The sequence below is a fragment of the Cetobacterium sp. ZOR0034 genome (assembly GCF_000799075.1).
Lineage (GTDB): Bacteria > Fusobacteriota > Fusobacteriia > Fusobacteriales > Fusobacteriaceae > Cetobacterium_A.
On sequence record NZ_JTLI01000003.1, the window covers coordinates 1 to 48,017 of the forward strand.

Below are 48,017 nucleotides of genomic sequence, written 5' to 3' on the forward strand. Positions count from 1 at the left end.
GCGTCATTAGCTCAGATGGTAGAGCACACGACTTTTAATCGTGTTGTCACTGGTTCGAGCCCAGTATGACGCACCAATAGAAAATTTTAAGATGTAGAGATACATCTTTTTTTTATTTTTTAAATATAATAAAAAAATAACTTCTACAAATTATGTAAAAGTTATTGAGAAATTTAATAGATTTTGACATTAAAGTTTTTAGAAATTTTCTTTAGAAAATCATGCTCGGGATTACTAGCAATTATTGTATCGACAGAATCTAGATTACAAACTTTGTAAAACTTTGTAGAGTTAAACTTTTCCTCTGTAATCATAAAAATATTTTCAGAACAGTGTTTTAAAACTTCTGCTGTCACATGTGCCTCATCACAGTTGTGAGATGTGATACCTTTTTCAAGAGATACACCATCTAAAGTTAAAAAAGCTTTATTGAAGAAATAATCTCCAATTGATAGTGCAACTTTTGTTCCAGAAGTTGAAAGAAGATTAAATTTTACCTCTCCACCCATAAAGAAAATTCTATGAGTGTTTTCTGTGTTACTAAAAATTTTAGTAAACTCAATAAGTGCTGCTAAAGAAACAGTTACAATTTTTAGATTTTTTTTAGTTTTTAAATGAGGAATAAGTTTTGTAACAGTAGTTCCAGCATCTAAAAAGATACAATCACCATCTTGAATAAGATCAGCAGCTTTTTTTCCAAGCAGATCTTTCTCAGTCGAGAAAAGCTCCTCTCTTATAGAGTAACTTTCATCTACAGAGGAGCTTTTAATAGCTCCCCCATAAACTTTTTGTATATCCATATTTTCAGCTACAATATCCTCTAAATCTTTTCGAATAGTTTCCATAGTGACACTGTATTTTTCTGATAACTCTTTTACATAAACGATATTCTTTTGATTTAATTCCTCTAAAATATGTTGTCTACGTTGATTCATCAGCATAAGCTTATCTCCAGAACATAGATTTTTGGATAGAGTCAATTAAAGTTTCGATATCTGTTGAGTAAACCTCTCCGATATTTCCAATTCTAAAGCTTTCCTCTTTAGTTAACTTACCAGGGTAGATAACAAATCCGTGCTCTTTTAGCTTTGAATAGAAAGTTTCAAACTTATACTCAGGGTGATTAGGAGCATAGAATGTAGTTATAATAGGTGATTGTTGGTCTAAAGATATAATAGCATCAAATCCTAAATCAGCCATTCCTTTAACAAGTTTATCTTGGTTCTCTTTATATCTTGCCTCTCTAGCTTTTACTCCTCCTTCAGCCTCTAATTCTAATAGAGCTTGATAGAATGCTCTAACAACGTGAGTTGGTGAAGTGAATCTCCATTTTCCATTTCCACTTTCCATAACTTTCCATTGGTCAAAGATATCTAAAGAGTGAGAACGAGCTTTTCCTTCACACTTTAATAGCTCAGATTTTTTAGCTACGATAAATCCAAACCCAGGAACACCTTGAATACATTTGTTAGCTGAACTGATTAGGAAATCAATTTTGTGCTCAGGTACATTAAAATGAATTCCACCGAAACTTGACATAGCATCTACGATGAAAGTCTTGTTGTATTTTTTTACAATCTCTCCAATCTCTTTAATTGGGTTTAAGATTCCTGATGTAGTTTCACAGTGAACAACAGCAACATGAGTAATCTCTGTATCCTCTTTTAAAATAGCCTCTAAGTGTGCTAAATCATAAGTTTCAGTTTGCTCAATTTTATAGATAGCATTTTTAACTCTAGCTACATCACAGATAGTTTTCATTCTGTCTCCATAAGCACCGTTAGAAAGAATTAAAATCTTTTCATTATCTCCAACAGTTGAAGTTAAAACAGCCTCAACAGAGAAAGTTCCGCTTCCTTGCATAGGAATCATAGTGTAGTCATCTCCAGCTTCAGCTACATCTAAAACTCTTTTTCTCATATCTTGAACTAAAGAGTTGTATTCGTTATCCCAAGTACACCAGTCTTTAAGCATAGCTGATCTAACTCCAGAAGATGTCGTTAATGGTCCTGGTGTTAAAAGGATGTATGGTCTATCTGTTAAATTGTTGTTATTCATTGTTATTTCCTCCAAAAAGTTTTGTATTTTCAATTTTTATGCTCTCTTCAAGAATCTCTAGAGCTTTTTCCAATTCAGGTTTTTCTATAATAAGTGGTGGTGATAGAGTTAAAATTCCACCAGAAACTTTAAAGCTAAGCCCAGAGTGAAGGCAACTATAAAGTATTCTATCGGCTTCAGAGTCAGCTTTCTCTTTAGTGCTTCTATCTCTAACAAGCTCTACTGCAAATAGCAATCCAATTGCTCTCACATCACCAATAATCTCATATCTATCTTTCAGCGTGTTTAATTTTTCTAAAAGGAATTTCTCCATCTCAGATGTTTTTTCTAAAATCTTATTGCTATCAATAAAATCGATTGCGGCATTAGCAGCAGCACATCCAACTGATGATTTTTCATGAGTGTAGTGTCCTAAAGATGTGTATTGTCCAATGTTGAACTCATCTTTTGTCAAAAGAGCTGAGATTGGGAATATACCTCCTCCAAGTCCTTTTCCAATAACAACCATGTCAGGCTCGATATCGTAGTGTTCAAAGGCAAAGAACTTTCCTGTTCTACCCATAGCTATAGCAGTTTCATCTAAAACTAAAAGAGTATTGTGTTTAGAACAGATATCTCTTATTCCTCTCATAAGTTTGTATGAAGGAATTTCTACCTCTGTATTTCTGATTGTTTCCATAAAAAATGCTGCGATATCTCCATGCTTTTCTAAAGTGTAATCTAAGATGTTTAAAAAAGTATCCTCATCAAACATAGGCCTGTAAGAGTTATATGGAACTAGATGCTCACATCCAGCTAAAAGTCCACCGATACCATTTCTAAAATGTGCTGTTCCACCTAAAGAGATTGCATCAATAGATGCTCCATGAAAAGAGTCCCAGAAAGAAAGGAAACCATCTTTTTTAGTTACAAGTCTTGCTAGTTTCATAGCCATTCCGATAGAAGATGTTGCACCTGGTGAGAACAGAACTTTATTTAAAACACCATTTGTTTTATCAGCAAGCTTTTGAGCCAAAGTTATAGCTGAGTTATTCGTATATCTTCTTGGCGAGAATGGAAGAGTTTCCATCTCATTGATGATAGCTTTTTTTACATCTTCATTTCCAAATCCAACTTGGTGGACATTATTTCCATGAAAATCCATATATATTTTTCCAGAGATATCCTCTAAGTATATCCCTTTTGATTTTTTTAAAACATTTAAGCATGGTGTTGAAAGAGATTGATGAAGAAAAATCTCTTCATCATCTCTAAGAACATTGTTAGTTTCAAAGTCTATATTTTTTTCTTGCCACTTTTTACGGTTCTGAGAGGTATTGATATCTCCTTCAGATGTAATTTTATTCATTAGATAACCTCTTCAGCGTTCATTCTAGCGTTTATAACATCAATTATATGTGGTAAGTCTCCAACTTCTTCAACAATATAGTCAGCTCCAGCTGCGTATAATCTTTTTGCAGCAGCATCCATCAATTTTTTTAATTCAGTACTATCCATAGATTCTACTTCATCTTTAGAAAGACCTAATTCACTTCCACCTTTTAAGATTCCAACAGCCCAAACTCCAGCATTTTTTCCCTCTTTCATATCAACAGTAGTATCTCCAATTTTTATAACAGAGTGTCTACTTGGAATTGCTAAAGTTATCATATTTTGGAAAATCATATATGGATGTGGTCTCCCTGCAGGAACCTCAGTTGATGTGATTCTAAAGTCAGGACAGTAACCAAACTCTTTTGCTTTTGGAGCAACGATATCTAACATCTCTTTTGTATATCCTGTAGTACTTCCAATTTTAATTTTTCTAGCTCTTAATTCAGCTTGAAGTTCTAACATTCCAGGAACTGGTTCTGCAAAGTTTTCTAAAGAAGCGAATAGAACCTCTTCAAATCTTTCGTATAAAGAGTTGATATCATCCATTGTGTATTCTCTATTAAATTTCTTTAACCATAAAGCATGTATTCTCTCCATTTTTAATAATGCTTTAATGTGATCTATTTTTAACATTCCCATAGGTTTTCTAGCTTCTTCATAAGTGATTTCGATTCCATTTTCTTTAAATACTTGAACGAAAACATCAAGTGGTGCGAAACATCCATAGTCTACTGTAGTACCTGCCCAATCAAATATAACTGCTTTAATCTCTCTTTTCATTATTTATTCCTCCCAAAGTATCTTTTTTTTATTAATTCATATATTGCTTTTACTAAAAGGTTCGTCCCAACAATTAGGATTCCCATTGCTGCTGCTTTAGCTTGATCTCCAACTTCATCAAGGTTTACCATTGCTATAGAAGCAAGAGTAGTTTTTGATGTGTATAGGAAAACTGCTGCTGAAACTGTAGTCATACAGTTAACGAAGTAGTATATAAAAATCTCACCGATAGTGTGCTTAGTAAGTGGTAGAGTAACATTGAAGAATGTTTTATACCAAGGTACACCCATAGATAGAGATACAATTTCAAACTCTTTATCCAACTTTTTCAAAGATGTTGATGCTGTCATAAAAGCAACTGAGAAAAAGTGTACAATGTTTACAAGAACTAAAATCCAAAGTGTTCCGTAGATACTATTGAATGGGTTACCTACCCAACCAAGTAGTGGAACTCTTATATAATCCATATTGAAGAAGAAGATATAACCTAAACCTAAAACCATTCCGGGAAGAGCTAAAGGTACGATAGCAAAGAATTTGATAACATTTCTTAGCTTAGTTAAACTCTCAGTCTTTAAACAGATATATGCTCCAAGGTATGCTATAGCTGTTCCAAATAGAGCTGAAAGCAGTGCGATAGTTACCGAGTTTTTATAGAAGTGGAAAGCTCCACCGTTAAAGTCAAAGAATTTATAGTTGTTCAATGTAAGCTCAAAATTATAAGGCCACATTTTAACGAAAGATGCAACTGCTGCTGTGATGAAAAGTCCTAAAACACTAAGACCAATTAACCAACAGAAACAGTAGAAGAAGATATCTCTTCCAGTAGAGCTTTCAATTCTGTAGTTCATCGACTTTGCATTGAAGGTATCTCTTTGTTTTTTTTCTAAAGATTTTTCAAAGAAGAAAGATATCACCGCTGGGATAAGTAAAAGTATACTTACAACTGCTCCTCTTCCTAAGTTTTGTTGTCCAATTACTTGCTTATAGATATCTGTAGCTAAAACATTGTAGTTTCCACCAACAACTTTTGGAGCTCCAAAATCTGTGAAAGCAAGAATGAATGAAACTGTCGCAGTAGAGAACACTGCATATTTACAAGATGGTAAAGTTATAGTGAAGAACTGTTTTAATTTACTTGTTCCAAGAGTTTTCGCAGCTTCATAAAGTCTGTAGTCACTGTTTTGTAATGCCATTGATATAATCAAGTAAGCTTGAGGTAGAGTATAGATTACCTCACTTATTACGATTCCAGTAGGACCGTAAAGATTTATATCAGTTGCTATAGCTGGAAAGTTTCCAAAGAAACCAGTTGTAATAACTCCCATTCTTCCGAAAAGATATACAAGTGAAATTCCATGTAACATAGTCGGAGCAAATATAGGTAGAAGGATTAGAAATCTTAGAATTGTCTTTCCTTTTATATTACTTCTAGCCATTCCGTAAGAGTAACCAAATCCCAAAACTAAAGTTATAATCATAGTTAAACTAGCAATTTTAACTGTATTAAAGAATGAAGCCATTACGCCTGGGCTAGTAAGGTACTGCACAAAGTTTTGTAATCCAATAAAGTTTCCAGCATTATCCTCTGTCGCTTTTATGCTTAAAGTAATCAGAGGAAAGGCTAATGTAACAATGAAAAATGCTACGATTGCCCAAACAATTATATCTCTGACTTTTTCAGAAAGTAGTTTTTCAGATTTTTTAAAAACTAACTCCATTCAACTTCGCCTCCTAAAGTTCTTTCAACTTTAAGGAATATATGCTGGTCTTTCTTTAAAGGTATATGAGCAATTTTATTTCTACAGATATCAACTTCGATTATGTAGTTCTTTTTATTAACTTTTAATCTGTAGTATGACCCCATATACTCCCACGATTCCAATGTTCCCATAAAGAAGTTTTCAGTATGCTCATCCGCTAACGAGATATCCTCGGGTCTTGCCATAACTTTTTTTCCATTAATCTCAAACTTATTAACTTTTCCTATGAAATCCCCAATAAAGTTATTAGCTGGTTTTTCATAGATATCTTGAGGCGTTCCAACTTGAACAACCTTAGCATTATCCATAACAATTATTCTATCTGACATAGAAAGAGCTTCCTCTTGGTCATGAGTAACCATAATAGTTGTGATTCCAAGTTTTTTCTGAAGATCTTTTATATCATTTCTAAGTTTTTCTCTAACTTTAGCATCAAGTGCTGAAAGTGGTTCATCTAGTAGAAGTATATCTGGCGAGTAAGATATTGCTCTAGCAAGAGCTACTCTTTGTTGTTGCCCCCCTGAAAGTTCATTTGGATATTTGTTTTCTTGTCCTCTTAAACCAACAAGCTCAAGAGATTCATCTACCTTTTTTCTAATTATATCTTTTGGTATTTTTTTGTTTTTCATTCCGTAAGCTATATTTTCACCAACTGTTAAGTTAGGGAAAAGAGCATATGATTGGAATACGATTGACATATTTCTTTTTGATGGGTGTTTCTTTGTGATGTTCTCATCCTTTAAGAAAATCTCGCCGCTATCAACAGTTTCAAGACCAGCAATTATTCTAAGTAGTGTTGTTTTACCACAACCAGATGGTCCTAAGAAACAGATAAACTCCCCTCTTTCTATTTCGAAATCTATATTGTTTAATGCTTTGAATTTACCGAAAGTTTTTTCAATATTTTTTATTTTTAAATAACTCATTAATTCCTCCCTCTTTCATCATCTACAGTTATAATACTATATTAGAGTTAAAAACAAATTAAAACCAAGTAAAACACGAGTAAAACAAAGGTTAAGATTTTGTTAAAAAATAAAAGCTACAGATTTCTCTGTAGCTAGTTCAAATAAGTATTAGTTTTTTTCTGTTTTTGAACCAAACTTAGCTTCCCAATTCGAAAGAATACGATCTTTGTTAGCCGCAGCCCAAGAGAAGTCATTTGCAATAAGTTGAGATATTGGATTTTCAGGGAAACCTTTTGGAGGTTTAACGTCCATCTCTCTTGAAACGATTGCATATGATTTAGCATACATAGCCATTGCTTCTTCAGATATAGCCCAGTCTAGGAAGATTTTTGCTTCATCTTTTATATCCTTTTTATTTATAAGAGCGTTTGCTTCTGAATCCCAACCTGATCCTTCTGAAGGGAAGTAAACATTTATAGGTGCTCCTTCATTTTTAATTTTAATTCCAGGGTATCCATAAGAGATTCCAATTGGATATTCTCCTGAAGCTGCTGTTTTTGCAGGTTTTGAACCAGAATGAGTATAAACTCCCATGTTTTTATCTAGGTCAGCCATATACTGCCAAGCTTGTTCCTCTCCTAAAAGTTGAACTAAAGCAGAAACAGTTAAGAATCCAGTTCCAGATGAAGCTGGATTTGGCATAGAGATTAATCCTCTATATTCAGGTTTTAGAAGGTCGGCGAAGTTTTTAGGTTCCTCTATTCCAAGTTTTTTCATTTCTATAGTATTTACAGAGATTGCTGTCATCCAAGCGTTATTACCAACCCATTTAGGATCTTTTCCACTGTTGTCTCTGAATTTTGTGTTTATTTTTTCTATATCTTTAGGTGAGTATGCTTTTAAAAGATTAGCTTCATCTAAAACCAATAATCCAGTTGCTGCAGTTCCCCATATAACGTCAGCTTGAGGATTGTTTTTCTCTGCTAAAACTCTAGAGACTATAACACCAGTAGATTCTCTAACGATATTTAACTTTATATCAGGATATTGCTTTTTGAAAGATGTTAAATATTCTGGTATTTGCTCGTTTTCTAAAGCTGTATAAACTGTTATCTCTTTGCTTTTATTGTTAGTAGCAGTAGGTTTCTCAGAACTTCCACATCCAACTAAAAGTCCTGCAAAAAGTAGTGAACCAATTATTTTTTTATTAATCATTTAAATCACCCCATAGTTTATTTTATAAAATGATTATACTTTATTTATGTAAAGAGAAAATAAAGAAAAGGTAAAAGAAAGGTAAAACCATAAAAAACTATATATTAGAAATTAAAAAACTGATATAAAACCAATAAAAACAAAAAAAAGTGAATCTTAGAATATATTAGAATAAAAATTCGAAAAAAAAAGCAATTTTTCCTAGAAAAAAAATGGAATTCGAGCTATAATTTATAGAAAACTATTTTATTATGAAAAAAAATGATTGAATTTGATGGGAAATGATTAGAGATTTGTTTTTATGTGTGCAATTTAGGGGGATGGATGAGAGGAATAAGAATACTTATTATTTTCTTAATAAATTTTAGTATGTTGTTTTCAACAGAGAAATATATACCGAAAAATAGACAAGAAATAGAGTATCTTGAAAAAATTAGAGAAAAAACATTTAAGATGGGAATAGTTCAAAAAAACTATTTTGCATCAGAAAAAATTGATGGAATATCTTTAAACGATATAATTGAAGAGATGTTTAGAGATTATTTAGATTTAAATATAATTTTAGAAAAAAGAGAGTGGGATGAAAATCATAGCAAATTTAAAAATGGTGATTTAGATATAGTAGGTTACTTAACACCGTCAGAGGATAGAAAGAACTATGCTTTATTCACTCAAGGAATTATAGAAGAAAATTTAGTAATTGTTTCTAGAGATAAAAAGATAGATACAATAGGTGATTTAGATGGATTAAAAGTCTATGTGACTAGAGAAAGTATATATGAAAAATTTTTAGAAAGATTTATAGATAAAAATGAAATTCATTTAGAATATATTCCGATATCTGATATAGGAGATGATAGACCATATTCTTATGTAGATTCAGATTTGAATACTATAGGTGAAAAAAATAAATTAAAAATAGGTAGATTGCCGAATGCTTCTTTAGGTTTTATAAAAGAGCACCATGAACTAGTAAAGATAGTTGATAATGCTTTAGATGAAAAATATGGATTGATAATAAAAACTTGGTTTGAAAAAAGAAAAGAAAAGATATTTAAATGTAGATTGAATAGTCTTTTAACAAAAGAGGAGAAAAAATATTTAAATGAGTTACCAGTATTAAGAGTGGCTTATGGTAATATTGAAAAAATTAGTGAGTATTCACCTTTAGAAAATAGATATGTGGGAATAGCTCCAAGAATAATAAATTATATTTCAGAAAAAATGGGTATTCAAGTTATCGAAAGAGTTGATTTAAGAAGAGCAAATTGGAGAGGATGGACTCAAAAGTTTCTAGCCAAAGAGATTGATGTAATGCTTCTTTCTAAAACTCCAGAGCGAGAAAAAATATTTTTATTTACAAATAAACTGTCAGATATGAATGTATACGAGATAACCAATTTGAATCTTCAAAATAAAAAAAATAAAAAGATAGGAGTAATAAAAGATTCTATTGAAGAGAAAATAGCTAGAGAATATTTTGTAAACAGTGATATTATTCCTTATGATAATGAAGAAAAAATAAATCAAGATTTAAAAAAAAGAAAACTAAATACGATACTTTCTATAAATGCTGGTAGCTATGATATATCTAAATATAGTATAAAAGTTTTAGATGTTGTGCCAATGAATATTGTGTTAAGTAAAGATAATATTATTTTAAGAGATATATTAAATAAAGCTATAAATGAGTTTGTCAATATGGATGAATTTATGCAAGATTCTGAGATTACTAGAAAAAAAATTGAAATCTATGAAAAAAGAGTTCATAAAAATTTAATAGCTTTAATAGCTATTAGTTGTATATTTTTAATTGTCTTAGCAATGCATCAAACTCTAAAAATATTTAAGCATAAGAAAAAAAATAAGGAACTACTTAGAGATGAGTTGACAGGGCTTTATAGTAGAAGAGTGTACAATCAATTTTGTAAAAAGAATCAGACTTTAAAAGGGTGTGCTATTCTTTTGGATTTGAATAATTTTAAGATATTAAACGATACATATGGACATGATTATGGAGATAAGATTTTAATAGAAGTTGGAGAGTGTTTAAGAAGAGTTTTTAATGAAGAGCATACATTTAGAATCTCAGGAGATGAGTTTTATGTTTTTTCAACTTGTATAGAAGATATTGATTTAAAGTTGAAAAAATTAAAAAAATTATTTATAGATTCTCTTTTGCTTAGGAGATATAATATATCTTTTAGTTTGGGTTATTATTATAAAAAAGAAAATATATCAATGATGGAAGCTTTTAAATATGCAGATATGGCGATGTATTTTGCTAAAAGAGAGAAAAAAGAGTGGTTTGAAGAAGCGACAGAAGAGTTTATAAATAAAAATGTAAGAAGAAAAAAAATGGAAATACTTTTGAAAAAAGGTTTTGATAGAGAGTTTTATCCTGTATTTCAAGGAAAATATGATTTGAATACAGGTAAATTGATAGGAGCAGAAGCTTTAACTAGATGGAAAAACTCAGAGTTAGGTTTAGTTTCACCAGTTGAATTTATTCCTGTTGCAGAAGAGCTTGGAATGATTTATAAGATAGATTATAAAATAGCTGAGCACGCAGTTAAAGAAACTAAAAAACTTTTGATAAAAAAACAAGTTGATGAGGATTTTAGAATGTCATTTAATATGTCAGCAGAGACGTTTAGAAGAAGTGATGTTGTAAGTTATATTTTCAAAATTTTAGAAAGATACTCTTTAGATGGAAAAAATTTAGAAATAGAGATTACAGAAAGTATGTTTTTAACAGATACTAAAGATGTAGTTTCAAAATTAAAAAAGCTAAATGAAAGAGGAGTATATATATCAATTGATGATTTTACAGCAGGGTATTCAACAGTTGGATTATTGACAACATTACCAATAGATGTAGTTAAATTTGATAGATCTCTAATATCTACAATATGTGAGGATTCAGATAAAGGAAGAAGTGTTTATATCGGTCTAGCGAAAATGATAAAGAGTTTAAAACTTAAAGTTGTTGCTGAAGGAATAGAGGGAAAAGAGCAATATGAATTTTTAAGAGAGATCGGAATAAATTATGGTCAGGGTTATTATTTAGGAAAACCAGAAAGAATTTTACAAGATAGTAATAATTAAGGAGGAAAAATGTTTGAAGTAAAAAATTATGTTGAAAGTGATTTTAAAGCACTTTTTAATATAAATAGAAATGCATTTAGAAATTACTCTAGAAAAGAGAGTTTGAATGAATTTAAAAAGTCTATTGAAAATACAGTTGGAAAAGTTTTAGTTTTGCAAAATGAGATAATAGGAGCTGTATTTTTAGAGGCTAAAGATAGTGAAGGGAATTTTAAAGTAAAAAAGCTATTTATAACACCAAAATATCAAAATAAAGGCTTGGGGTATTTTATTTTGACTCATCTAAAAGAGGAAGATGAATCTATAAAAAATATCGAATTAGAAATATCTGAAGAGATTTTAAAAGTAAAAAAGTTTTGTGAAAAAATGTTAAAAGAAATATAGAAAAAGAGGTAAAAAATGAAAAATAAAATATCTGCTTTAGGGCAATATCTAGTTAAGCAAACAGGAAAGAATTTTAATTTTAAAATGATAAAACCTGATGGGTACTATAAAGGAGTGTTATTCTCTTACGGATTAGATGATTACTTAGTTTCAAGTGATAGAGTTGAACTTTTAAGTACTATCGAGTTAATCTCAATGAAAACAGCAAAAGATTATCCAGCTAAGCTTGTAAGAAGATACACTCATAGTAAGTTTGAAAAAATTGGAAAGAAAAAAGAGGAAACAATTGTAGTAAATGGAGTTAAATATTTCATTATTAAATTGTAAAAATCTAAAAAAAATGGTATAATTTTTATCGAACGAATTTAATAAAGAAGATGTTTGGGAGATCCATCTGTAAAAAAAACCAGCGAAGGGCTAGGTTTATTCTGCCCTTTTTTTGTTTTATGGGTCCCAGAAAGGGAGAGATTATGAAAAAAGTAATTATTGATTGTGATCCAGGAATTGATGACTCGTTAGCGTTGATTTTAGCTCTAAAATCACCAGAATTAGATGTTGTTGGAATTACAATCTGTGCTGGAAATGTTCCAGTGGAACTTGGAGGAGTAAATGCCTACAAAGTTTTAAAACTGATGGATAGAGTGGATATTCCAATCTATTTAGGAGATAATAAGCCTTTAAAAAGAGAGCTTGTTACAGCCCAAGATACACATGGAGAGGATGGATTAGGTGAAGTTTTACCTATGATAGAGATTCCAGAAGGAGCTATACAATTAGGAGCTGTGGATTATTTAATTCAGACTTTAAAGAATAGTGATGATGTATCGATTATAGCTTTAGGACCAATGACAAATTTGGCAAAGGCTGTGGAGAGAGAGAAAAACATTTTGAAAAAAGCTGAAAGAATAGTTTCTATGGGTGGAGCTTTTAGAACGAATGGCAACTGTTCACAAGTGGCAGAGTTTAACTATTGGGTTGACCCTCAATCGGTAAACGTAGTTTTTGAAAATGTTGATAAGGCGATAGAGCTAATACCTCTAGATGTAACTAGAAAGATAGTTTTAACACCGAATTACAGAGAGTATCTAAGACAGATGAAAAATGATGTAGCACAGTTTATCTATGATGTAACAGGATTTTATGTGGATTTCCACTGGATGCAAGAGAGAACTTTAGGATGTGTTATAAACGATCCTTTAGCAGTGGCATATTTTATAAAACCAGAGTTATGTAAGGGAGTTTTGACGCATTTAGAATGTGTCCAAGATGGACCTGCTATGGGTCAGAGTTTAATAGACATTGGAGATTTCTATAGAAGAGTTCCAAATGTATTTATAAACACTGAAGTAGATGAAAAAGAGTTCTTTAACTTATTTTTCAAAAGAGTTTTTCCAGAAAATATAAAAGATACAGAGATCGTGTTAAAGGGGTATTAAGATGAATATGGCAGATATATTATTAAGAAATGAAGTATTATGGGCAATAAAATTATTAGTAAGTTTTATAACAGTTTTAGGAGCATATAAGTGTTTTGGTAAAGTTGGATTATTTGTTTGGATTCCAATATCTATGTTTATAGCCAATGTTGAGGTTATGATTTTAGTTAAGTTATTCGGATTGCACGCTTCTTTAGGAAATATTCCTTATGCAAGTGCTTTCCTTGTTACAGATATTCTTTCAGAGAAGTATGGGGAAGAGGATGCGAAGAAAGCTATATGGATTGGATTCTTTACAAATATAGTTGTAGCTTTAATGATAAACTTTGCACTTATGTTTACACCAGAAGTTGATGGAGTGGAAACATTTGGTAATTTAAAATCTATTTTTGGATTGTTCCCTAGATTTATGATAGTTGGATTAGTATCTTACGCTATTTCACAAAATATAGATATCTATCTATATAAAAAGTTAAAAGAGAAATTCCCTAACCATTTATGGATTAGAAACAATGGAAGTACAATGATAAGTCAGTTAGTAGATAACATTTTATTTACGACATTTGCATTTATAGGAGTATTCCCAGTTTCAGTTATGTTTGAGATATTCTTAAGTACATATATTTTAAAATGGATAGTAGCAGCTATGGATACACCATTCCTATATTTAGCTACGAAAATGGATTCTAAAAAATCGTTATGTTAATATATTTGGAGGTTAGAGTTTTCTAACCTCCTTTTTTATTTAAAATCTTAAAGAGAGACAGCTAAGGCCACCATCAATCTTTTTAAATTCAGAAGTATCGACAGTGATAATTTTATAATTCAACTTTTGAATAGCTTTTTCAATTTGTGGATAACCTTCAGGAACTATGATTGTTCCATTTACCCATATACAGTTTGCAGCATAAGCTTCATTTATATCAACAATAATTTTGTTGAACTTTTCAAACTCTTTTTTATTTATAAACTCTCCTGAAACAAGTAGATTATTATTTTCAATATAATTAACACCAGTTTTTAAATGTAAAACTTCATCTAAAGTAACTTCAGAACCAGATAAGCCATATCTATTTAATATAGAGATGAATTGATTAATTCCCTCTTTATTCGTTCTTGCTGATTTTCCAATATAAAAGTGATCTCCAACCATCATAACATCTCCACCTTCTAATGTTCCAGGAAATTTTATATATTCAATATTTTCATCTGAATAAAATTGTTTAAGAGCAGGAATAATATATTGAATCTCTTTATTTCTAGATTTAGCACCAGGATTACTTACGATTGCACATTTTTTGGTTAGAACAGCAGTATCTTCAACAAAACAAGAATCAGGAAATTTTTCTAAAGCTTCCAATTCAATTATATTGACTCCACATGATTTTAAAGCTTTTATATAGTTAGAATGTTGCTTTAAAGCAAGTGAATAGTTTGGGGCTCCTAACTCTGGAGAAGAGGTAATACCGTCACATATAGTTTTACTTGGTTTTCTAACAATTACATTTTTGAACATAATATCCTCCTGAATTAATTTTCTATAAAATATTTTTTATTTAATTTCTTAAAAGTTCCATTTGATTTTAGAGTTTCTAAAGCTGTATTTATGTTCTTTACAAGAGTCAGATTTTGTTTTCCAACAGCAATAGCGTAGTCCTCTTTTGCTAATTCGTTATCAATATATTTTAAATTGGAATTATTTTTAACAAAATTTTTAGCAGGTTCAGAATCTAAAATTACAGCATCTATTTTATTAGCATTTAAAGCCATTATAGATTCTGAAGTTGTATTGTATCTATAAAGGGTTATAGAGTTGCCCATTTCAGTAGCAATAACATCACCAGTACATCCTAATACCACACCAACTTTATGCCCTTTTAAGCTTTCAAGAGTACTTAAAGTACTATTTTTATTTACAATTAGTAGTTGTTTTGATGTGTAGTAGGGATTGGAAAAATTAATATTTTTTTTTCTTTCAGCTGTAACCGTCATTCCAGCAATAATAGCATCTAATTTTCCAGTTTGAAGAGCAGGAATAAGACCATCAAATTGTATGTTTTTCAATACGATTTCTTTATTCAAAATTTTTCCAATCTCTTTAATTAAATCGATATCAAATCCTTTGATTTCACCATTTTCAATATATTCGAAAGGTGGAAATTCAGTGGCATCTGTACCAACATAAAGTTTTTCTTGAGCGTAGGTATTTGTTTGTAATAAAAATAAAGGTAGAAATAATAATTTGATAATTTTCTTTTTCATAGATAAACCCTCCTTTGAAAGTAAATAAAAAAACAGACTCATACCTTAAAAAGTGTAAGTCTGTTATATTAATATAAATATAATAAAAAATTCGTCTTGAAACTAAAAATTAATTAAATAAAAATTTTCTTAAGACGAGTAAATAAATATATTTTAGACATACAAAATAAGGTCGTTATTAAATTGATATAAAAAATATTAAATTTCCTTATTAAAGTTGTCCTTAACATATTTTCGCCTCCTATAAAAATTTATTAGCGTAATAATATCATATCGAAATTTTTTAGTCAAGAAAAATTAAGCTACTTTTTTATTTGATTTTGATTATTAACTATAATTAATAAAATTAATATAAAAGATATATAAAAATATTTTTTCTAAAATAGAACATTTTTTTGACTTCTTGAAGTTTTTTTAAAAAAAAATAAAAAAATTTCAAGTAGTTAAAAAATAATAAATATGCTAGGATAATAGTAAAAATATTTTATAAAAATAAAATTACGCAGAAAGAAATTAAATAGTTAATAAAAATGGCTGATTTTATTGGGATCAGTCTTTTTTTATTGAGAAGGAGAAAACGATGATTTATTATGATAATGCATCAACAACATATCCTAAATTTAGTAGTGTTTATGAAGAAACTATGAAACTATATAGAGAAGTAGGGATTAATTTTAGTAGAAATAATTCAGATAAAAGTAGAAATGCCAGAGTTATAAAGGAAAATTTAATAGATAACATAAAAAAAATATTCTCAACAAAAAATGAAGTTATATTAAATTCTTCATCAACATTTTCATGTAATGAGATAATATTCGGACTAAATTATAACAATATAAAAACAATTTATATTTCACCTTTCGAACACAACTCAATTTATAGAGCTATAAAAAAAATATCAAAAGAAAAAAATATAGAATTAAAAATTTTAAAATTTAAAAAATTTGAATTAGATATTGAAGATATGAAATTACAATTTATGTCTCAAAAACCAGATCTGATTATACTTAATCATGCTTCCAATGTTTTTGGAAACATTTTACCTGTTCGTGATATTTTTGAGGCTGGAAAAATTTATAATGCAATTACAGTTTTAGATGCAAGTCAAACAGGAGGTGTTTTAGATTTTTCTGAGATTTCTGGATTGGCAGATTTTATAGTATTTGCAGGTCATAAAAATTTATATGGTCCTTCAGGAATAGGAGGATATATTTATAATAAAAAAATTTCTCTAAATCCTCTATTATATGGTGGAACAGGATTTAAATCTGAAGATGAAGAAATGCCAGAGGAGTTACCTGAAAGATTTGAAGCTGGAAGTCCAAATATTTTAGGGATGATAGGACTTAAAATAGCAACAGATGAATTGATAGAGATAGGAATAGAAAATATAAGATCAAAAAAAGAGAATAATTTCAAAAATTTATATGATCTTTTAGAGGAGTATTCATATGATATAAAAATATACTCAGAAAAAGAGAATAATATAGGAGTTTTATCGATAACTGCTTTTGATTACTCACCTCAAGAGTTAGAAGAGATTATGAATGACAACGAGATTATAACAAGGAGAGGGATGCATTGTGCACCGCTTGCTCATCATCATATAGGAACTCAGGATGGAGGAACACTTAGGTTTTCAGTAAGTTACTTTAATAATGATGAAAATTTAGAAGTGTTAAGAGAAACTTTGGATAGTTTATTTTAGGAGAGGTTATGTTAAATAAAATTAAAAGTATATTTAAAGATGAAGAGTTAGAGAGAGAAATAGAACGTTTAAAAATGGATTTAATAGAAAAGGAATTTCTTTATAATGAACTTTTAAAAACAAATATTATTTCTCTTCAAAAAAATAAGGAATTAGAAAAGAGTTTAATTGAAGAAAGAAAAAGAAATGAAAATTTAAAAGATGAGTATACGAATAAAATCATTGTTGAAATGGATTTGGTTAAAGAATTAAAAAATGAAAAAGTAGAGTTTGAAAAAGAGATATCAGTTTTAAAAGCAGAATTTCCAAAACTAGAAGCTGCTTATTCTGATGAATATCAAAAACGTTTTAAAGCAAAATTGAAATTAGAAGAAGAAAAATTAGAAAAAAAGATTTTAGAACTTCAAAATGAATATTCTAAATATTTTTCAGAAGAAACAGAAAAATTTAAACTAAAGATTGAAAGCATAGAGAAAGAGAAAAATGAGTTATATATAAAAACTAAAGAGATTCAAAAAAATTTTGAAAGACAGAAAGTAGACCTCCAAAAGAGTTTACTTTTAGAAAAGTCAGCTAAAGAAAATCTATCAAAAGAAATATTAAGTTTAAAAGATAAGTTAACAAAATTAGAAGAGTTAAAAAATTTAAATTATAATTTGAAAGAAGCAAAGCAGGAAGAGCTGTTAGAGTTACTAGAGAAGTTAAAATTAGAAGAGTTAAAGATAAAAGATTTGACTGCTAGCTATGAATTAAAATTGAAAAAAGAGTTAGAAAAGCTAGAGCAAGAAAAACTAAAGAAAATTAATGTGTTGAAAGAGTCAGAGGTTTTAAGAAATAAACTTATTATGTTTACTAAAATAGAAAAAGAATTGATAGATTTAAGAAGAGTCAAAGCTATCAATAACCAAGAAAAAGAAATATTATCTAAGCAGAAAGATTCATTATCTGAAGAATTAAAGAATTTAAACCAGAAATTAATTAAAAGTGAAGATTTGAGAAAAAAATTAGAAATTAAAAATTTAGAAGAGTTAAGAATAAAAGATAAATTGTTAAAAGAAACAACAGAATTAGATAAAAAATTAAAAATAGAATTGGACAAACAAAAAAATGAAATACAAACAACTCAATCAAAATTGAATTCGCTTATTATAAATGAAGAGCAAGTTAAAATGGAAGAGTGGAATATAAAATCTTATACGAAAGATGACTGGTATAAACTGTATGAAATAGCTAAAGCATTAAAAGTAAAAGAAAATATTGTAAAAGATTTATTCGTATTATGGAGATATAAAGCAACAAATTTAAAAATATCTGATAGCCAGTATGGTGTAATTTTAAAAAATTATTTTGAATTACGTGAAGTTATAACAAAATTTGAAGTGAAGAAATATGGTGTAAATAATACTAAAATGAATTTAAAGAAAGAGAATTCAATAGTTGATTTGCTGAATAAAGTAGAAAAAGAGTTGTTGTATTTAAGAGAGGTAAGAACTAAAGAAAATCAGGAAAAAGAGAGATTAGCTAGAGAGAGGGATTCATTAATTCAAGAAATAGAGAGTTTTAATAGTAAGTTGAAAGAAGTAAAACTATCAATGTCAGAGGAGATAAAAGAGTTATCGGATAAATTAAAAGTAGAAGAGTTAAAAGTAAAAGATTTGACAAGTAATTACGAATTGAAACTGAAAAAAGAGTTAGAAAAGCTAGAGTTGGAAAAGTTGGAGAAAGAAAAATTATCTAAAGAGAGAGATTCGTTATATCAAGAGGTAGAGAATTTAAATTTCAGCTTGAAAGAAGTAAAGTCATCAATATCAAAAGAGATAAAAGATTTGACTCCAAAAGAAACTGAAATAACAAAAGATGATGAGCAAAATATAAATTTAGAAATACATATGGTAGACGAAAAAAAGGCAGATAAATTAGTTGAAACTAACAAACAAAATCTTTTAAGTAGATGGGCAGATAAAGATAAGTTTTTGGAATATAAGGATAATTTAACAGAGTTATTAAAAACCTTTAATGGAAATGATTTTAAAGAGATGTATTTAGAAGGTAAGAAAAGAGGAGTTTTAAAATCTCTTAAAGATAGAGATTTTAGCAATATTATAACTCGTTTAAAATTGAAACTACCTTTAACAACTATGAGTTTAGAGAAAATAGAAGATTTTTATGAAGGATTAATGAATGATATTTATTCACAAGAGTTCTCATTGGTAAAAGAAGATGTAGAAAGTACTAAAGAGAGTGAAGAGAAAATAAATGCAGAAGATGAAAATAAATTTGAACGAGAAGAATTTGATATAGAATCTTATACAGCAAAGGATTGGTATAGATTTTATCAGATAGCTCAAGAGTTTAAAGTGAAAGATTATCTTCAAAAAGCAATTTTTACTTTATGGAAATATGAAGAAAGAGATTTGATGATATCAGATAGTCAATATGCAACGATTAGGAGAAATTATTCGGAGTTATATGAGGTTATAAAGAAGTTTGAGTCTGAGAAAAATAAAATAGGTATAAACAACAAGATTACAGAGTTAGTTATTGATAAATATACCGAAAATAAAATATTAAAACACGAAATTGAAAAAAAATCTGAAAATTCAAAAGTAATAGAGTTGGATCAAAATATTGCAGATATATTATTCTAAAAAAGGAGAAGTTAAGTGAATTTATTTAAAGAGTTAGATTTGAAAACCTCTTATAGAAGTGATACAGACAACATATATTGTGATTTTTTAGAAAAATGTTTAAAAAATTCTATTTCATATGATAGAGCTGTAGGATATTTTACGAGTGATAGTTTATATCTATTATTAGAAGGAGTAGAAAATCTTATAAAAAATAATGGAATAATGAGAGTGGTTACATCTCCACAACTTTCAGAAAAAGATATCTTAACTCTTAAAACTTTACATAATAAAGAAATTGTTAATCTGAAAATAGAGGAAGAGCTCCAAAAATTTTACTCAGGGAAAGAAGAAGATACAACTAAAATATTTTCATGGTTAGTTAGTAAAGATATACTTCAAATAAAAATTGCGTATCAAAAAGATTATATTGGAATTTATCATGAAAAGTTTGGGATATTTAAAGATTCAGAAGGGAATAAAATAGCTTTTTCTGGTTCTGTTAACGAAACCATAGGTGGGATGAGTAGAAACTTTGAATCGATAGATGTTTATTCTTCATCTGATGGAAAAAAAGATTTAGAAAGAATAGAGAATAAAGAGATAGATTTTGAAAAACTATGGGGAAATAAGACAAATAAAATAGAAGTTATTGATATAGATGAGGCAATTAAAAAAAAAATAATCTCGAGAGCTCCAACGAATGAAGAAGTAAGTGTTATATTAAACAGAAAATTTGAGAAAAATAGATTAAATGGATTAGTAAAGCCAGAATGGTTCAGTGTGAGAGAGTATCAAAAAAATGCTTTTGAAAGTTGGAAAAATAATCAGTTAAAAGGGATATTAGAGATGGCAACAGGAAGTGGAAAAACACTTACAGCATTAAATATAATGACAGAGATATCAAAAGACAAAAGGATGTTCTTTGTAGTTGTGTGTCCACAAACGTTTCTAGTTAGACAATGGGCTGAAGAAATTAAGGCATTTGGAGTAAAATCAGTTATTTGTAATTCAGAAAACAAAAATTGGAAAGATCAAATAAATGCTAAAATCTTTTTATTAAACGAAGACCAGATAGATGTTACAGTTGCAGTTGTAACAAATAAAACATTACAAAACGCATCTTTTTTAAGAGCTTTAAAAAGAGTAAAAAAAGAGATGATGATTATTGTAGATGAGTGTCATAATATTGGAAGTTTTAGCTTTGAAGAGTTTTTAGAGAGAGATGAGTTGAAAAAAAATTCGATAAGACTAGGTTTGTCAGCAACTCCTGATAGGCAAGGAGATCAAAAAGGAAATGAAGTTATTGAAAAGTATCTAGGAAAAGTTATTTTTCAGTTTTCATTAGATGATGCTATTAAAGGAGGATTTTTAACTAATTATAAATATTTTCCTTACTTTGTAACTTTAACAGAAGATGAAGAGAGAGAATATATAGAACTTAGCAAAAAAATAGCATCGCTAAGCTTCTCTAAAAACTCTAACTTGAAAGATAAAAAGAAAGAATCGACACCTTTGGAGATGTTACTTTTTAAGAGAGCTCGATTGTTGAATTTGACTAATAATAAAATATTGAAACTGCTAGAAGTTATTGATGAGTTTAGTTTTAATAATTTGATTTATGTTGGAGCTGGAAAAAGCAAAGAAGAAAGCGAAGATAGAGAACAAAAGTTTATAGATAAAACGATAGAAACAGTTTCTGAAAAAATGGACTTTAAACTTATGAAATTTACCTCTGAAGAATCTAAGAATGAAAGAGAAATTGTTATACAAAAGTTTAAAGAGAAGGATATAAATGCTGTTGTGGCTATCAAATGTTTAGATGAGGGAATAAATATTCCATCAATTGAAAGAGCATATATTTTGGGAAGTACAGGTAATTATAGAGAGTATGTTCAAAGAAGAGGTAGAATACTTAGAAAATCAGAAAATAAGAGTATTGCCGAGATACATGATTTTATAGTTATACCTAGAAGTTATGAAAGTTATCAACCAATTCAAGATTGTAATTTTAATTTTGAAAAAAAATTAGTGGAAAATGAATTGAAAAGATTAGAAGAATATAATTCATTAGCTTTAAATAAAAATAGAAATGAAAGTGAGTTAAGAAAAATTAAAGAATTTTATGGAATAGGAGAGGGTAATAAATGAGTGCAAAATCAAAAGGACAAGAGTTTTTTGCAAGTTTAACAAAAGAAGAACAAAATGCGATTATTCAAATAATAAAACTAGAAAATGACCCAGATAGATTAACTAAAAAAGAGAGCACGATAACAGTTAAACAAATTAAAGAGATAATCGGACAATATTCAATGGAGTGGAATGACTAATGATATTTAAAAGTATAATTTTAGAAAATTTTAGACCTTATTATGGGAAAGTTAAATTAGAATTTTGTAATGGTGAAAAAAACATTACACTTTTAAAAGCTGAAAATGGATCAGGAAAAACAACTTTATTACAAGCAATAAGATGGGGATTATATGGTGGAAATTTAGATTTAACATCAGGAGATCCTAAAAAGTTTGGTGCAAGCAGTTTTATAAATAAAAAATATTTAGAAGAAACAAAAGGAAAAACATATGCTAAAGTAGAGTTGAATATAGTAGGAAAAGTTTCGGAAGAAAAAGAAGAGCAGGAATATAAAATTATAAGACAGATAAATTTTGAAAATGATGTGTATATTGGAGTAGATTTGATTTTAGAATCAAATGCTGGGAAAATAAATCAAAGATCGGAAGCAGGGTGCCAAGAAATAATAAATCGTTTACTACCAAAAGAAATTAATTTTTTCATTGATGGAGAAAGACTAGAAAAAATAGCTCCTGAAAAAGAAAATCAAAGAAAAGTAAAAAAAGAAAGCTTAGAAGCAATAGAGGAATCTATAAATAGAGTGCTAGGAATAAAAAGTTTAGAAAATGCGGTTACAGATACTGCAAAGGTATATAGAGATTTAGAAAAAGAATATTCTGAAAGTAGTAGTGCTAATAAGGATATTGTCGAGTTAGAACAGAAAGTAAAAAAAATAGAAAAAGAATTTGAAGATAAGTTACAAGAGAAAGAGGAAAAACAAAAGGAAACAGAGCTTCTAGATATAGAAAAAGAAGAGTTGAGCAACAGAATAGATGAAATTTTATTGATAAGTCAAGAAGATGAAAAAAATAAGAAAGTAGTAGAAATGTTGCAAGATGAAAAAAAAGAGTTAGAAAAATCATTAGAAGCAATTCAGAAAAAGTATAAGGAATTTTTATCAATAAAAGGTGTCGAAGCGATTGCACCAAAAATTTTAAATAATGCTTTTAAAGTAATAGAAATAAAGAAAGATAAGGGCGAAATTCCATCGAGATATGAAAAAGAGTTCTTAGAAGAATTGATACATTTAAAAGAGTGTATATGTGGGGCATCTTTAGTTAGTCATACAGATAATTACAGAAAAATAATGCAAAAGTTAGAAAATGCAGCAACAAGAGAAAATAGAGAGAAAGTTAGCGAAGTGTACTTTATGTTGAGAGATATAGCAAGTGAGGATATTTCAGAGAATGTTAAGCTAATAAAATTAGAAATATCTAAGATTCAGCATAGAATAGATTATATTGAGCAAGAGTTAGAAGTGTTAGTAAAAGATAGTAACTACGACTTCCAAGTGGAGTTGCAAAATATAAAAAATATATTAATTAGTAAAGAAGAAATAAAAAAAACACTTCATAAAAGTATTGGAGCCTTAGAAGTTGAGTTAGAAAGAATAGAAAAAGAATTAATTTCAATTAGAATAGAGAAAACTGAAGCAGATAAAAAGAATATAAAGAGTAAAAGAGAGAGAGAAAAAAGAGATTTTGCGAAAAAGATAATGCTGAATCTTGAAACTCTAAAAAAATACAAAGAAGCTCAAGGTAGAGAAGGGCTAAAGAGTAAAATAGAAGAAGTTTACTCTAAAATAAATAAAAAGGGTTATAAAGTTGAATTGACAGAAGAGTTTGATTTTAAAGTTTTTGATATTGATGGAAAAGAAGCAGGAATGTCAAAAGGAGAAGCAAAAAATAAAGCTCTAAGTTTCATAGGTGGATTAGTTTACTACGCAAAAGAGTTAAATAAAGAAAAAAATAAATCTGATTTGGATTCAGATGGAGGAATATACCCACTTGTATTGGATGCACCTTATGGTGATTTAGACAATGAATATAGACTAGATTTTACTAAAATGTTACCGGTTTTATCAGAACAAATAATAGTCATGGTTTCATCAGGGCAATGGAATTCAAAGATAGAAGATGTTGTTAAAGATAGAATAGGAAAAGTATATACTTTAGAAAACGAAAGAAGAACGGGAATAGATAAAAGATACGATATTACAAGAATAAAAGAGGAGATTTAAAATGGAAGATTTATTTCAAGAGGAGCTAAGAAAAAGAAGACGAGAAGATAAGGAATTAATAGGATTTGGTCATGAAAAAAATTATGATGGCATATATAATGAACTTTTAAGTCAAAGAGGAGATGGATTCTTTGTATTAAAAAAAGATGTTCATGTTTTAGCAGCTTTGATAGGATTTAATCTATACTCGAATCAACCTAAAGAAATTGAAAATCATAAATTAGATAAAGTTGGTTTTAGAGCACTTTCACCTGTCGATTATAGTGAATATTATCATCTTATATATTCAGTTGTTTTATCTTTAAATAATAATATTGAGGATATTTTAGATAATAAAAAAGTAGTAGATATATTCAATAACTGTGCTAGTTTAGGGATAGAAAAACTGAGAGACATATTAACTAAAGATAAAGAGGGATATATTAGAAATTTTGAAGATTTTTTAGAAAGTCCAGAAGATTTTTTAGAAGATATGTTTGATGGCGAAAGAGAAGAAAGAGAAATAAGAGAAGCTAAAGATATAATTTTCTAGAAAGTGGAGGATACAATGAAAGTAAAGAGGTTAAAGGAGATATTTCAAGACGAAGATGAAGGAAGAATAATACTTCCAAATTTCCAAAGAGATTTTGTCTGGGATACAAAGCAACAAAAAGAGTTGTTAGCAACATTTTTGGTGGAATTACCTATAAGTAGTATTCTTTTGTTAAAAGGAAGTTGCAACGATTTTAATTATAGAAAGTTGTGCTATTCAAACGAAGTTGAATGTGCTAAAGATGAATGTATGTATCTTTTAGATGGTCAACAAAGAATGTCAACTTTAAAAGCTATGTTTGTTGATTTATTTAAAGGTGAATGGGAGAATAGTTACTCAGATTTATATGGGAAAATAAAGAATAGATGGTTTTTAAAAGTATCAACTTCAGATGATGAAACAGAGGATATATTTGGTTACAATACTTTAGATTTTGATTATGGTAGTTTGAGAAAATATACACCAAGTGAAATAGTGGATTTTATTCAAGAGTATAAAATTCATAAAACAACAAATACAAATTTTTGGTATCATCCAAAATTTAAGTTTGAAAAAACAACTGATTCAGGAAAGATAAACGAGTTTGCAAATTTATGTTCTGATCAAAATCTTATTCCACTATTTGGATTAAATGAGAGTAATAAACTTCAGGATAAAGTTGTGGAAAAGATTGCAAATAAAAGAGCAGATAAAATAATAGATGAGATAGAAGAGTACGAAAACATAAAAAAAATAGAGAAAATAAAATGTTATTTTAAGGATTTTTCTTCTGAAGTAGATGAAGAAGAATTAATAGATGAATTTGAAACAAGAAAAAATAGTTTAAAGTATGAATTGTCAATGAAATGGAAAACTAAAATTATAAATTTCTTAGATAAATTAGTAGAACAAGAGGTTTCGATAATTGAAATAGAAAAAAATGAGATAAGTAGAGGAATAGCCATATTCGAAACAATAAATAAAGGAGGAACTCCTCTAGATAACTATGATTTAATTGTTGCCAAAGCAGCAAAAGACTCTAAATTAGAATCTTTAACTCAAAGAATAAAAAGAATCGTAGAGCAGGGAATAGAGTTGCCAGAAGATTTTAGAGAAAAAAATTGGAATGGAGTGAATTTTGGTTTAATCGAAGGTCAAGAGGAGCTAAATAAAAGATTTAAAAATCAATATTTAAATCTACTATCAATTTTTTCTCATGTAAAAGATCCTTTAAAACTAAAATTAGATCATATAAAAAGAGATAAAATATTTGAAATATCTTCAGTAGATATAAATTCATTAACTGAAAAAACAATAGTTTCTTTATTAAGAGCATTAGCATTTGTTAATACTAGATTAGGAATAACGAAATTTGGTAACTTCTCATTTGAATTAATGGTTTTACCTATGGCTTATATATTTTCTGAAGATAAAAATTGGAATGATAAAAAAGTATTAGATAAAGTAGAGTATTGGTATTGGACATCGATATTTATAGGAAGATATAGAGAACGTCAAAATATAAGAACCGTAGATGATTTAAAAACTATTTACAAATGGATTGTTCAAGAAAATTTAGACGATTTGAAAGTTAAAGAATTAGTTTATGAAAATATAGCGAAGGTATTAAATGTAGAGGAGTACTCAGATTTAGAAACATTATTAAATGATTCTAAAACTCCATCTCCAGTTAGTAAAAATTTATTATATTATATTTTAAGTTTAGAACCATTTGATTTATTACCAGAGAATCATTCGAAAAAACTTAAAGCATTTGAGATAACAGAAGCATCAGTAGAACTAGAAGATCATCATTTAATACCTTTAGGAACAGGAACTAAATATGGAGAACTGAGTTCTAAAATAAGAAACGATAAGAATCATATTTTAAATAGTGTTTTAAATAGGACTCTTATAAGTAAAGAAGCAAATAGAAAAATTAGAGATATGGGATTTGAAAAGTATATGCAAGATGTCCAAGATATATCTAGAATAGGTCAGATGATAAATAAAGACCTATTACAAAAAGAAAATGAACAACAAGATGAATATTATAGAAGAGTTTTACAAAATAGATTTAATACAATAAAAGATACATTGTTAAGAGAGCTTCACTATTTAAGTGAAAGATAGAAAATGAGGATGTAAAAATGGAAAAAAAAGATGTTAAAATTTGTTGGAATGAAATAGATAATGTTCCAGTAATTTTAGAAGAGGGTGTGACATCATCATTAAAAGAGGTCGCAAAAGATTTAAGACCAGTATTTTTACAAGAAAAATGGTTATTAATGAACTTGTTTCCAGATAGATTAGATGATAAATTCTTAAAAAAATCAGTTTGGGCAACAAAACAGAATAGATATATAGTTGACGGTGAGATGGTTGATTTAATAGCAACATCAAAATTTAAAAAAATGACTCAATCAGAAATTGAAAATTTAAGGAAAGAAGTGATGAAGTTTTCAATAACAGAGGAGCATTTAGAAGTTGAAAGAGATTGCTTCGATAAATTTATAAAAGCAAACAGTAGTCGTTTTAATATACTGGTAAAAAGTGAGAATAGAGACGAAGAGGGAGAGTTCATAGGAGCAATTCCTTTTATCGTTGAAAATGCAGAAAAATATAAAAATAGAATGATGCTAGTATCTTTCTCTGGTGGAAAAGATTCTACAGTTGTTTCTCATTTGGTAAGATTGGCTTTAAATAATCAAAGTATTTTACATATATTTGGAGATACAACATTAGAACTGCCTAAGTCATATGAATATGTAGAGAGGTTTAAAGAGGAAAATCCATTTACACCATTTTTCGAAGAGAGAAATGAAGAGAATAATTTCTTCGAAATGTGTGAAGAGATTGGACCACCAAGTAGAGTTAAAAGCTGGTGTTGCTCAATATTTAAAACTGGACCAATGGGAACAACACTTGCAAATTTTGATGAAAATATAATAACATTTTTAGGTCTTAGAAGAGGAGAGTCAGCGTCTAGATCTAAATATAAAAAAGTATCTCAAAGTCCAAAAATATTAAAACAGATGGTAGCTTCTCCAATTATAGATTGGTGTGACTTAGATGTTTGGTTATATATGCTAACAGAAGAATTAGATTTTAATGATTCATATAGACAAGGATTTGCAAGAGTAGGATGTTGGGTATGTCCAAATAACGGTTCATGGTCTGAACTTCTTTCATCAATATATAATTCAGAGGAATATGATAAATGGTATTCATTTTTAATTAATTTTTCTAAAAGAATAGGGAAGTTAGATTATGAGGATTATGTTAAAGATGGTAAATGGAAAGCAAGACAAGGTGGAGATGGATTAGAAAAAAGTACAGAGATAATTGTAGAGGCTAAAGAGTGTATCAATGAGAAAAATTCAAAAACGTTTGTATTAAATAAATCTGTAAACGAAGATTTTATTCAACTTTTCAAGCCGTTTGGAACTATGAAGATATTTGAAAAAAACAAAGCGGTTGAAATAATTTTAATGGATAGAGGCAACACTCCAATCTTCAAGTTATCTTATAGAGTTGAGGGAACGGAAGTTAAAGTTACAATCATGAAAACTGATGATAAATATATATTCAATAAAATTCAAAAGCAGTTTAATAAATTTAATAGTTGTCTTTACTGTCAAGGGTGTAACTCGGCTTGTCCGACAGGAGCTATATACGTTAGCAACGGAAAATACATAGTAGATGAAAATAAGTGTGTAAACTGCTTAAAATGTATAGATAAATTTGATTCGGGATGTTTAATAGCATCAGCATTAAAAATAAAAAAGAGGTAGAAATGAAAATTATAATGAGTGGTCATAGTTCTTTTTATATCAGAGAGAACTGGATAAATAAACTATTTTACAAGGTGTTTGAACAAGATGTAAATAAAAAAATAGAAAGTTCATTTTTCTCTAAAGCTAACTTAATAAATGCAATAGATATCTTGGGTGTAGGAAGTAAGATGGTAGAATCTATAAAGTTTTGGGCTGATTTTTTAGGTATTCTTGAAAAAAAAGCTAAAAGTATAGAGTTAAGTGAAAGTATGAAAGTCGTTTTTGAATTAGATCCATACTTACAAAATAATAACAGTTTATGGATTTTACATTCAAATATTTTTTTGAAAGAAAAAGAGAAAGCTCTAGTTTGGGAGAAAGCTTTTTCATTACCTGAAGGTGCTACATTTACAAAAGAGAGTTTGGAAAAGAGTATAGAGCTTTACTATATAGAGAATGGAAGTAAGTTTTCAAGCAGAATGGTTTTAGATACAATAAATGTTTTTATAAAAACATATTATAAAGATTCTAAAGAGAGTGTTAATCCAGAAGAGAATATAGTTTCTCCATTTGTAAGATTAAATTATTTAAAAGAGATTAATGGTGAGTTTAAATTTCAAAATATGGAGAGAAAAGATATTTCTGATTACGTGATATACTATTTACTTTATAAAAAATCTAAAAAGATGGGAATTGTAAATCAAACAACAATAAAAGAAGCTTACGAGTATGTAAATAAAATAGTGAAGATGAGTTATCTTAATTTTGAGAAAACTATACAGGAGTTAGAGTTCCAAAATGAGTTATCTGTAGATAGAGCAGCAGGACTACAAAATATAACTATAGATACAAAGAGATATTCAGAGAAAGAAGTCGTAAAAAAAATACTAGAAAGTGAGTTAGTTTGATGGATAAAGTAATAGAGATTACAAAAGTAGGGTTTTCAGTAAATATTGAGAGAGATTACAAAGATAACGAGAAAATTAATTCATATATTCCTACAGAGAAAAATATAAAACTTTTAGCAAAACTTACAAAAGGAGTTTTGAATAAAAAAAATGGATCATATATTTTATCAGGAGCATATGGAAGTGGAAAGTCATATTTTCTTTCGGTATTACTAAATCTTTTATCAGTAGAAAATAAAAGTAAGATAGATATATTTTTAAATAGAGCTGAGGAAAAGTTTCCAATAAAAGAGATATATTCAAAATTAAATGAACAAAAATATTTAGTAGTATTTGCAAAAGATAGATACTCTAACTATGAAAAATCAGTGCTACACGGGATACTAGAAGTTATAAAAAAGGAAGATTTGAATATAAGTTTAAATCTGGAAAGTAAAATAATTTTAGATAAAATTGAATCTTGGAAAAAGAACTATTCAGATATAATTTTTAAATTTGAAGAAGCTTTATTAAAAAGAGATACAGATTTAGAAAAAATAGAGCTTCAGCTTCAAAATAATAACTCTAATGCTATAAAAATATTTAAAGAGTTATATAAAGAGATTTTTTATGGAGAAGAATTTGTAAACTATGAATCTAATTTCCAAATTGTAGACTTACTGAAAGATTTTGAGGAGAAAGTTATTGAAACGACATCATATAAAGGTGTTATCTATGTTTTTGATGAGTTTGGAAGATATTTGGAATCAAATATAAACAAAGTCGATGTAAAAGAGATACAGGATATGGCAGAGTACTGTAATTCTGAGGCTTCATCATATCTATTTTTAATAACTCATAAAGATATTTTCCAGTATACAAATAAATTGAATAGAGAGGATAATATATTTGAATGGGAAAAAGTAAGTGGAAGATTTCATAAAGAGCAGATGACTTATGACAAAGTTACTTCTTTGAGTATATTGTCACAAGTAGTTTATAAAAAAGAGGGGTTTAAAGAATTCTATAATCAGAATATAGATAAGTTTAATAGATATAATAGAAATCTTGGTGAATCTAATATATTAACTGAAAATTTGGATAAGGCAATAAAAGATTTTTATCCTTTAAACTATTTAACAGCATACATATTACCTGAGTTATCTCAAAAGATTGCCCAAAATGAAAGAACTATGTTTGCTTTTCTAAGTTCTGGAGATGTTAAAGGTTTAGAGAGTGTATTAAAAGATGATTTTATAGTGGGACTAGATAGAATATACGATTATTTTGAAGAAAACTTTAAGTTTTTAAATCATGAAAGTTTAGAGTATAAAAGTTATTTCAATACTAAAAAAGCTTTAAACTTAGTAAAAGATTTTAATCATATAAAATTCTTGAAAAGTTTAGGAATGTTACAGATATACAATAGACCAATTGAGATCCCACCAACAAAGGAGATTTTAAAGTTATCTTTAAATATAGATGAGATTGAATTAGAGAAAATTTTAAAAGATTTAGAAAATGAGAATATAATAAGTTTTAAAAGAAATAAGAGACATTACAAGATTGTAGAGGATAGCGATATAAATATTCAAAAGGAGATTAAAGAGTATGTAATAAACAAATTACACAGTCTAAATTTGACTGAATCATTGAATAAATTTATAGAGCTCGATTTCTATTATCCTGTTAAATACAATTTTGAAATGGATATAACAAGATATTTCCAGCAAATATATTTAGATTGTTCAAACATAGGTTATTTAGATAAGTTGAAAGATAAAGTAGATGGTAGGGTTGTTTATTTAACAAATATATCAAAAGCTTTAGATTATGATTCTATAAAGACCTCTTTAAAATTAAAAGATATTATTATTGTATCAAATATAAAAAATTCTAATTTAAAAATAGATGGAATTTTAAAGGAGTTAGAAGCCATTGAATGTTTAGCTTTACTAGAGAAAAATTATAACAATAAGGCTATTTTAGAGGAGTATAGTTTATATAAAGAGGAATTGATTCAAACTTTAAAAGAGGAACTGAATAGGTATTTCTCTAAAGATGAGAGAGAGATAACGTACTTAGGAAAAACTCAAATAGAGAAAGATTTACTTCAAGTGACATATTATTATTTAAATGAAAAATTTAAGAATTATATTCCTATAAACTATGAGTTGTTAAATAAAGATAAAATAAGCACTCCAATGAAAAAGGTTAGGACGACACTTCTTCAAATGTTGTTAGAAGGAGATAAAAGCTTATTAGAGAATAGTTTCTATTTAGAAACAGGAGCGATAAATTCAGTAGCGAGAACTATTTTAAGTAAAATTGTATCTATTGATGAAGCAGAGATAATTTTTAAAGATAAATGGCAAGACTTAAGTGTTGAAATTTTAAATAGATTACAAAATGGAGAGTGTGAATTAGAAGAGCTGTATTTAGATTATACAAGTGATAAAAGAGCTTATGGATTAAGAAGTGGTATTTTTACTTTATTTTTAGGTGTACTTTTAATAAAAAATAAAAATAGTCTTTTAATAATTGAAAATCAAAATAAACAAAAAGAAAATTTAAGTGGAGATCTGATTGAAAAAATCGAAAAAAATCCTGAGAAGTACTATCTGACTTATGTTGAGAAAAGTGAAGAAGAGGAAAGATATTTAAATGAGTTGAAGAAAAGTTTAGGAATCTACTTTGTAGATAGTTTAGATATAGAGAACGGTATAGTTGAAGGATTAAAGAGTTACTTCTACTCTTTAAGTAGATTGATAAACAGAGTTTCATTAGATAATTGTAAACTACTTTCAAAAGTATTTAAAGGTTTATTCCAAGATAAGGATCCGTATAAGTTTTTATTTGAAGAGTTACCTAAAAGAGCAAGAGCTAAGAATTATGATGAGGTTATCTCTTTAATAAATACTGAGATGACTTATTTAGAGGATGAAAAATTAAAAATTGAAGAGCAATTAAAATTATTAGTAGTCGATGGATTAAAAGGAAGTACAGATTTAAAAGAAGCTTTAGAGAACTGGCAGAAACAAGATAATATATTGGATAACGGGATTAAAAGTTGGTTAAAAAAATATAGATATATTGGTGATAGAAGATTCATACTGGATATTACTGCTAAAATAAAAGGCTTTAGCTATGAAAATTGGTCAAACTTAGAGGATATAACTGATTTTGAAAATAAAATGAAAGAGTTTTTAAGTATAAAGGAAAAGGTTGAGAATGTTGAGACTGAAAACTCTGTTCAAATTATATCAAATGGAGAGAGGGTTGTATTAGAAATCATGAAAGAGCATACACCGATAGGAAAGATGCTGAAGACAAAGTTAGAAGCGACTATTAAATCTATGGGTATGGCTCTTAAAGAGGAAGAGAAAAAGTCGATTTTATTAGAGATATTGAAGGATATGTAGATACATTGATAACTAAATCCAGTTCAAAAAGTACTCATAATAAAGCACTATATAAATAATAGTTCGATTTTAAAGGCATAGTTTTTTAAAATGATATATTTTCAAAAAAAGTCCATAAAAATGACGCTTTTATTTTAATTTTAAGGCCATCTAAAAAAAAGGTCCTTAGGTAAATTAGAGTCGAAAAAATACGTCGTGAAAAGTCTTAAAATACCTTGAAAAGGCCTTCGAAACGCTTATGAAGCATATCTATTAGAGAGGGTTTTCGTGTAGTGTAATCAGATTTAAGAAGATCCTGTTAAAAAAATAAAACTCATATAGAAGTTTTAGAAAGTTACATTGATAAGATTTTAATCGGAGAAGATATTTAGTAAATCAACTTGATTTATGAAAGAATAATACAGGAGAATGATGTCACAGTATTTTTATTGTGGCATTTTTTATGTTATAATAATTTTGAAGTTTAGAAAATAAAATTATAGAAGTTAAAGGAGAACAAATGAACAGTTTTTTAAAACAAATAATTACCCCTATGAATATTGGTTTTGGAGTATTAATGTTAGGTTTATTTTTAATATCTCTAAAAAAAATGATTTCAAAGCCGAAAGAAAGCACAACAATCCCCAACTTGATAGCAGGATTAGGAATCATAGGAACGTTTTTAGGAATTTTTATGGGGTTATTACAATTTGATACCATAAACTTGGATAAGAGTATACCAAAACTTTTAGAAGGAATGAGAACAGCCTTCTTTACATCTTTAGTTGGATTAGTTTTATCAAATATTCTAAAATCATTCCAATCAAAGAAGATAAAAGAAGCAATAAAAAATGAAAAAGAGAATGTTGGAGAGGTTTCTTTAGAAAAAATAGCAACATTAATGTTTGAAATGAAAGAAGCCATTGTTCAAAGTAATAAACAGGTTGTTGAAGCAATAGTTGATATAAAAGAAAATACACAAAAAACATCAGAGATAAGTAGAGTAGCAATTGAATCTCTAGTACAAGAGTTAACAGGAGATAAACCTACATCTCTTGTAGGTCAAATGAAAATTTTAAGAGAGAGTATGATAAAAGCTCAAGAAAATGCTCAGGAAAGATTGAATTTGGGGCTTGAAAATATGGGGAGCCAACTGGATAACTTAGTAAAGACAAATAATGCAATTAGTACAGAGATAGAAAGAGGAAATAATGTTTTAATTGAAGAGTTTAGAATTTTTGCTAAAAATATGGCAGAAAATAATATGAAAGCTTTTACAGAAGCTATTCAAGAGTGTATAAGAGACTTGAATAATCAACTACAAGAGCAATTTGGTGAAAACTTTAAACACTTAAATTATGCAGTGGAAAAATTATTAGAGTGGCAAGTTCATTATAAAGAAACAATTGAAAAGACAAATGATAATCAAATAGAACTTTATAATGGAATGATGATGGCCAGAGATTTAATTGTTGAAATAAATGAAAGAAGTTCTTCAATAGTTGAAATTGCAAATAAACTTGGAGATAAAATAGTAACATTTGATACGCAACAACAAAATTTAAATAATTCAATAGAAGTTTTAAATAAAATTTCTTTAGAAGCAAGAGAGTTAATTCCAAATATAGATGTATATATGGCGAATGTCAAAGAAAATATAGTTAAGTCTACAAATAATATTGAGCAGTACATAATAGAAGTAGATAGCAAATTATTAGAACACACAGAACTTGCGACAGAAAAGATAACAAACCATGTAGTTACGGCAACGGAAAAAAGTCTTGAAGAAGTTAATAAATCATCTGCTAATATATTAGATAAAATAACTTTAGTAAATCATGCAGCTATAAGTAAAATATCTAAACTATCTGATTCTTTTGAAGAGCAATCATTAAAAACAATTGAACATATAACAAATATTCAGAATAGTCTGAAATCTACATCTGATGTTATATTAAATAATTTTACTGAAGTAGCAGAAAAAACTAGTAAAAATATAGATGAAAATAATGCTCAAATTATTTCAGTAAGAAATTCAATTAAAGAATTAACATACCTATCGACAGAAAGCATAAAAAAACAGCAAGTAGAAGTTATAGCGGCTTTAAAAGATTTAACAGTGAGTATTACAGGAGCAAGCGAACTTAATATAAAAGCTATGGAGAATCAAATTGTATCTATAGAAAAGGCGATTGTTAGATTTGAAAATGAAGGATTTACATTAACAAAAAAAATCTCTGATAATATTCAAGTAATGGTTGAAAATAATAACTCAAATGTACAAACAAGTGTTGAACACTTAAATAAAACTTTAGGAGTAACGTTAAATACATCTTTAGAGTCTTTAGGAAATCAATTAGCAGCTATTTCAGAGAAGTTTGTTAGTGATTATACTCCACTGACTATAGAGCTTCAAAAGCTAATTAACTTGGCAAAAAAGGTAGGGTAATCAAATGAATAAATACATACAAAATGATGATTTTTGGCCGTCTATATCAGACTTGATGTCGGGATTGATGATTATATTTATGTTTATCGCAATATCTTTTATGTCACAGGTAGCAAAAGAAAAACAGGGGATGACTGACTTGGCTGAAGAATATAGAAAAATCAAGATATCAATTTACCAAGAGCTTTTTAAAGAGTTTCAAAGTGATTTAAATGAATGGAATGCTTATATAGATGAAGAAACATTATCAATAAAATTTAGAGAGCCAGATATATTTTTTCAGCAAGGAAGTAGCGAGTTAAATGATGGATTTAAAAATATATTAAATGATTTTTTCCCAAGATATATAGCAATATTAAATTCTAAAAAATTTGAGTGTGAAATTGAAGAGGTAAGAATAGAAGGTCATACATCAACAGAGTGGACAAGAAATTCATCTCCTATGGATTCTTATTTTAAAAATATGGAGCTATCACAAAATAGAACTAGAACAACTTTGCAATATGTAATGACACTACCTAGAATGAGAAAGCATGAGAAGTTTATGATAGAAAAAGTAACTGCGAATGGATTGTCATATAGTAAAAGAATTATAACTAAGGGTATAGAGGATAAGAAAATGTCTAGAAGAGTTGAGTTTAGAATAAGGACAAAAGCTGAACAAAAGATAGATCAAATACTGGCAAAGAATGATAGAGAAAGAGGCGAAAAAAATGAAATTAATTAATTTTAATGAGTTTTTAGCTTTTAAAAAAATAAGAAAAAGTATGGGTATTTCAGAGGATTTTAAGCCAAATTTTCAGAGTTCAGAAGCTGTTATGAAAGAGCTAAAGCTTAGTAATATAAAAACAAAGGGTTTAGATATATCATTTGATGAATTAGTTGTAGCAAAAGATAAGACGCTAGAACATAAAGATTTTCCTGGGCAGAAAATGCTTGTGTATATAAGAGACTTTATGGGTGATTATGTAAAGGATGAAAGTGACAGATCGAATTATCCAAAGTTTCATCTATCTTGGTGTCAAACTTTAAATAAGATGCATGAAAGTAAAAAATATGATAGATATGTTGTGAGTCAAAGAAACGATGGAATATTTTTACTGAATAAGACGTCGAATGGTAGAGTAGTTAAAAAGGATATTGAGCTAGAGCTATTGGTTTGTAAAAATTGCTTACAAACCTTAAATTATAAAGGATATAATAGCTCTTATAATTCAAGACTTAATGTTTTTAATAGTTTTAATATAAAAGAGTTTTTAGATGAATATAATACAGAGATTTATATAGAACCAACTCATACTTCAAGCTCTCAACCATTAAATGAATATGTAGATGAATGGAGAGAGATAAGTTTCAGATATAAAAAGAGCAAGAGATTTATTTGTCAAGATTGTGGAAAAGATTGTTCTAAAGATACAAATGAACTGCATGTCCATCATGTAGATGGAGTCAAATCAAATAATAATCCGTCAAATTTAGAAGTAGTTTGTGTGAGTTGTCATAGTAAAAAACCTATGCATGGACATATGCTAACTAATCCTAACTTTAGCAGATATATGTAATTTGTATAAATATTGTTAATGAAATTGACAGCGAGTTTTTTTGAATATATAATGTTTTGAACATTATTTGTTCTTCTAGAAAAAAAGGTTTTGGAGGGAGATATTTTGAAAAAAATTATAAGTGGGTTTTTATTACTTTCATCGATAGTGTTGGCTCAAGAAAAGGCAACATTGCTATATTTTAATGATTCACATGTAATCTATCCAGTGGTGGATAAACATGGTGAAAGAGGGGGAGTAGCAAGGGCTAAAACTGTGATAGATAAAGCTCGTAAAGAGAATAAAAATACCTTAGTTCTTCAAGGAGGAGATTTAGGAGGGGGAGTTTTATTTGGAGCTATTTATCATGGCTTTCCTATGATTGAAGCTTTCAATAAGATTCCGATAGATATCTCTAACTTTGGACAACATGAATTTGATTTTGGAGTAACAGAAGCTAGAAATTTAGTAGATAAATCAAACTTTGAATGGATTTCAAGCAATTTAAAAGAGAGTTCAGGAGAAGCATTCAATAAATCAAAAGAGTATATTGTAAAACAATTTGGAGATTTAAAAATAGGTTTTCTAGGAACTACAGATGGAATGAGTACAACAATCCAGACAACTGAAATTCATCAAGCTGATATATTTAAGAGTATTGAAGAGAATTTAGGGAAGTTAAAAAAAGAAAAAGTAGATTTTATAGTTTTACTAACTCAATCTGAGCCAGAATTAAATATTGAAATTTTAGAAAAATTCCCAGAGATTAACTCAATTTTAGCTGAAGAAAAATCTGAGAAGTACAGCTATGTAACTTATGTAGGAGAAAAACCAATTGTGTCTCCTCAAGGAAACATGGGATCTATTGTAAAAATTGAAATTATAAAAGAGAATGATGGTAAGATATCACAGAACCTATCATTTATTCCTTTGAATAACTCTGTAGAATCAGATAAAGAGTTGTTAAAATTGGAGAATTATTATAAAGATAAATTGGAAAAAGATTTAGGGGTTGTGATTGCTGAGGCTAAGATTAAGTTGGATTCAGGTTTCGGAGAGAATCATCATGCTAGATATGAAGAGAGTAATGTTGGAAATCTAATTGCAGATGCGTATAGAAATCATTTCAAAACTGAGATAGGATTTATGAATGGTGGAGGACTGAGAGCCAATATAGATGCAGGTGAATTCAAATTAAAGGATGCAATATCTTTACTTCCATTTTCAAATAAAGTTGGTGCTTTTGAATATACTGGGAAAACAATAGTAGAGGCTATAGAACACGGTGTAAGCAGTGTAGAGAAGAAAGCAGGAAGATTTTTACAGGTATCTGGACTAAAATATGAATATAAACCAGACAATAAAGTAGGAGAAAGAGTTCTTTCTGTCACAATAGATGATAAACCAATCCAGTTGGATAAAGTTTATACAGTAGCACTACCTCTATATATAAAAAATGGTGGAGATGGATTTGAGATGTTGAAAAATCCAGTTGGAACAGTGGATATAGCTTCAGAAAAAGTTATTGATTCGGATATATTCATAGATTATGTAAAAGAGATAAAAGAGCTAAATCCGAAACTCGAAAATAGAATTGTGGTTAAATAAAATACAATTTCGAAAAAAGATTGTTATTTTTTTCTGTTGCAAAATAAATATATTCCTGATATGATTTTATATAGCTCATATATACCTCAGATACGGTGAGGAGTCTCTACAATCAACCTTAAATTGATTACTATGACTTATTAAAATAATTTTTAATAACATTATTAGTTTGTAGAGTTTTGGGTATACTTTAACTATAAGAGAGGACACAAAACTATGAAAAAAATTATTACAGGCTTTTTAGTATTATCTTCAGTGGCATTTTCAAAGGAAACAATTCTAGTTCAAGGTGCTATGGATATGGAGGTAAATTACTTAATAAAAAGCTTACAAAATCCAATAAAGAATCATATTGGAGGTTGGACATTCTGGCAAGGAAATGTTGGAGAACATGATGTTATTGTTTCTAGAACAGAAGTTGGATTGGTTAATGCGGCAGCAGCAACAGCGATAGGTATTGAAAGATATAATCCTACAATTATTATAAATCAAGGAACATCTGGAGGGCATGATTCATCTCTTCACACAGGAGATATTGTTCTTGGAACAGAAGTTGTAAATATTGGTGCTATTAGAACAGAAAGAAAAGAAGAAGGCGTTTCTGAAAATATGAGAGATGGAATATTCTTTGATGTTGTTCAAAGGCTTAGAGATAAAGAGGATAAGTTGACGACATATGAAACATTCAAAAGTGATTTATCTTTAATAAAGATTGCTAAAAATATAAAATACACTAATGGAAAAATAGCTGAGGGAGTTATTGGTTCGGCTGATCAATGGAATAGAGAGATTGAAAGAATAAAGTATCTGAATACTACGTTCAAAACGATGACTGAAGAGATGGAATCAGTTGCCGTTGCTCAAACTGCAAAAGCTTACAATATTCCATTTTTAGCTGTTAGAGTTCTTTCAAATACAGAAATTCATGATGAAGAGTTTAATCCTAAAACAGCTCTTTGGTGTCAAGAGTTTACCTTAGATATTATTAAAAATATAAAATAACAAAAAATAGAGGGCAATAATCATAAGCCCTCTATTTTTTTTAAATATGTTTTCAAAATTTTCCAGGATAGTTCTAATGTGAATTCAAATCTTTGTATAGCTCCATCTTTTTGCTATAGAAATACCACCTTATTTTTTTAGTTTATTATTTTGATAGATATTTATAGATTCCTCTTATCCAGTTATCAAAATACATATGCTCATAAGACATAACATCGTACATTTTAGGTGAGATTGTTTGGAAGTACTCTTTAAAAAGATCTAAATCTAGAGCTTCCATTCTTGTTTCTCTTTTAATTTTTAAGAACATTTTTCTGATATCATTTGGCGAATAACCAGTATTCTTTTTTCCAAGATTGATAACCTCACCATTTTTTTTAAGTTTATTTTTTTGACAAAGTAAGAAAGCAGCTTGTTTAACAGCAAATACTCTATCAGTTAAAGCTAACCTTATCACAATCTCTTTTAAAGCAGTATATTTCTCATCATTTAAATCATATTCTTTTATTTTATTAATAGCTTCTAATCTAACTTTATAAGAAAGTTCATTTTTTAAATCTTTTATAATTGCTTGCATTTTATCTCCTTTTTTCACTTAAAGTTTCATATTATATTATAGCATAAAATATATTTTAATATATAACTATATATTGTGTTTTTTCAATAGAAAAGTATTTAGGAAAATGGTATGAAATAAAACGATTTGATCATAGTTTCGAAAAAGGCTTAAAAGCAGTAACAGCGGAGTATAGGAAAGAAAAAAATTCTGTATAAATATATGAAAGCATGATTCAAAAAGCTAAAGAGTTGGGATTTGATACAGAGAAATTGATAGATGGGCAATAAGATTAATATGATATTTTTTACTTTTGCAGTTAATTTAAAAGTAAATTAGAAAAATAAAAAATAGAATAATTTAGTTCAAGGAGTTAGAGTTTTTAAAAGTTTAATTCTTTGAATTTTTTATTTTATAATAACCGTTTTTATTAAAAGATGATATAATCAAATTGTTATATTTTAAATTGGGGAGTGGTGTATATGATTAGTGGAAAAGGTATTGTTATGATGCAAAATATAATAGAAAATAAGGGAGAAAAAAGTATAAAAGATCTTTCGAATGAATTAGATATGGGAGAAAGAGCAGTCAGATATGAAATTGAAAAAATTGAAGAGTATCTAAACTATAAATTTAAAGATAAACTAAATATTGAATTGTCTAAAGGGATAGTTAGACTTAATAACATTGAAAATATAAAAAATATACTAAGAGATAATTATAGTATAAAATTTTTATCTTCTGAAGAAAGGGAGTTATATATTCTTTTACAAATTCTATTTAAAAGATCTATAAATCAAGGTAAATCAGCAGAAGAATTAGATATAAGCAGAAATACATTGAAGCTATACATAAAAAATATAAAAGATTTGTTGAAAAAATATAATTTAGATTTAGAAGTTTCTGCTAAAAAAGGATTGGTATTAGTTGGAGAAGAGGAAAACATAAGATTATGTACGTTATCATTCTTTGGAATTTTAAAAAGTTTAAAAAACTCTTTATTTAAAGAAATTATTAATAAAGAGATATATTTAGATGAGAAAGGGATTATTACATTTATAAATTATTGCCAAAAACTAATGAATAGGATAATTTCAGATGAAGCATTTGAAATTATTAAAAAATATCTCAAAATGACGATATTAATGTATAAAGATGGAAATACTATTAAGAAAATTAAGAATGAAAATTTTTTAGAAGAAACGGAAGAGTATAAAGCTATAAAAAAAGCAAGTGCTTTAATAGAATCAAACTATGATATTGAATTGCCAAGAATAGAATACTTAAAAATAACAGATTTCTTTTTAGGGAGTCATACATATAATCAAAATTATTCGTATTATGAAAATTGGGTCGAAATGGAAGTTTTAATCAAAAAACTAATTCAAAACTTTAATAAAAGAATAGATGTAGATATTTCAAAAGATGATTTTCTTTTAGAAGGATTATTAAATCATTTAAAACCAACCATTTATAGAATTAAAAATGGAATTCAGTTGGAAAATTCAATTTACTTAGAGGTACTAGAGAGTTATCCTAATCTTTTTAAAATAACAAAAGAAGTTTTGAGTGAGTTTGAAAATTATATAGGACAAGATTTTTCAAATGATGAAGTAGCATTTATAACCATTCATTTCAAATCTTCTTTAGATAGAAATAGAGTTATCACAAGAGATAAGAAAAAAGTGTTATTAGTATGTGGTATGGGATATGGGACTTCAAAACTTTTGGCTCAACAATTGAAAGAATTATTTTCAATAGATATTATTGATATAATTCCTAAACATGTGTTAACAACAAGTTTAAATAAAAATGAAATAGATATAATAGTTACTACAGTAGATTTAGAGTTAGCAGATAAAATTGTTCCAATACTAAAGGTAAAACCAATATTATCTACTGAAAATATAAATCTATTAAAAAATAATGGTTTTGAAAAACGCAATAAAAAATATCTTTTGTCTGATTTTATGAATGAAATACAAAAAAATTGTACAATAAATGACAAAGAAAATATGATTGAATCTTTAAAGAGTATTTTAAATTCAAATTTAATAGATGATATTTCGCCAAAAAAAATTACAATTTTTGACATGTTAAATAAAAGACAAATATCTTTAGGAGAAATTGCCAAGGATTGGGAAGAGGCGGTAAGAAAAGCTGGAAATCTTCTATTAGAGAATAATTGTGTAGAGAAAAGTTATGTTGAAGATATGATTAAATGTATAAAAAATTATGGTAGTTACATGGTTATGGGGAAGAATATTGCTTTTCCTCATGCAAAAACTGACAACAATGTAAAAAAAACAGCTTTTTCAATACTTACCTTAAAAAATAGTGTTTTATTCCCTGGAGAGATACCAGTAAGAACTATAATAGCCTTTAGTTCAAAGGATAATAAAGAGCATTTGGATGGTTTTTTAGAAATAGTTGATGAGATTGAGAAGGTAGATTTTAATATTGAAAAATTTGTAAAAAAATTTTGAATAAAATAGGTTCTTTTTTATATTGCAAAAATGAAATATACTTTTAACATAAACGAAAACACAACAATCTGGAGGTAAAAAGTATGTCAAAAATTAGTAAAATAACTAGAGAATCTTGGATATTAAGCACATTCCCAGAGTGGGGAACATGGTTAAATGAAGAAATTGAAAATGAAAATGTTGTACCAGGAACTGTTGCGATGTGGTGGCTTGGATGTACTGGTCTTTGGATAAAAACAGAAGGAAATACAAGTCTATGTATAGATCTTTGGGTAAAAACAGGAAAAAAATCGGGAAAGAATCCACTGATGAAGCATCAGCATCAGCATCAAAGAATGATTGGATGTAAAGCACTACAACCAAATTTAAGAAATGTACCTTGTGTTATAGATCCATTTGGAATAAAAGAGGTTGATGCAATTTTATCAACTCATGATCACGGAGATCATATTGATGAAAACGTAGCAGCAGCGGTTATGCAAAATTGTGATTCTTCAGTTCCGTTTATTGGTCCTCAAGCATGTGTTGATTTATGGGTTAGTTGGGGAGTTCCAGAAGATAGATGTATTGTAGTAAAACCGGGAGACGTAGTAAAAATTAAAGATACAGAGATTATTGCTTTAGATTCTTTTGATAGAACAGAGTTAGTTACAGCTCCAGAAGGAGTTATTTTAAAAGATAAAATGCCTCAAGATATGGATAAATTAGCTGTTAACTATTTGATAAAAACTCCAGCAGGAAATATATATCACAGCGGAGACTCTCATTACTCTAATTATTATGCAAAGCATGGGAATGATTATAAAATAGATGTTGCTTTAGGTTCTTATGGAGAAAATCCTAGAGGAATGACAGATAAGATGACATCTGTAGATATGTTAAGAATGGCGGAATGTTTAAATACAAAAGTAGTAATTCCAATTCATCATGATATTTGGACAAACTTTAAAGCTGATCCGAAAGAAATTTTATATCTATGGAATATGAGAAAAGATAAATTACAGTATAAATTCAAACCATTTTTATGGGAAGTTGGTGGAAAATTCACATGGCCACTAGATAAAGATAAACTAGAATATATGTACGACAGAGGCTTTCATGATGCTTTTGCAATAGAACCTGATTTACCATTTAAATCAATGCTTTAAGACTTATAAAAAATAGATAAAGTATAGAGGAGGAGAAGTATGGGAGTGTTCACAATTTTTGAATTTTTCGTAAATAATATATTAACAAAACCTGAATTCTTTGTAGGAATTTTAGTTTTTATAGGTTATCTTTTATTGAAAAAACCATTTTATCAAGCTTTTTCTGGATTTATAAAAGCAACTGTAGGATATATGATATTAAACGTTGGAGCAGGTGGACTTGTATCAACATTTAGACCTATATTAGCAGGATTAAACGATAGATTTGGACTGAATGCAGCAGTAATTGATCCTTATTTCGGATTGAATGCAGTCAACAGTGCTTTAGAATCTATTGGACTTACAACCTCTTGGACGATGATAGCATTATTGATAGGGTTTAGTTTGAATATTGTACTTGTTTTATTTAGAAAATATACAAAAATAAGAACTCTTTTTATTACGGGGCATATTATGGTTCAGCAAGCTACTACAGCAACGTGGATAATCTTCTATGCTTTTCCTCAATATAGAAATGCAACTGGCGCAGTAATGATTGGTCTTTTTGTTGGAACATATTGGGCTGTTGCTACAAACTTAACTGTTGGAGCAACACAAAGACTAACAGATGGAGCAGGATTTGTAATAGGACATCAACAGATGTTTGCTATTTGGGCAACAGATAAAATAGCTCCCAAAATTGGAGATGCAAGTAAAAAATTAGATGATTTAAAATTGCCTGAATGGTTATCAATCTTCCATGATAATATTGTTGCAACAGGAACCTTAATGATTATATTCTTCGGAACTATTTTAGGAATACTTGGAGAAGACTATATGAGAATAGCAGATGCTAGAAATTTTGCACCGAGCTTAAATTTTGTTACATATATAGTGTCAAAATCATTATTCTTCTCTGTTTATCTAGCTATTTTAATGACAGGAGTAAGAATGTTTGTGAGTGAGCTAACTGAATCTTTCCAAGGTATTTCAAATAGGATCTTACCGGGAGTTATGCCTGCGGTGGATTGTGCAGCAGCTTATGGATTTGGATCTACAAATGCAGTATTGTTTGGATTTATATTTGGAGCATTAGGGCAATTCCTAGCAATTGCAGGGTTGCTAATATTTAAATCTCCAATTTTAATAATAACAGGATTTGTACCAGTATTCTTTGACAATGCTACAATAGCAATATTCGCTGAAAAAAGAGGAGGAGTTAAAGCTGCAATGATTTTACCTTTCATATCAGGAATACTTCAAGTTTTACTTGGAGGAGTAGCTGTAGCTTTATTTAAACTTCAAGGTTTTGGAGGATGGCACGGAAATATAGATCAAAGTACACTTTGGGTAGGACAAGGGTTTATAATGAACAATTTTGGTTTAATAGGCTATGCAGTTTGTATAGTTGGGATGTTAATAATACCAATAGTTCAGTATAGAAAAGTTAATAATCATGAGCTTTACTTTAATAACGAGGTAGAGATTGATGAAGATGAAGTTTTAGAAGCAAGTTATTAAAAATAATGGAGGTAAAATTATGATAAAGTTATTAGCTGTTTGTGGAAATGGAATGGGAACAAGTATGATGATGAAGATAAAAGCTAAGGGAATACTAGATAAACATAAAATCCAAAATTCATGTGAGAATTGCAGTATAGGTCAAGCAAAAGCAGCAACATCTATGTATGATATCATTATTGCATCAACACTCTTAGCTTCACAACTAAATCCAAGTGCAAAAACAAAAGTAATTGCTTTAAAAAATATATTAGATGTAAAAGAGATGGAAGCAAGAATACTGGAAATTTTAAAATAAATAAAAAAAGGAGCGGAGATATTCTGCTCCTAATTTTTTAAAAAGGAGTAAGAATATGAATCTAAAAAGTTCTTTAATAGAAAATAATTCAATAGCAATTGGACAGTCAGCAACTTCGTGGAAAGAAGCAATTAAAATATCTACAGACTTACTTGTTAAATCTGGAGCTGTTGAGGAAAGATATTATGATGATATTATAAAAAAAACAATAGAATATGGTCCATACTATATAATTATGCCAGAGGTTGCAATGCCCCACGCAAGACCTGAATCAGGAGTGATAAAAGATAGTTTTAGTTTAGTTACTTTAAAGGAGCCTGTTTTCTTTGGTGAAGATGTAGGTTATGTAAGTATATTGATTACTCTAGCGGCAACGAGTTCAGATAATCATAATGAATTTGGATTAGTGCAAGTTGCAGATCTGTTTGAAGATGAAGAGAATATCTTAAAAATTAAAAATGCCAAAACAAAAGAAGAAATTTTAAAATTAATTTAATTATAGAAAATTATAAAGTTATATTATAGGAGGAGTTAAAATGAGACCATTATTACAAGTAGCTTTAGATAACAATACATTAAGTGATGCATTAAAATCAATAAGTCTTTTAGGGGATGTAGTTGATGTAATAGAGGCTGGAACTATTTTATGTTTGCAAGAAGGAATGGAAGCTGTTAGATGTTTAAGAGCTCTTTATCCTGAAAAAACTATTTTAGCAGATACTAAATGTGCAGATGCAGGTGGAACAGTTGCAAAAAATTGTAAAGTAGCTGGTGCAAATTGGATGACGGTTATATGCTCTGCAACAATTCCAACTATGAAAGCAGCGTTAAAAGAGATTGATGATTTACAAGTTGAATTATATGGAGATTGGACATATGATCATGCAAGACAGTGGAAAGAAGCTGGCTTATCTCAAGTTGTGTATCATCAAAGTAGAGATGCACTTTTAGCAGGAGAGACTTGGGGTCAAAAAGATTTAGAGAAAGTACAGAAATTAATAGAGATGGGATTCAAAGTTTCTGTAACAGGTGGATTAGAATTAGATACATTAAAACTATTTAAAGGAATGGATATTTATTGCTTTATAGCAGGAAGATCTTTAAGAGATGCTGAATGTCCTAAAAAAGAAGCTCAAAGATGGCAAGAAGAAATCTTAAAAATTTGGGGGTAGAAGCATGTATAATTTAGATAAATTTCCTTTAGGAATATATGAAAAAGCTCTTCCCAAAAATATAGCTTGGAGAGAAAGATTGGAATATGCAAAAAATTTAGGTTTTGATTTTGTTGAAATTTCAATAGATGAAACAGATGAAAGATTGTCTAGATTAGATTGGTCTTTAGAAGAGAGAAAAGATTTTGTGAACGCTATTTTAGAAAGTGGAGTGAGAGTTCCATCAATGTGTTTTAGTGGCCATAGAAGATTTCCACTTGGTAGTGAAAATAGTGAAATTAGAAAAAAATCTTTAGAGCTTATGAAAAAAGCTATCCAACTAGCAGTTGATTTAGGAATTAGAAATATACAGATGGCAGGATATGATGTTTATTATGAAGATGGAAATGAAAAAACAAGAGAGTTTTATATAGATGGGATGAAACAATCTTTAAAATGGGCAGAGCAAGCCAACGTAATGTTATCAATTGAAATTATGGATCATCCATTTATGAGTTCGATAACTAAATATTTAGAGTTTGATAAGATTTTAAACTCTCCATTCTTAACAGTTTATCCAGATGTTGGAAATTTATCTGCATGGGGAAACAATATCAGAGAAGAGATTTTGAAAGGAAAAAAGAAAATAAGTGCAATTCATTTAAAAGATACTTTAGCTGTCACTGGGTCTTTTCCCGGAAAATTTAAAGAAGTTCCTTTTGGTGATGGATGTGTAGATTTTATACAATTCTTTAAACTTTTAAAAGAGATAGATTATAGCGGTCCATTATTAATAGAGATGTGGACAGAAAAATCAGAAGATCCATTAAAAGAAATTCAAAATGCAAAAAGATGGATAGAAAATAAAATGAAAGAAGGAGGATTCAAATGTTAGAGGAGTTGAAAGAAAGAGTTTTAAAAGCGAATTTAGAACTACCTAAAAAAGGTCTAATTACATATACATGGGGAAATGTTAGTGGAATTGATAGAGAGAAAAACTTGGTTGTAATAAAACCTAGTGGAGTAGAGTATGACAATATGACTGTAGCCGACTTAGTTGTTGTAGATTTAGATGGGAATATAGTAGAAGGACACTTGAAACCTTCTTCGGATACACCAACTCATTTGACTCTTTATAAAAATTTCCCTAATATAGGTGGTGTTGTTCATACACATTCAAGTTGGGCTACGATTTGGTCTCAAGCTGGAAAAGCAATTCCGGCTTATGGAACAACTCATGCTGATTATTTCTATGGTGATATTCCTTGTACAAGAAAAATGAAAAAAACAGAGATTGAAGGAGAATATGAATTAGAAACTGGAAAAGTTATTGTTGAAACTTTTAATGAAAATAACTTAAATCCAGATTTTACTCCAGCGGTTTTAGTAAACTCTCATGGCCCGTTTGCTTGGGGAAAAGATGCAGGAGATGCAGTTCACAATGCAGTAGTATTAGAAGAGTTAGCTAAGATGGCTTATAATACTGAGAATCTGAATAGAGAAGTTGAAAGAATGCAAAACGAACTTCTAGATAAACATTTTTTAAGAAAACATGGAAAGAACGCATATTACGGTCAAGGTACGGAGGCTAATTAAATGAAGATATTTATAGATACAGCAAATGTAGATGAGATAAGAGAAGCTAATGATATGGGGGTGATTTGTGGTGTAACTACAAATCCGAGCTTAATAGTAAAAGAAGGAAGAG

At 28.5% G+C, this 48,017-nt stretch carries 40 protein-coding genes, 1 tRNA gene, 1 pseudogene and 1 riboswitch; of the genes and pseudogenes, 31 read left to right on the forward strand and 11 right to left on the reverse strand.

Going from position 1 to position 48,017, the window contains the following annotated elements; all coding sequences use genetic code 11:
- Nucleotides 1-76: transfer RNA gene (locus L992_RS01145), tRNA-Lys, on the forward strand.
- A gap of 97 nt (nucleotides 77-173) precedes the next feature.
- Here the strand turns inward: L992_RS01145 and L992_RS01150 are convergent.
- The 7 genes from L992_RS01150 to L992_RS01180 all read right to left on the reverse strand — a co-directional run bounded on the left by L992_RS01150 (nucleotide 174) and on the right by L992_RS01180 (nucleotide 8,098).
- Entirely contained in the window at nucleotides 174-941 is a 768-nt protein-coding gene (locus L992_RS01150; protein ID WP_047382235.1) for a DeoR/GlpR family DNA-binding transcription regulator, read from the reverse strand.
- A gap of 4 nt (nucleotides 942-945) precedes the next feature.
- Complete coding sequence (locus tag L992_RS01155) at nucleotides 946-2,058, reverse strand: 2-aminoethylphosphonate--pyruvate transaminase (protein WP_047382233.1); 1,113 nt, start codon at nucleotides 2,056-2,058, stop codon at nucleotides 946-948.
- Nucleotides 2,051-3,406: an aspartate aminotransferase family protein gene (locus L992_RS01160; protein ID WP_047393993.1), complete on the reverse strand. Its 1,356-nt coding sequence runs from the start codon at nucleotides 3,404-3,406 to the stop codon at nucleotides 2,051-2,053. Before L992_RS01160 ends, L992_RS01155 begins: the two co-directional genes overlap by 8 nt.
- Nucleotides 3,406-4,212, reverse strand: coding sequence for a phosphonoacetaldehyde hydrolase (phnX, locus tag L992_RS01165; protein ID WP_047393995.1), 807 nt, complete (start codon nucleotides 4,210-4,212; stop codon nucleotides 3,406-3,408). Before phnX ends, L992_RS01160 begins: the two co-directional genes overlap by 1 nt.
- A complete protein-coding gene (locus L992_RS01170) occupies nucleotides 4,212-5,933 on the reverse strand; it encodes a putative 2-aminoethylphosphonate ABC transporter permease subunit (protein WP_047382228.1) in 1,722 nt (573 codons plus the stop codon). The genes phnX and L992_RS01170 overlap by 1 nt, the downstream gene beginning before the upstream one ends.
- The gene (locus L992_RS01175; protein WP_047382226.1) at nucleotides 5,924-6,901 is read right to left on the reverse strand and encodes an ABC transporter ATP-binding protein; all 978 of its coding nucleotides are present in this window, start codon (nucleotides 6,899-6,901) and stop codon (nucleotides 5,924-5,926) included. Before L992_RS01175 ends, L992_RS01170 begins: the two co-directional genes overlap by 10 nt.
- A gap of 150 nt (nucleotides 6,902-7,051) precedes the next feature.
- Nucleotides 7,052-8,098 carry a putative 2-aminoethylphosphonate ABC transporter substrate-binding protein gene (locus L992_RS01180; RefSeq protein ID WP_047382224.1) on the reverse strand — a complete coding sequence of 349 codons (1,047 nt, stop codon included), beginning with the start codon at nucleotides 8,096-8,098 and terminating at the stop codon, nucleotides 7,052-7,054.
- A 324-nt stretch (nucleotides 8,099-8,422) separates the two neighbouring features.
- Between L992_RS01180 and L992_RS01185 the strand changes: the two genes are divergently transcribed.
- The 5 genes from L992_RS01185 (at nucleotide 8,423) to L992_RS01205 (ending at nucleotide 13,732) form a co-directional block, all read left to right on the forward strand.
- A complete protein-coding gene (locus L992_RS01185) occupies nucleotides 8,423-11,206 on the forward strand; it encodes an EAL domain-containing protein (RefSeq protein ID WP_047382221.1) in 2,784 nt (927 codons plus the stop codon).
- Between the two features lie 9 nt (nucleotides 11,207-11,215).
- Nucleotides 11,216-11,590 (forward strand): GNAT family N-acetyltransferase, encoded by a 375-nt coding sequence (locus L992_RS01190; protein ID WP_047382218.1) that lies wholly within the window; start codon nucleotides 11,216-11,218, stop codon nucleotides 11,588-11,590.
- Nucleotides 11,591-11,605: 15 nt separating this feature from the next.
- Entirely contained in the window at nucleotides 11,606-11,917 is a 312-nt protein-coding gene (locus L992_RS01195; protein ID WP_047382217.1) for a hypothetical protein, read from the forward strand.
- A 143-nt stretch (nucleotides 11,918-12,060) separates the two neighbouring features.
- Nucleotides 12,061-13,026, forward strand: a complete 966-nt coding sequence (locus L992_RS01200; protein WP_047382215.1) for a nucleoside hydrolase — start codon at nucleotides 12,061-12,063, stop codon at nucleotides 13,024-13,026.
- A gap of 7 nt (nucleotides 13,027-13,033) precedes the next feature.
- Nucleotides 13,034-13,732: a queuosine precursor transporter gene (locus L992_RS01205; RefSeq protein WP_047382274.1), complete on the forward strand. Its 699-nt coding sequence runs from the start codon at nucleotides 13,034-13,036 to the stop codon at nucleotides 13,730-13,732.
- A gap of 39 nt (nucleotides 13,733-13,771) precedes the next feature.
- On the opposite strand, the gene L992_RS01210 is transcribed toward L992_RS01205, so the two are convergent.
- Complete coding sequence (locus tag L992_RS01210; protein ID WP_047393998.1) at nucleotides 13,772-14,542, reverse strand: dimethylarginine dimethylaminohydrolase family protein; 771 nt, start codon at nucleotides 14,540-14,542, stop codon at nucleotides 13,772-13,774.
- Nucleotides 14,543-14,556: 14 nt separating this feature from the next.
- Nucleotides 14,557-15,288, reverse strand: a complete 732-nt coding sequence (locus L992_RS01215) for a basic amino acid ABC transporter substrate-binding protein (RefSeq protein ID WP_047394001.1) — start codon at nucleotides 15,286-15,288, stop codon at nucleotides 14,557-14,559.
- Between the two features lie 580 nt (nucleotides 15,289-15,868).
- Here L992_RS01215 and L992_RS01220 point away from each other — a divergent pair.
- From L992_RS01220 to L992_RS01290, 15 genes are all read left to right on the forward strand, one after another.
- Nucleotides 15,869-16,996, forward strand: coding sequence for an aminotransferase class V-fold PLP-dependent enzyme (locus tag L992_RS01220; protein WP_047394003.1), 1,128 nt, complete (start codon nucleotides 15,869-15,871; stop codon nucleotides 16,994-16,996).
- A gap of 8 nt (nucleotides 16,997-17,004) precedes the next feature.
- Complete coding sequence (locus L992_RS01225) at nucleotides 17,005-19,644, forward strand: hypothetical protein (protein WP_047394005.1); 2,640 nt, start codon at nucleotides 17,005-17,007, stop codon at nucleotides 19,642-19,644.
- 15 nt (nucleotides 19,645-19,659) lie between these two features.
- Nucleotides 19,660-21,774 carry a DEAD/DEAH box helicase family protein gene (locus L992_RS01230; protein WP_047394007.1) on the forward strand — a complete coding sequence of 705 codons (2,115 nt, stop codon included), beginning with the start codon at nucleotides 19,660-19,662 and terminating at the stop codon, nucleotides 21,772-21,774.
- The gene (locus tag L992_RS01235; protein WP_047382193.1) at nucleotides 21,771-21,953 is read left to right on the forward strand and encodes a hypothetical protein; all 183 of its coding nucleotides are present in this window, start codon (nucleotides 21,771-21,773) and stop codon (nucleotides 21,951-21,953) included. The genes L992_RS01230 and L992_RS01235 overlap by 4 nt, the downstream gene beginning before the upstream one ends.
- Complete coding sequence (locus tag L992_RS01240) at nucleotides 21,953-23,995, forward strand: AAA family ATPase (RefSeq protein WP_047382191.1); 2,043 nt, start codon at nucleotides 21,953-21,955, stop codon at nucleotides 23,993-23,995. Before L992_RS01235 ends, L992_RS01240 begins: the two co-directional genes overlap by 1 nt.
- Nucleotide 23,996: 1 nt before the next feature.
- Complete coding sequence (locus L992_RS01245) at nucleotides 23,997-24,527, forward strand: hypothetical protein (protein ID WP_047382189.1); 531 nt, start codon at nucleotides 23,997-23,999, stop codon at nucleotides 24,525-24,527.
- 15 nt (nucleotides 24,528-24,542) lie between these two features.
- Entirely contained in the window at nucleotides 24,543-26,639 is a 2,097-nt protein-coding gene (locus L992_RS01250; protein ID WP_047382187.1) for a DUF262 domain-containing protein, read from the forward strand.
- A gap of 17 nt (nucleotides 26,640-26,656) precedes the next feature.
- Nucleotides 26,657-28,300, forward strand: a complete 1,644-nt coding sequence (locus tag L992_RS01255) for a phosphoadenosine phosphosulfate reductase family protein (protein ID WP_081982637.1) — start codon at nucleotides 26,657-26,659, stop codon at nucleotides 28,298-28,300.
- Between the two features lie 2 nt (nucleotides 28,301-28,302).
- Nucleotides 28,303-29,190, forward strand: coding sequence for a DUF4007 family protein (locus tag L992_RS01260; RefSeq protein ID WP_047382184.1), 888 nt, complete (start codon nucleotides 28,303-28,305; stop codon nucleotides 29,188-29,190).
- Nucleotides 29,190-32,591, forward strand: a complete 3,402-nt coding sequence (locus L992_RS01265; protein WP_047382182.1) for a hypothetical protein — start codon at nucleotides 29,190-29,192, stop codon at nucleotides 32,589-32,591. Before L992_RS01260 ends, L992_RS01265 begins: the two co-directional genes overlap by 1 nt.
- Nucleotides 32,592-33,090: 499 nt before the next feature.
- Complete coding sequence (locus L992_RS01270; RefSeq protein ID WP_047382180.1) at nucleotides 33,091-35,019, forward strand: hypothetical protein; 1,929 nt, start codon at nucleotides 33,091-33,093, stop codon at nucleotides 35,017-35,019.
- A gap of 4 nt (nucleotides 35,020-35,023) precedes the next feature.
- Complete coding sequence (locus L992_RS01275) at nucleotides 35,024-35,746, forward strand: OmpA family protein (protein ID WP_047382178.1); 723 nt, start codon at nucleotides 35,024-35,026, stop codon at nucleotides 35,744-35,746.
- Nucleotides 35,733-36,581, forward strand: a complete 849-nt coding sequence (locus L992_RS01280) for an HNH endonuclease (protein ID WP_047382175.1) — start codon at nucleotides 35,733-35,735, stop codon at nucleotides 36,579-36,581. The genes L992_RS01275 and L992_RS01280 overlap by 14 nt, the downstream gene beginning before the upstream one ends.
- Before the next feature lie 105 nt (nucleotides 36,582-36,686).
- Nucleotides 36,687-38,168 (forward strand): bifunctional UDP-sugar hydrolase/5'-nucleotidase, encoded by a 1,482-nt coding sequence (locus L992_RS01285; RefSeq protein WP_047382173.1) that lies wholly within the window; start codon nucleotides 36,687-36,689, stop codon nucleotides 38,166-38,168.
- 55 nt (nucleotides 38,169-38,223) lie between these two features.
- A riboswitch (purine riboswitch) is annotated at nucleotides 38,224-38,321 on the forward strand.
- 63 nt (nucleotides 38,322-38,384) lie between these two features.
- The gene (locus tag L992_RS01290) at nucleotides 38,385-39,170 is read left to right on the forward strand and encodes a 5'-methylthioadenosine/S-adenosylhomocysteine nucleosidase (RefSeq protein WP_047382171.1); all 786 of its coding nucleotides are present in this window, start codon (nucleotides 38,385-38,387) and stop codon (nucleotides 39,168-39,170) included.
- A gap of 20 nt (nucleotides 39,171-39,190) precedes the next feature.
- Here the strand turns inward: L992_RS01290 and L992_RS13885 are convergent.
- Both L992_RS13885 and L992_RS01295 read right to left on the reverse strand, forming a co-directional pair.
- A pseudogene (locus L992_RS13885) lies at nucleotides 39,191-39,271 on the reverse strand (hypothetical protein); the annotation flags it as partial.
- A 44-nt stretch (nucleotides 39,272-39,315) separates the two neighbouring features.
- Nucleotides 39,316-39,747, reverse strand: coding sequence for a hypothetical protein (locus L992_RS01295; protein WP_047382169.1), 432 nt, complete (start codon nucleotides 39,745-39,747; stop codon nucleotides 39,316-39,318).
- A gap of 86 nt (nucleotides 39,748-39,833) precedes the next feature.
- Here L992_RS01295 and L992_RS13875 point away from each other — a divergent pair, with 86 nt between their 5' ends.
- From L992_RS13875 to L992_RS13285, 10 genes are all read left to right on the forward strand, one after another.
- Entirely contained in the window at nucleotides 39,834-39,944 is a 111-nt protein-coding gene (locus tag L992_RS13875; protein WP_304412941.1) for a lipocalin family protein, read from the forward strand.
- A gap of 264 nt (nucleotides 39,945-40,208) precedes the next feature.
- Nucleotides 40,209-42,212: a BglG family transcription antiterminator gene (locus tag L992_RS01300; RefSeq protein ID WP_047394009.1), complete on the forward strand. Its 2,004-nt coding sequence runs from the start codon at nucleotides 40,209-40,211 to the stop codon at nucleotides 42,210-42,212.
- Between the two features lie 83 nt (nucleotides 42,213-42,295).
- Nucleotides 42,296-43,360, forward strand: coding sequence for an L-ascorbate 6-phosphate lactonase (gene ulaG, locus L992_RS01305; protein WP_047394012.1), 1,065 nt, complete (start codon nucleotides 42,296-42,298; stop codon nucleotides 43,358-43,360).
- A 39-nt stretch (nucleotides 43,361-43,399) separates the two neighbouring features.
- A complete protein-coding gene (locus L992_RS01310) occupies nucleotides 43,400-44,860 on the forward strand; it encodes a PTS ascorbate transporter subunit IIC (RefSeq protein ID WP_047394015.1) in 1,461 nt (486 codons plus the stop codon).
- 19 nt (nucleotides 44,861-44,879) lie between these two features.
- A complete protein-coding gene (locus tag L992_RS01315) occupies nucleotides 44,880-45,158 on the forward strand; it encodes a PTS sugar transporter subunit IIB (RefSeq protein WP_047394018.1) in 279 nt (92 codons plus the stop codon).
- Between the two features lie 55 nt (nucleotides 45,159-45,213).
- Nucleotides 45,214-45,654, forward strand: a complete 441-nt coding sequence (locus tag L992_RS01320) for a PTS sugar transporter subunit IIA (RefSeq protein WP_047394019.1) — start codon at nucleotides 45,214-45,216, stop codon at nucleotides 45,652-45,654.
- 40 nt (nucleotides 45,655-45,694) lie between these two features.
- Nucleotides 45,695-46,330: a 3-keto-L-gulonate-6-phosphate decarboxylase UlaD gene (locus tag L992_RS01325; RefSeq protein ID WP_047394020.1), complete on the forward strand. Its 636-nt coding sequence runs from the start codon at nucleotides 45,695-45,697 to the stop codon at nucleotides 46,328-46,330.
- A 4-nt stretch (nucleotides 46,331-46,334) separates the two neighbouring features.
- On the forward strand, nucleotides 46,335-47,204 hold the full coding sequence (locus L992_RS01330) for an L-ribulose-5-phosphate 3-epimerase (protein WP_047394023.1): 870 nt from the start codon (nucleotides 46,335-46,337) through the stop codon (nucleotides 47,202-47,204).
- The gene (araD, locus tag L992_RS01335) at nucleotides 47,198-47,905 is read left to right on the forward strand and encodes an L-ribulose-5-phosphate 4-epimerase (RefSeq protein ID WP_047394025.1); all 708 of its coding nucleotides are present in this window, start codon (nucleotides 47,198-47,200) and stop codon (nucleotides 47,903-47,905) included. Before L992_RS01330 ends, araD begins: the two co-directional genes overlap by 7 nt.
- Nucleotides 47,906-48,017, forward strand: a 112-nt coding sequence (locus L992_RS13285) for a transaldolase family protein (protein ID WP_304412942.1), incomplete at its 3' end; no start/stop codon positions are given.

Excerpts from the sequence above, each read along its gene's own strand:
- L992_RS01280 (WP_047382175.1), top strand. The coding sequence starts at position 35,733 with ATGAAATTAATTAATTTTAATGAGTTTTTAGCTTTTAAAAAAATAAGA.
- ulaG (WP_047394012.1), top strand. The coding sequence starts at position 42,296 with ATGTCAAAAATTAGTAAAATAACTAGAGAATCTTGGATATTAAGCACA.
- L992_RS01210 (WP_047393998.1), bottom strand. The coding sequence starts at position 14,542 with ATGTTCAAAAATGTAATTGTTAGAAAACCAAGTAAAACTATATGTGAC.
- L992_RS01310 (WP_047394015.1), top strand. The coding sequence starts at position 43,400 with ATGGGAGTGTTCACAATTTTTGAATTTTTCGTAAATAATATATTAACA.
- L992_RS01160 (WP_047393993.1), bottom strand. The coding sequence starts at position 3,406 with ATGAATAAAATTACATCTGAAGGAGATATCAATACCTCTCAGAACCGT.
- L992_RS01235 (WP_047382193.1), top strand. The coding sequence starts at position 21,771 with ATGAGTGCAAAATCAAAAGGACAAGAGTTTTTTGCAAGTTTAACAAAA.
- L992_RS01250 (WP_047382187.1), top strand. The coding sequence starts at position 24,543 with ATGAAAGTAAAGAGGTTAAAGGAGATATTTCAAGACGAAGATGAAGGA.
- L992_RS01315 (WP_047394018.1), top strand. The coding sequence starts at position 44,880 with ATGATAAAGTTATTAGCTGTTTGTGGAAATGGAATGGGAACAAGTATG.
- L992_RS01155 (WP_047382233.1), bottom strand. The coding sequence starts at position 2,058 with ATGAATAACAACAATTTAACAGATAGACCATACATCCTTTTAACACCA.
- L992_RS01170 (WP_047382228.1), bottom strand. The coding sequence starts at position 5,933 with ATGGAGTTAGTTTTTAAAAAATCTGAAAAACTACTTTCTGAAAAAGTC.
- L992_RS01180 (WP_047382224.1), bottom strand. The coding sequence starts at position 8,098 with ATGATTAATAAAAAAATAATTGGTTCACTACTTTTTGCAGGACTTTTA.
- L992_RS01275 (WP_047382178.1), top strand. The coding sequence starts at position 35,024 with ATGAATAAATACATACAAAATGATGATTTTTGGCCGTCTATATCAGAC.
- L992_RS01195 (WP_047382217.1), top strand. The coding sequence starts at position 11,606 with ATGAAAAATAAAATATCTGCTTTAGGGCAATATCTAGTTAAGCAAACA.
- L992_RS01290 (WP_047382171.1), top strand. The coding sequence starts at position 38,385 with ATGAAAAAAATTATTACAGGCTTTTTAGTATTATCTTCAGTGGCATTT.
- L992_RS01300 (WP_047394009.1), top strand. The coding sequence starts at position 40,209 with ATGATTAGTGGAAAAGGTATTGTTATGATGCAAAATATAATAGAAAAT.
- L992_RS01320 (WP_047394019.1), top strand. The coding sequence starts at position 45,214 with ATGAATCTAAAAAGTTCTTTAATAGAAAATAATTCAATAGCAATTGGA.
- L992_RS01185 (WP_047382221.1), top strand. The coding sequence starts at position 8,423 with ATGAGAGGAATAAGAATACTTATTATTTTCTTAATAAATTTTAGTATG.
- L992_RS01245 (WP_047382189.1), top strand. The coding sequence starts at position 23,997 with ATGGAAGATTTATTTCAAGAGGAGCTAAGAAAAAGAAGACGAGAAGAT.
- L992_RS01330 (WP_047394023.1), top strand. The coding sequence starts at position 46,335 with ATGTATAATTTAGATAAATTTCCTTTAGGAATATATGAAAAAGCTCTT.
- L992_RS01175 (WP_047382226.1), bottom strand. The coding sequence starts at position 6,901 with ATGAGTTATTTAAAAATAAAAAATATTGAAAAAACTTTCGGTAAATTC.
- L992_RS01270 (WP_047382180.1), top strand. The coding sequence starts at position 33,091 with ATGAACAGTTTTTTAAAACAAATAATTACCCCTATGAATATTGGTTTT.
- L992_RS01265 (WP_047382182.1), top strand. The coding sequence starts at position 29,190 with ATGGATAAAGTAATAGAGATTACAAAAGTAGGGTTTTCAGTAAATATT.
- L992_RS01260 (WP_047382184.1), top strand. The coding sequence starts at position 28,303 with ATGAAAATTATAATGAGTGGTCATAGTTCTTTTTATATCAGAGAGAAC.
- phnX (WP_047393995.1), bottom strand. The coding sequence starts at position 4,212 with ATGAAAAGAGAGATTAAAGCAGTTATATTTGATTGGGCAGGTACTACA.
- L992_RS01150 (WP_047382235.1), bottom strand. The coding sequence starts at position 941 with ATGCTGATGAATCAACGTAGACAACATATTTTAGAGGAATTAAATCAA.
- araD (WP_047394025.1), top strand. The coding sequence starts at position 47,198 with ATGTTAGAGGAGTTGAAAGAAAGAGTTTTAAAAGCGAATTTAGAACTA.
- L992_RS01325 (WP_047394020.1), top strand. The coding sequence starts at position 45,695 with ATGAGACCATTATTACAAGTAGCTTTAGATAACAATACATTAAGTGAT.
- L992_RS01215 (WP_047394001.1), bottom strand. The coding sequence starts at position 15,288 with ATGAAAAAGAAAATTATCAAATTATTATTTCTACCTTTATTTTTATTA.
- L992_RS01220 (WP_047394003.1), top strand. The coding sequence starts at position 15,869 with ATGATTTATTATGATAATGCATCAACAACATATCCTAAATTTAGTAGT.
- L992_RS01255 (WP_081982637.1), top strand. The coding sequence starts at position 26,657 with ATGGAAAAAAAAGATGTTAAAATTTGTTGGAATGAAATAGATAATGTT.
- L992_RS01240 (WP_047382191.1), top strand. The coding sequence starts at position 21,953 with ATGATATTTAAAAGTATAATTTTAGAAAATTTTAGACCTTATTATGGG.
- L992_RS01200 (WP_047382215.1), top strand. The coding sequence starts at position 12,061 with ATGAAAAAAGTAATTATTGATTGTGATCCAGGAATTGATGACTCGTTA.
- L992_RS01190 (WP_047382218.1), top strand. The coding sequence starts at position 11,216 with ATGTTTGAAGTAAAAAATTATGTTGAAAGTGATTTTAAAGCACTTTTT.
- L992_RS01225 (WP_047394005.1), top strand. The coding sequence starts at position 17,005 with ATGTTAAATAAAATTAAAAGTATATTTAAAGATGAAGAGTTAGAGAGA.
- L992_RS01205 (WP_047382274.1), top strand. The coding sequence starts at position 13,034 with ATGGCAGATATATTATTAAGAAATGAAGTATTATGGGCAATAAAATTA.
- L992_RS01295 (WP_047382169.1), bottom strand. The coding sequence starts at position 39,747 with ATGCAAGCAATTATAAAAGATTTAAAAAATGAACTTTCTTATAAAGTT.